This is a genomic window from Psychrobacter sp. CR212 (assembly GCF_059693765.1).
Genome location: NZ_JCATIF010000001.1, coordinates 346029 through 403699, shown reverse-complemented (window position 1 = coordinate 403699; position 57671 = coordinate 346029). Strand labels below are relative to the sequence as shown.

Sequence of the window (57671 nt, the reverse complement as noted above, 5' to 3'; positions counted from 1 at the left end):
CTTCTGCCATGAATCATCAACTCGTGTTGCGTAGTGCAATATAAAAGTGCAGTAGAAAAAGGAATAAATTGCTATTCAGTACTATCCATACTACCTGATAAAAATATGTGCAGTGGATATATAGCTTTTTTATGATGGATGAATTGCCCTAATTAGGCTAATCTTGATAAAAAATATAGCAACGGCTGATATGATCAACACTGCGACTATATATAACATATTTGCAAAATGACTGACAAGTCTTTTACCTACTAAGCCTGATCAACCATTTGCTTTTTTCTTCCCATTTGTACGCTATCCGCTCACTATATTCAATAATAAAATATTTACTTCTTCTCAAACAGTAGCAATTGCTTACGACCTTTATAAAAATCTGTCGTGCGATAATACGCATATAGGTGGCGGAATAATACATTTAAGACAGCAGAAACTGGTAGCGCAATTAACATACCCACAAAACCCAATAGACTGGCGCCTGCTAATACCGCAAAGATAACCCATAATGGTGATAAACCAATTTTATCACCTAATAGTAGCGGCTGCAGAATATAACCTTCTGCAGCTTGCCCGACCAAAAACGCCCCAACGACCAATAACAAATAGGTCCAATCCAACCCAAACTGAAACAAGCAAGCGATGATAGCGGCCACAAATCCAATGCCAAAACCCAAGTAAGGTACAAAGCTTGCAATACCCGCTACCATACCGATGATAAGTCCAAGCTCTAGACCAATAAGCTGCAGCTGTATTGCATAAATAGCACCCAGTAGCACCATCACCAGCAGCTGGCCTTTAATAAACGCCATTAAAGCCTGATCGCACTCTTTGGCGATGCCAATGACTTGTTTGCAGTATGCTCCTGGTATCGCCATTTTCCACGTCTGTAAACGCTGATCCCAATTGAACAAAAAATAAAACGTTAAAATTGGCACCAACACGATCAGTCCTGCACTGTTAATAAAGTTCATACTTGAAGTCAGTACTTGGCTCATCATGGTACTGGCATCAGCAAACTTATAATTCGTTTGCATATACTCGACCAGCGTCTCAGAAAAATCCTTAGACTCTAAGACAGGCAATTGAAAACGAGTATTACTGTTGAACCACTCTCGTACCACTTGATTATACCAGCTAGATATTTTAGGTAGATACTCCCAAGCGGCTTGCAGCTGATGCCACAATGTCGGTACCAACCACCAGAGCAACAGCGCCATCCCTACAGTGATGGTAGAGTACACAATAATAATTGCGATCCAACGTCTGAGATGTTTTGACAATCGCTTTACCAAAGGATTGAACAAGTAAGCCAGCATAAAAGCAAATATAAACGGCACAATGACTGGTATCATCAGGTAGAGAAGGAATAGTGCCACAACCAAAACGACGACGATAAATAAACGTCTGAAAAAAGGGTCGATTGGTTGGTTCATCATGATAATTAATCCTATACGTGGGCTGATTTGAGATAGTGACAAAAATTGCGGTACTTGAGCCGTCAGGAGTCGTAAATCTAGTGTTTTATTATCGCAGAGTACAACAAAAAATCAGTCATTTTTTGTTTCTTAATCGCTTATTTACAGCTTAATGCAAATCTTAGCTAAATATCGGTAAGTTGCTTTGCGAGTGTGGTCAGTTTTTGGGTATAATGCGCGCACTATCTTTAAACTTTATCTCGCTGATTGTAGCGTGATTGACTCCCTTACTTTTTAATTCCAATTATCTATCCCCAACTGTGAGATGACTATGAGTGACAAGCCTTCTTTAAGCTACAAAGACGCCGGCGTTGATATCGATGCAGGCGATGCTTTGGTTCAGCGAATCAAGTCCGTTGCAAAAGCCACTACTCGTCCTGAAGTCGTGGGTGGACTTGGCGGTTTTGGTGCGTTATGCCGTATCCCAACAGGCTACACTTCTCCGTTATTGGTGTCTGGTACTGATGGTGTGGGCACCAAACTAAAATTGGCATTACAGCTCAATCGTCACGATACCATCGGTATTGATTTGGTCGCGATGTGTGTCAATGATTTGTTGGTTTGCGGTGCAGAGCCACTATTTTTCTTAGATTATTACGCAACAGGCAAGCTTGATGTTGATGTAGCTGCGACTGTGGTCACTGGTATCGGCGATGGTTGTAAACTTGCCAACTGCGCGCTTATCGGCGGTGAAACGGCTGAAATGCCAGGTATGTATCAAGACGACGATTATGACCTCGCTGGATTCTGCGTGGGCGTGGTTGAAGAAAGCGAGGTCGTGACTGGCGACAATGTTGCCGAAGGCGATGTTCTGATTGCCCTAGCTTCGAGTGGCGCGCACTCAAACGGCTACTCACTAGTGCGTAAAGTCATCGAAGTTAGCGGTGTTGACGTGGCTACTAGCGATGAGCAACTAGATGGTCAACCTATTCAAGATGCCTTGATGGCCCCTACTCGTATCTATGTCAAAGCAATCAAGGCATTGCAGGATACCCTTGGTAGCTCAGCGCTTCATGCCATGTCACACATCACAGGTGGCGGTCTCACTGACAACTTGCCACGAGTGCTCCCTGATGACCTAGCGGCTAGCATCGATACCAGCAGCTGGCAGTTCTCAGAGTTATTCACTTGGTTACAGACCCAAGGCAATATTGAGCAAAGTGAGATGTACCGCACCTTTAACTGCGGCGTTGGCTTTGTCATCGTCGTTCCTAAAGACAAAGCTGAAGCAACGATCAAAACGTTGACTGACGCTGGTGAAAACGCTTGGCAACTTGGCGAAATGGTCAAACGTGAAGCCGATGCCGTGGTATACCGTTAATGTCAATTGATCAGACAAGCCAATCTATCAAGCCATTACGCATTGCCGTTTTGGTATCCGGAAGTGGCAGTAACCTACAAGTGCTCATAGATGCCATGCAAGCAGGTGCGCTACCGATTGAGATCGTTGGCGTTATTAGCAACCGTGAAGACGCCTATGCCATCACCCGCGCCAAAGACGCGGGCATTGAGGTCGCCGTACTCTCGCACGTAGAGAGCGGCAAACGCATGGGCATCAAAACCTTTGAAAAGCACGCCACCGCACAGCTTGAAGCGTGGCAGCCTGACTTGGTCGTTTTGGCAGGTTTTATGCGCGTATTGAGTGCAGACTTTATTGATAACGCGCCTGCCCCGATGATTAACCTGCACCCATCGCTACTTCCCGCTTATAAAGGGCTAGACACGCATACCCGTGTACTCTGCTCAGGTGAGCGTGAGCACGGCTGTAGTATCCATGTGGTCACCGCCGAGCTGGATGCAGGACAAGTGTTAAGCCAAGCGGTCTTGCCTATTCGTCATACCGATACGCCTGATAGTTTGCAAAAGCGCGTACAAGTGCTGGAGCATCACTTATTGCCGTGGACGATATTGCAAATCGCTATTGGCGGCGTGTCATTAACGCCAAGTGAGCAAGCCTCTAGCATCTTGCCTGCCCTGCCCTTACGTCTATTGATTGACGCTTAGTTGTTTTAAAATATTATTTTCACCCACACAAAAAAACCCAGCTATTAAGTAGCTGAGTTTTTCTTTTTAGTCTTTAACAGTTTTACGTGTTATTCACTGTTATTTTCCAAATACGTGTATTGCTTTAATGTTTACAAACTCTTTAATACCAAAGCCGCCATGCTCGCGACCATAGCCTGAGTTCTTCACACCACCAAACGGTAGCGCTGGATTGGCAAGACCGTAACCATTGATATATACCATACCAGTATCGAATTGCTCACTGGCTAAGCGAATCGCTTTTTCTTCATCTTTTGAGAAGATAGCGCCGCCTAGGCCGTAACGACTGTCATTTGCAATGCGTATTGCATCGTCGTCATCTTTGGCGCGAATCAATGACGCCACTGGGCCAAACAATTCGTCGTCGTAGGCAGGTTGACCTTTCTCGACATTTTCTAAGATAGTTGCTGGATAGAAACTGCCTTTACCTTCTGGTACTTTACCGCCAACAGCAATCGTTGCACCTTTTGCTACGCTTTGTTCTACTTGCTCATGCAACTGATCTCGCAAGTCTGCACGCGCTAATGGACCGATATCTGAGTTGTCATCCATTGGGTCACCAGATTTTGTACCTTCAAATTTTTCTACGATACGCTTGCGGAATTCGTCATACACGCTATCGACCACGATAAAGCGTTTTGCGGCCACACAGGTTTCACCGTTATTGACCAAACGGGCTTGGGTACAGGTCTCTACAGCGGTTTCTATATCGGCGTCTTCTAGTACGATAAAGGCATCATTTGAACCGAGCTCTAGTACTGATTTTTTGATTGCTTTGGCCGCTTGTTGACCAACGATACGACCAGCAGCATCACTACCTGTGAGCGTTACGCCACGTACTTTGTCATTTTCAATCAATTTTTCTGATTGGTCATGATCAATCAAAATCGTACGGAACAAATCATTTGGCAGTTCAGACTCATGGAATATTTTTTCGATCAATAAGCCAGAACCTGTGACGTTTGCTGCATGTTTAAGCAGAACACTGTTACCTGCCATCAAGTTAGCAATGGCATAACGGAATACTTGATACGCTGGGAAGTTCCAAGGTTGCATACCATAGATCACGCCGATTGGTTGATAAGTCACGATACCTTTTTTCATGCTTTCGATATCTCGCTCATCATCTGCAAGCGCAGCAACACCATTTTCAGCAGTGTAATCACAAATTGCTTTACAGAGATCTACTTCTTGCTGACTTTGACCATAGAGCTTACCGCGCTCTTCGGTCATAAGCTTAGATAGCTCCTCCTTATACTCCATCAGTTTGTCGCCGATGGACTTAATGACACGTCCACGTTCTTCATGGCTCACAGTACGCCATTCTAAGAATGCATTATGTGACGCGTCGACAATCTTGTTAACTTCGTCGTTGCTCATGTAATCATAATTTTTAATGTCTTCGCCCGTTGCTGGGTTAACAGTAGTAATATCTGACATGTGGATGTCCTTATTATTTGATTTTATGTGTTTAGTATTATTGTCACTTTTAACTGTTTGGTACTTTTGATTATTTGGTGCTACGTCGATAGGATAAATCAATAAATGAATCGATAAGTTTGTTTCTATCTGTGCTTATCATAACAAGGTATTTGGCGAAGAGTTTTACAATATATTGTGAAGTGTGTTGAAGATGTTAACAGTGTAGCCGGCTTATTAAGAATAGCTAAATATTGAATAAGACTACATAGCAACACTAAACAAAAAAAACCAGCCTAGTGGCTGGTTTGGTTCGTTGAATATACCAAATATAGGCTAAACAATAATATTCAAAGTGAGTTGATTACTTACTATAAGATACTTACTACTTTGTAAAAACTCTCATTAAAACAAGTGATTAATGACAGGTATTTCTTGTGGTGGATTTTCTTCCTCAGCCACTACTTGCCGTGCCACATGCATGATTAATTGACGCAACCAACGGTGAGCAGGATGGTGCTGTAGCAATGGTGACCATGCCATGGTCAGCTCAAACTCAGGAATAAAAAACGGCGGTTCTTCCATCATAATACTGTCGTTATTAGCCTGCATACGAGCCACACGGGTTGGCAATGTCGCTATCAAGTCTTTATTTGCGGCAAGCATGGCTGGCATCTGATAATGACGAGTGAAGACACTAATTTGGCGTTTTTGGCCCAAACGTTGCAATGCCTGATCAATAGATCCTAGGCCACCTGATTTTTCTGGATTAACCCCAAATCCCACGCCCATCCCTGTTTTAGATACCCAAACATGTTGCGCTTTAAGGTAGTTTTTCAGATTAAAGCGGTTGGCATAAGGACTTTCAGACGATAGCAAGCAACTAAACGTATCACGCCATACCAATACCTGATGAAAGCTCTGTGGTATCTCATTAAAACGATTAATCGCCAAATCAACACGCCCCTGCTCCATATCGCGATAAGAGACATCTGAGGGTGTCAAAAAATCCAAAATGACGTTGGGTGCTTCCGAACGTAGTGCCTTCACTAGCCTCGGTACCAAAGTCGCTTCGGCATAATCTGATGTCATGATTCGAAAAACGCGTGACGTACTATAAGGACGGAATTCGGTACGCGGCTCTAGTACTTGAGTCAAATCTGCAAGTATCTCACGGATGCGTGGCTGCAACTCAAGAGCGCGCTCAGTCGGTGTCATCCCTTCAGAGGAGCGCACCAGCAATGGATCATTAAATAACTTACGCAGACGGCGCAAGATATTGCTCATGGCAGGCTGGGTGATACCAAGCTGCTCAGCTGCGCGAGTGACGTTTTTTTCTCGTAGCAACACATCTAGATGGACTAATAAATTTAAATCAACCCGCTGCAAATTCATATGTATTTCTCTTAGCTTTTAAAAGATAAGCACCACGGCATGCTTGGTGTTATCAGTACTGAAATGGTAATTTTCGATCTAGGACCGCATAATTTTGCGAATTTTTATTGGTTTTACCGCAAAAGATACTCAGCATAACTCAATTTCGTCACCATAAGATACTGTTATAACTACATTATAACCTATAAAAATACTAAAGATAAGTATCATAAATTAGATAAATCTTGGTAAGGCAGTTATAGTGAGTTCCATAAAGGATTTGCGGTACAGACCACAAACCTGAGTTTTACGAACGGGTTATCGTCCAAAAAACAACATAGTTAAATAGCATAGTAACGGTTTATCTCGACAGTGAAACACTACCAAGTGTCAGTATAATTGTAACATCTCTTGTTGCTAATTATGACAACGCTGTTTATTAAATGCTCAAACACCTTTGATAGACATGGACAAGCTGAATCAACACTATACATCAGCAATTATTTTCAACTGTTGAGTTCAGCAAATTTCTTGTAATAGCCTAGCGGTTTGTTTAGGGTAAATAGAGCTTCAATAGATAAATGATAGACCAAATTTTGAATATTACTTTTTAGTACAAAGATTTTAGTAAAGCGACAGACCCATTATTTTAACAATTAACTTATTTGTTTTTACACCCCACCAAGGAGACTATAGATGTCAACTGCATATAAATCAGCGATCGACTTAGTACGTGAATTAAAGCAAAAGCACGGCAACTGGCAGAACATTAGCGAGACTGATGCCGCACGTATGATGTCACAAAACCGCTTTAAAACGGGCTTGGATATCGCAAAGTATACTGCAAAAATCATGCGTCAAGACATGGAAGATTATGACAATGATACGTCTCAGTACACACAGTCTCTAGGTGCATGGCATGGTTTTGTGGCACAGCAAACCATGTATGCCAAGAAAAAATACTTCGGTACAACTTCTAAAACTTATATCTATCTTTCAGGTTGGATGGTAGCTGCCCTACGCTCTGAGTTTGGTCCATTACCTGACCAATCTATGCACGAAAAAACATCAGTACCTAAGCTAATCGAGGAAATCTACACGTTCTTGCGTCAAGCTGACGCTAAAGTATTGAACGACTACTTCCGTGAGCTAAATGCTGCTGAAGAAGCGGGTCAAGACACCTCAGCTATCCTAGAAAAAATCGAAAACTTTGATTCACATGTTGTGCCAATCATCGCTGATATCGATGCAGGTTTCGGTAACGAAGAAGCGACTTACCTATTGACTAAGCAAATGATCGAAGCTGGTGCTTGTGCCATTCAGGTTGAAAACCAAGTATCTGACGCTAAGCAATGTGGTCACCAGGCTGGTAAAGTCACCGTACCGCACGAAGACTTCATCTCTAAGCTAAACGCTATTCGTTATGCATTCTTAGAGCTTGGTGTTGAAGACGGTGTTATCGTTGCACGTACTGACTCTGAGGGCGCATCACTCACGCAAAAAATCCCAGTATCAAATGAGCCGGGCGACCTTGCTTCTAAATACATCGATTTCATCGAAATGGAAGAAGTATCTCTTGAAGATGCCAAAGAAAACGATAGCTTACTTAAGCACAACGGCAAACTAGTACGTCCAGTTCGTCTACCTAACGGCCTATATCAGTTCCGTGAAGAGACTAACATTGACCGCGTTGTACTTGACTGTGTAACTGCTCTAGAAAATGGTGCTGACCTACTATGGATCGAAACGCCAACGCCAGACGTTGCCCACATCAAATCAATGGTTGACCGTATTAAAGAGCAACAGCCTAAAGCGAAGCTTGTATACAACAACAGCCCATCATTCAACTGGACGCTTAACTTCCGTAAGCAAGTGATCGCACAGTGGGAAGCTGAAGGCAAAGACATCTCTGCATACAATAAAGATGACTTGATGAGTGCTGATTATGACGGTACTGAGCTTGATGCTGCAGCTGACGTAGCTGCTAAGAACTTCCAACGTGATGCGTCACGTGAAGCTGGTGTATTCCATCACTTAATCACGCTACCAACTTACCACACCACTGCTCTTAGCGTTCATGAACTTGCTAAAGGCTACTTCGGTGAAGAAGGCATGCTTGCTTATGCAGCTGGCGTACAACGTAAAGAAATCCGCGAAGGCATCTCTTGTGTTAAGCACCAAGCAATGGCTGGTTCTGACCTTGGCGATGACCACAAAGAAATCTTCTCTGGTGATAACGCTTTGAAAGCTGGCGGTGGCAAGAACACGATGAACCAGTTCTAATAAACCCTAGACTAGCAGTACGTACTTAAAAAACCGCCCTATATCATGTAGGGCGGTTTTTTATTGCGGTTTAAATAATCAGAGAATGGTAGACTAATAATGGTTTATCACCACCACCGATCTGAGCTGTCAGTCAGAATTATTAGGAGCCAATATGCAAGAGATAGAGCTGAAATTTTTGGTACCAGAGTCACATCTAAAAGGTTTAATGCGTCAAGTAAAAGTTAAATCCTCACAAGTGACACTACTGGCTGCACACTATTACGATACTCCTGACCAGCAGCTTGCACAGGCAGGCATCGGTCTGCGTATTCGCAAAGAAGGCGATACTTGGGTACAAACCATCAAAGCTGGTGGCGATGGCATTGCCGCTCGTTTGGAGCACAACGCTGTGTTAGATGACAAGCAAGTGCAGGAAATGCTTCATAATAATGGACTGATACCTGATTTGACGATATATGCAGAAACTCCTGTCGCCTCTGCGCTGACTAATTTTAAACTCAAAAAGTTAGCAAAAAACCTAACACGACTGTATGTCACCAACGTCGAGCGCACCACGCGCTTACTGATAGAAGATAATAGTGACGAAACTGATAGTTGTATCGAGATGGCTTACGATCATGGAGAAATTGTCCATGGTACTGATGACTCTCAGCGAAAAACCATTCAGGAGATAGAGTTCGAGTTGGTGTCAGGAGATTTAGATTTTTTGTTTACGACAGCCAAAACATGGTGCAAACGTTACAAGCTGTGTCTATCTACCGTGACCAAAGCTGAGAACGGTGGCTTGCTCATTAACGGACAGAACCACAGTCCAGCAGTTGGCGCTGACCTAAGCCAACTAGATTTGAACAAAGACAGTAGCATGCCCGCCTTTATACGAGCAGCCGTACATAACTGTCTGTTACAGATACTGCCAAATAGCAGTGCTATCGTCGCTGGAAGCATTGATGACGAGCATGTTTTGCAGGTAAGCATTGGTCTTGAGCGCTTGCAGGCTGCGTTAACAGCATTTGATAGCTTTTCTGACGAGATCAATCCTGACTGGCTACCGATACTAAAACAAACAGCCAACCTACTTGGCAATTATTACCAACTCACTCATATCAATACCTATATCGAGCCTGAGCTACAGGCACTCGGAGCCCCTGCTGTTGATTGGACGACAGATATCGAGAACATAAAAATCACACCGATCAATACACTGCAAGCCAATGACTTTCAGCTCACCTTGCTAGAGCTGATTGCCTTTACCATGAGTGACCCTAGTATTGAGCCTCAAACGGATAAACTTGCTCTCGACAAGCTAGCAAAAATTCTATCGAAACAATATAACAAGTGCCTCAAAGCAGATAAAGAAACTGATGAAGTAAGCAGTACCGAGATTGTAAGCGATGATGTAAATGTTGATACGGATATCTCTGAGGATAATCAAGACGAAGCGCTACTATGCGATCACCTAAAAGCGTTACGCTACATAAGTGAGTTCTCTGCGCCTTTGTTAAGTAAGAAAAAAGCCAAGAAGAAAACCAAGCGTTGGTTAAAGCGTCTGATAAAAGCGCACATAGCGCTAGAGCAACGCAATGATGACAATCAATATCAACAGTTCTATGCCCTAAAATCAGCGAAAGATACCAATGCCCTATATGGTGCAGGTTGGTTTGCTGCCATGCTCACCGATGACCCAATTTATATCGAAACGCGTTTGGCTAAATTTAAAGACAGCTCAACATTTTGGTAAAACGTATTACTCGGTAAAGATACCTCGATAAAGATACATTGCTTAGTAAAAAGGACAGCTTTTATCAATGAAGCTGTCCTTTTTTATAGATAAACCATTTTATTTTTCGCTTCGATCTTATCGTTCAATATTTATACCTTTCACTACCATCCTTAGCCGTCATCGGATTTTTTGGCTCAAATACCGATAAATAAATATGCTATAGAAATATAGAAATAATGAGTACAATTAATCTTCGTTAATCTGCAACGATCATTACCGGCATACCCTCTTCGACTTGCTCAAATAATTCCACGATATCTGTATTACGCATACGTATACAGCCATGTGAAAGCGGTATACCCATCGGCTCAGTATCTGGTGTGCCGTGGATATAGATGTAGCGCTCATAAGTATCACAGCCGCCTTGACTGTTGCTACCTTTATTCGAGCCTTCTTCCAAACCGCTCAACCAAAGAATACGGCTCAGTATCCAATCACGCTTGGGATGTAACGTGCCAAGAGCGGCATCATACATCTCGCCAGTCGGCACACGGCCCACAAACACAGCATTCATAGGCTCACTGCCGCCTATTTTTTTTGCAATGATATGCTGACCAAGTGGCGTGCAACCACTATCTTGCTGACTACCGATGCCATTTTTTGCCGTAGAGACGGTATATTCAGTGACCTCAGCTTGCTGCTTATGCATTGTTAATGTCTGCTTAGCAATATTAATCACTAGATGTTTATTAAAAGTTTCATTATTCGTCATAAATGCTTCCCGCTATCAATCATCCATAAGATAACTGTTAAGGTAATTAGTAAAACCGATTCAAAATTTCTATTATCAAGGGATTGTGTCAATGCTTTTGGCACCGTAATATAGAGGCACACTTTTTGATGCTAGCAGATTATGACGACTATTTCACCGACACGTGTGTCGATGTATGATTTTTTATATCATGATACCAAGCCTATGCTGCCACTTTTGGCTGATGCCGCACAGCTCTCATTGCCACAAGCGAGGCTTGCGATGGATGCCAGTTTACAAGCTATTGTGAGCGCGCTTCTTGCCTATCAGCAGCAACATCAAGAACAAGCACTCAGCAAAAGACTATTTGGACGTGCTGCTGTCAAAGAGTTACGACAATATAACTCCATGAATTTTGCGACTCTTAAGGCGACGTTATATCACCGAAACGATGCAGCAGATGCCGTTTTTAATAACAGCGCCCGTGTGATAAAAATCAGTGATCATATTGCTGAAGATATTCAAGCAAAAACGCAGCAAGTTCAAATCTTACTCACCTCTTTATGCGTAATTGTCCTTCGAGAACTGGCCATCTTGGCAGAATACAGTCAACTCGATAGTGACGAGATGAATAAATGGTTTGCCCTACAGCCACAGTTTTTGTCCGCAGCACGCTTTAACAATGTACAAACGCAAGCATCGCCTACTCTTGAGTCAGAGCGTGCTAACAGCGAGCCGGCCACACTGACAGAGTCTGTAGAAGACAAAGAGTCTTTGGAAAATCATGCGCAGAGTGCAGAGCTCAAGCTATTACATGCTGAGCAGCTATCAAGCACCCCGCCACCTTTTGATAGCCACTGGTACGAGTTGACAGGGTTTGAGCCTAAAAACCATGAGCCTGTACAAGACATGCAATTGGCAACGGGTAATTACCTAAAAGCTATTGGACGCTCACCGGAGAACTTGCCGCAGGGTCGTCACAACGACATGCTGGTATTTGAAGAGATGCATGCTATTGCTTTGCCACATCAGCGCTGGTTATTACAGCTGGCGACAATCTCTGATATTTATCTTATTCGAAATCGACTGCGCATCAACTCTGAACCCGCCAATCCACCAAAGCCGCCTTTAGTAAGCTTAGGATTGATCGGTGGCAATAATGACAACACGCCAGCGACAACGAGCGAAAAGCCGATAGAATATGACGCTTCCACACCGCTTTGGAAAAACCCTGTCATTCTTATTATTATACTTGTCATCGGTGTACTGGGGGCGCTCGCTACGCTCAAATATCAATCGCAAAAGTCTGATGGCGTCGTGCTCGCCACCGAAGAAATATTAGCACAAGATATCACTGATGAGCGGCAGCAACAAGATGTCGCTATTGTGAGAGTGGACGATGAAGAGTCTGATACGGCAGAGACAGCACAAGCTCAATAAAGACATCTGCTTTCAATAAACTAATGTTCAAAACAGAGTCTTGATAGAAACGCATCAGCCATAAAAAAAGAGGCGCTATTTATATAGGCCTCTTTTTTATGGCTGTTGAGCTAAATACTTAATTAACTATGTATAATCGAAACGCTTATTTAGACAAATCGCGACCACGGCTAGCTTCGATAGCCAAACGCAGACCATTTAGACGGATAAAACCTTCTGCGTCTTTTTGATCGTAAGCACCTGCATCATCTTCGAAAGTTGCAATTTTTTCGTCAAATAACGAATCATCTGACTTGCGACCGACGACGCTCACAGCACCTTTGTATAATTTTACACGTACCGTACCGTTGACGTATTCTTGTGATTTGTCAATCAATGCCTGTAGCATCATACGCTCAGGGCTGAACCAATAGCCATTGTAGATGATTTTTGCATAGCGTGGCATGAGCTCATCTTTTAGGTGGGCAGCTTCACGATCAAGCGTTAGTGACTCGATACCGCGATGGGCTTTTAGCATAATTGTGCCAGCTGGCGTCTCGTAGCAACCACGTGACTTCATGCCAACATAACGGTTTTCAACGATATCTAAACGGCCGATACCATGTTTACCGCCGATTTCATTCAGCTTAATCATGACTTCATAAGGCTTTAGGGCTTCGCCATCGATAGCAACGATATCGCCTTTCTTGTATTCTAGTTCTAGATATTGCGCTTCATCAGGCGCGTCTTCTGGGCTGACAGACCAGCGCCACATGTCTTCTTCTGCTTCAGTATACGGCTCTTCTAGAACGCCACCTTCATAAGAGATATGTAGCAAGTTGGCATCCATTGAATAAGGAGATTTTTTCTTATTGCCTGCATAATCAATAGCGATGTCATGCTCTTTAGCATATTGCATTAAGCTTTCACGGCTTGATAAATCCCACTCACGCCAAGGAGCAATCGTTACCACGTCTGGTGACAAAGCGACAGCACCTAGCTCAAAACGAACTTGGTCATTCCCTTTACCAGTTGCGCCATGACTGATGGCATCGGCATTGTGTTCTTTAGCAATCTCAACCAAACGCTTTGCGATTAGTGGACGAGCGATAGACGTACCGAGTAAATACTCACCTTCATAGATAGCATTGGCACGGAACATCGGGAATACGTAATCACGGGCAAACTCTTCGCGCAAATCTTCGATATGGATGTGCTTGATACCCATTGCTTGAGCTTTGGCTCTTGCTGGCTCAACTTCTTCGCCTTGACCGATATCAGCGGTAAAGGTGATCACTTCCGCATCATAGGTTTCTTGCAGCCATTTAGCGATGATTGAGGTATCAAGACCACCTGAGTATGCCAATACGATTTTATTAATATTTTTTGGATCAAGTTGAGCCATGAAAAACTCCTGTTATGAGAATTTAGTTTTAGTAAACGCGCTAAGATCAAATCGTAAGCAAGTTAAAAAGAAATTACCTGCTCAGTGTACATCATATTTACTATAGGCAAAAGTCTAACTGCCATAAGGCGTGTGCTTTTGGCTTAAATCTTAAAAAGGGTTAAATAGTACTCAATGAATTATGTACAGATATTTCGCCTTATATTTAGTCAACTGGGCAAATCTGTTATGATAGTCGCACAGTATTATCCTCTTTTTTTCCTTTATTTGACGATATAGAGCGCTTTGACACTATGACTGATTCGATTAGAGAATTAACCATCCTTCAGCCAGATGATTGGCATATTCACTTGCGCGACGATCAGGCTTTGAGCACCACTGTGCCGCACGCAGCAGGTAGCTTTAACCGTGTGATCTGTATGCCAAATCTGGTGCCGCCAGTCAAAAATGCACATGATGCGCAGGCCTATCGCGCGCGTATCATGGAAACTTTGGCAGCAAGCGATTTAAGTCTTGAGCGAAAATCAGCCTTTGATCCACGTATGACTCTGTACTTAACGGACAATACCACTGCTCAAGATATCGAATTGGCCGCACAGTCAGGCATCGTACAAGCGGTCAAACTTTATCCTGCTGGAGCGACCACCAACTCTGCCGATGGTGTTACCAATATCAATGCCTGTGTCGATGTATTTGAAGCACTAGAAAAGCACAATTTACCACTATTGATACATGGTGAAGTGACGCAAGACCATATAGATATCTTTGATCGCGAAAAACGCTTTTTAGATGAAGTGCTGGCGCAAATCATCGTCAAATTTCCAACATTAAAAATCGTGGTAGAGCATATAACGACCAGCGATGCAGCAGATTTTGTATTGGCTCAAGGCAACCATGTTGCTGCTACTATTACGCCGCAGCATTTAATGTTTAATCGCAACCATCTATTAGTTGGTGGTATCAAACCGCACTTTTATTGCTTACCTATCTTGAAGCGTGAAAGCCATCAAAAAGTCCTGTTGGATGTGGCCACGAGTGGTAATCCAAAATTCTTCTTGGGTACCGACTCTGCGCCACATGCTACCGACAAGAAAGAAGCCGCTTGCGGCTGTGCTGGTTGCTATAGTTCAGCAACTGCCCTGCCGTTATATGCCACTGCGTTTGATAGCGTTGGCAAAATAGATAAGCTAGAAGGATTTGCCAGTCGCTTTGGCGCGCAGTTCTACGGTCTACCTCTAAACGAGAGTACCATTACGCTTGTCAACACGCCTATGCAAGTACCAAACGACTACCCTTACTTTGATGGTGCATCATTAACGCCGCTCATGGCAGGTGAAACATTACCTTGGTCGCTTAAGATTTAGTAGCCACACAGCCTAGCACTAACAAAGCAACCTATTATTTTTTCTATAATGCCAATGATACCTTTGTACTAAACCTCATTAGTGCAAAGGCGTTATCGATATTATGAAATAATGATGTGCAATTCCATATACCAGCACGACTGATAAAAGTGATTGAACTTGATATGACCAATCAAAATACAGCAACCTTGCCTGACGCAGAAGTCTCAAATTCCACGGATGACGACCTGAACGTAATTCCAAGTGCTGCTACTGAAGACAAGGGCGACGATGAGAAAACACCCTTGAGTCTAAAAGACCGATTTCGTAAGTTTTTGCCTGTCGTCGTCGATGTCGAGACAGCGGGTTTTAACTCTCAGACTGATGCGCTATTAGAAATCGCCTGTATCCCTGTACTACTTGATGAGCATGGCGTATTTTACCCAGGTGAGGCGCTCAATGCGCATATTGAACCGTTTGAGGGGGCAAATTTAGAGCCCAGTGCCCTTGCCTTTACTGGTATAGACCCTAACAACCCAATGCGCAAAGCCATTGCTGAAGATGAAAAAACGGCCCTTCGCCGTATCTTCAAAGGCTTAAAAGAAGTACGCCGCGAAGAAGAGTGCCGTCAATGTGTTCTGATTGGACACAACGCGCATTTCGATTTGGCCTTTCTCAATGCAGCTGTGCTACGTACCAATAGTAAGAATCACAATCCTTTTCACAATTTTTCAGTGTTTGATACCGTGACTTTGTCTGCACTGGCATTTGGACAAACTGTATTGGCGCGCGCTTGCAAGGCAGCAGGACTCGAGTTTGATGGTAAAAATGCTCACTCAGCACTGTATGACACTCAAAAGACAGCCGAGCTGTTCTGTCACATACTCAATAATTATCCTATGCTCGCTAATGCGATGCACAATGAAGAAGCTACAGAAGCATCAGCTGATAACGATAGTGAATAAGTCACATATCATATATTGCCAATCATACATAATAGTGCTATTTGTAATATTTGATGACTTTGACATCTTGATTTGATAATCAATAGGGATATGATTGATATCACGATAAGCAGATGGAATTATTTTGTATAATAATAAATGTCATATTTTTGGACGACTAATATGACTACTTATGATGAATGTCGCGCTTAAGCGATGCAGTTATATCCTATAGATAGTTCAAGTTGCTCACTCTGCCTTGTTAGCGAATACTATCGAGGCCTAATAGGAGGGACTTTATTATGGATCCACAACTTAAGTTATGGGGAACCATCCTAGGCTATATGTTGCTCGCTTTAACTATTAGTGTTTGTACTTCCCTATGGATTCGGTATCATTTAAAGCGCAATGATCTCCATCCTCGCCGTGCAATTAAAAAAAGATATTTAATTTTAAAAAGACGTAGAAAAAGGCTTGACAGGAAACGCAGACGCTACTAAAATACGCACCACTTCAGCATAAATGGTGAAAGCAGTTGAAGTATTGTTACTAGTCCCCATCGTCTAGAGGCCTAGGACACCGCCCTTTCACGGCGGTAACGGGGGTTCGAATCCCCCTGGGGACGCCACTATTTGGCGTCACTTGTTAGCACTCAATAAGACTAACAATGGTACCACCGAAACCCCCACTCATAATATGTTATGAGTGGGGGTTTTTTATGTCTGCTCTTAATATCCAAGCTAGTTGTTTAAATAGAAAAAGCCAGCATTGATTCAATGCTGGCTTTTTCTTGTTTGTCTGCTCAACTAGATATAATTAGTATTTAGCTCGATGAGCAATCGTATGAACATACTTAAAATCATAAGAGAATTAACGCCTATAACTATATTATTTATCGATTACAGCATTAGCCATAACAATGTGGCAGCTATCATCAAGCCGAGTACCGTCTGAATTAAAAAGAATGCTTGGTGTTGACCAACGACCTTACTCAATGTCACCCCTAGCGTACTGTATTTGATAGGAGGCGTATCAACATTACCTATTCTCGTTTGCTCTTCATAGTAGCCCTGCAATATGTCTAAGAACTTCTGCCACTCATTAGAATCCCACTCATACGGCTTAAATGGCATTAACTTTTTAAGCTCAGGCTCTTTAGTCATCCAACGCTCAAGGGTAATTGAACGTAATGACCAACTGGCAAAACGACGTTTGGTAATCTCAGAAAAATCTAAAACCTTCAATTCTTTATGTCGATCATCTATCAACAAACGATTTTTTAGATTGGTTAGTGCCTGCTCTGAGCCTTCGACACACTGCAAAAAGTAGCCATTGCCATAGCAAAGAATACCCGTGATATTATCTATTTGATTGCGTTCGACCGCGGTCTCTGAGATATCATTAAGCGTGCTAGGACTTGAAAGACCAGTAGAGGTAATCCGGCTTATATATACAAGCTGGCAGAGATCTGTCGTTACTGGGTTTGTTGAATCGTTGATTGTTGACAATCAGCTTCTCCCTATTATCAGGTAAATGTCGCTAAAACAATCATACTAACTTCAGAAAATATAGAGACAACATGATTAAGCGTAATGAATCGGTCTGATATATTATTGATTTTATAAGTTTTTATATTAATTGTATTAAGTTAGTTACATCATAGGTTAGATTGGTCATCAAAGCAACCTTTTATTAATTAATAGTCTTGCTTATATACAAAAAACATGTTTTAAATATATATTATATATTAAATTAATATATCTTAACTTTTATTGAATCTAAACTTGCCGTGAAATTGATGCGATATTGACAGTCATTACCTTGAGCTATCTGATATAAATACGAAGCAAATCTATAAATTTGATTAATGTGAGAATTGGATATCAAGAATTGCTGCCAGTAATATGGCATCATCAGGATACGTAAGCTTGATGTTTTGTCGACTACCCGGCACCAAACGTATAGGTAGCGCTAAGTGCTCAAAAGCACTGGCTTCGTCTGTGATGCTAAGCTGATGTTCAGACACATAGCGTAGGACGCGTTTTAGCTGACCTAAACGAAAAACTTGCGGGGTTTTTGCTTGCCATATGTTGCTACGGTCAATAGTGCATTTCGCATAAGGAATGAGTCTATCTTCCTCAGTAGGTGTGATTTTCTGATAGGAGCTCTTCAACGTATCGGCCGCCGGTGTCGCTAAGATAGCACCATAAGGCTCCCTCATCGCCGCTTTAATAACTCGATCGATATCCACACTCGGTACAGCGGGACGTGCCGCATCATGAATGAGTACTAAATCCGAATCATCTCCGCCTGACTCACTGATGGCCTCTACCCCTGCCTGCACTGATTGCCAACGCTCGGCCCCACCCACTGCGTAATATATAGGAAGCTCAAACTCTAGCTCCTGCGCTGTGCTGTCGTCTGCTGCTACGACCAATAGGCATTTATTAATATAATCGCTATGACCAAGCCTAGCCACGCTGTGCTGCAACAACGTCTGCTCTTTTAGCATTGTGTACTGTTTGGCAATGGATGCACCAAAACGGCTGCCGCGACCAGCTGCGACGATCATGGCGTGTATAATAGGAGTTTTATTCATAGTGTGATACTGATGGTTGAACCCATGACGATATATTTAAAGAGAGATAGTGAAAATGATAAGAATGACGGATGGCTTTATAATAAATGATGGGGCTTGATATCACATCATACAGATCGATAGCTATAGCTTAATAGCTACTATGCGTCGTTGGTGCAGTTGATACTTGGACAAAAGTTTCATTTGGTTTGATTAAGCCCAAATCTAAGCGAGCGTGCTCTTCTACCGCCTCAAGTCCAGTTTTTAGATCTTGCACATCGGTACGTAATAGATTGTTTGCTGCCACTTGGTTATCATTTAAGCGTTGTTGCTCTTCAATTTGAGCCGTCAACTTGTTATGTTCAAAATGGCCATTTTCCCCCAGCCAATACTGATATTGCAATCCCAAAAGCACTGCAACGGCTAGAGCAAGTAGTATAAATTGGCTAAAATATTTCATAAGAGGACAACGCCAAACAACATAGAAAGAATGATATAAGAGTTTTAAGATGATTAGGCGATACACAAATGATTATATATCGCCTAGATTCAATGATAAGTTCGGCTTTTGAGCTTAGACTTTTTGACGCATATTACGCGTTAAAAAGCCAAGTCAGTCTGTTAACCACGTAGACCGATAAACTCTTCACGGCCACGGTAGCTTGCACGTACTTGCTGCTCGATGCGTAGCAATTGGTTGTACTTAGCAACACGGTCTGAGCGGCATAGTGAGCCTGTTTTGATCTGACCGGCAGCGGTACCAACTGCTAAATCTGCAATGGTGCTGTCTTCGGTTTCGCCTGAACGATGCGAGATGATGGTTGCATAGCCATTTTTCTTCGCCATATAAATCGCATCTAGCGTCTCTGACAATGTACCGATTTGGTTGAACTTAATCAAAATGGCATTGGCAATATGCTTATCGATACCTTCTTGCAAGATTGTAGGATTGGTCACAAATAGATCATCACCGACCAACTGGACTTTATCACCAATCTGCTCGGTCAGATACTTCCAACCATCCCAATCTGACTCATCAAGACCGTCTTCGATAGAGATAATAGGATACTGACGCGTGAGCCCAACGAGATAGTCTGAGAACCCTTGGCTATCGAAAGCTTTGTTGCCTTCGCCTGCCAATACGTATTGACCGTTCTTGTAAAATTCACTAGCCGCACAGTCTAGCGCAAGATGAATGTCTTCACCCGCTTTGTAGCCGACTTGTTCGATCGCCTGCATAATAACCGTGATGGCTTCTTCGTTGCTACGTAGATTTGGTGCAAAACCACCTTCATCACCAACAGCGGTATTTAAGCCTTGTGATTTCAATACAGACTTTAAGCTGTGGAAAATCTCTGTACCAGCACGCAGCGCTTCTGAAAAGCTGGTAAAGCCCACTGGCTCAATCATAAACTCTTGAATATCAACGGTATTGTCCGCGTGCTCGCCACCATTTAAGATGTTCATCATTGGTACAGGCATGGTCAATGACGTCTGATTACGCAAGTTAGCAATATACTGATGCAATGGCAGATTCTGTGACTTGGCAGCCGCTTCGGCCGTCGCAAGTGACACAGCTAGCATGGCATTAGCACCCAAGCTCTCTTTGTTTTCTGTGCCGTCTAGCGCAATCATGGCATCATCAATATCCTGCTGTTCAGTCACATCTTTATCAATCAAAGCACTGCGAATCTGACTATTGACGTTAGAAACGGCTTTTTTGACGCCTTTACCCATATAGCGAGATTTGTCGCCATCACGTAACTCAAGCGCTTCACGTGAGCCTGTGGATGCGCCACTTGGCGCCGCAGCACGGCCGACAGTGCCATCAGCTAAGATCACATCAGCTTCGATAGTTGGATTACCGCGCGAGTCTAAAATTTCACGAGCGCGAATGTCTTTAATTGCGGTGACGTTGTTGGTTTCTTCAGCGTACATAATGTCTGTTAATTCCTTTGGTCATGCCAAGTTTGTGAGATAAATAACGGCAGCTAGCATACAAAAAAGATAAAGCAAAATATCGTATAGCTCATATACCTAAAACCCCTTCAATCCTTACTGCCATGTGGCTATGCTTGCACACGATAGACGGTTTATTAATTGGGTTAATGCTTGGCTATAGTGCTTGGCATCATAGCATATATTTTACCAAACTTCCTTTATCTTACACTCACTTGCACTCATAAATATAATCAGGGTTAGCGGCGTCTAGTGCAACTCGATTGTCTGTGTCTATGACATATCAGAGCGACTATTTCAGTGATAATTTTACCAAACTGCTTTTCTTATCCATAGTAGATACCGTATTCTCAAGCGCAACCTCTGTCTTAAATCGTGTCAAGCGTAATGCATTCATCAAAACTGAGATGGAGCTGAGTGCCATCGCTGCTGCTGCAATCATCGGATTTAAGAACCCCAAAGCGGCAAGCGGGATACCAAGGCAGTTATAAATGAAAGCAAAAAACAAATTTTGTTTAATATTGCGTAGCGTTGCTTGCGCGATTTTTTGCGCGGCATCGATATGCATGAGTGACTCACCCATTAAACGGGCAGAAGCGCTGTGCTGCGCGACATCTGTTCCTTCAAACATTGCAAAACTGGCATCAGCGGTGGCCATTGCTGGCGCATCATTGACCCCGTCTCCTGCCATCGCCACCTTATGACCAGCCGCCTGCAATAACGCAATTTGGCTGGCCTTATCACGCGGGCTCATTTTGCCATAAGCTTTTTCAATACCCAGCTGCCCTGCCACATGATCGACGACCGACTGCTTATCACCACTCATCAAGATCACATTAATACCCGCATTTTGTAGCGCAGTGATTGCTTGCGGGGTATCCGCTTTCAAGTCATCTGCTAAGGCAAATGCGCCTAGTGGCTCATCATTGATACTAATGGCAACGGTACTGGCAATTTGCCATACTTTTGGCATCAGCTTAGGTAACGTCATATTAGCAAATTCAGCCGTCCCGACGTTTACTCGTCCAAGTCCTTCGATGTTTGCCTGTATACCAGATCCTTTTATCACACTGATATCAGTCACATCGAACAAAGACAGCTGACGCTCTTTAGCCGCGTTGGTCAAAGCAGTTGCCAATGGATGACTGGCATGTGCTTCGATACTGGCTGCAATTTGCAATACATCATTAACAGCGATCGACTTATCCACCATGACATGATCGACGATAGTGGGTCTGCCAATGGTCAGCGTGCCTGTTTTATCGAGCACCACCGTGTCAATATTCCCTGCCGCCTCGAGACTTTGCGCGTCTTTGAACCACACGCCATGACGCGCAGCAACCCCCATACCTGCCATGATAGCTGCTGGCGTGGCCAAACCAAGCGCACAAGGACAAGCAATGACCAATACTGAGACGGCGTGCATCAAGGCAGTATCGACCATACCAGTCAGCCACCATGTTAGGCCAAAAGTAACCAAAGCGATGGTCACTACAATTGGCACAAACACGGCGGTCACTCTATCAGCCAGCCTCGCCAAGTTAGCTTTTGAGCCTTGCGCATCACTCAAGGCTTGTACCATATCGCCCAGCTTGGTGTCACTACCCTTGGCACTCACACGATAGAGCAAACTGCCATTCTCCACCAAAGCACCTGCCAGCAATCCATCGCCCGCTTCTTTTTTGAGCGCTATTGACTCACCTGTTAAGTGACTCTCCACGCACCAGCCGCTACCATCTGTGACGATGCCATCGGTCGCGATACGGCTGCCTTGCTTGGCCCGCAAAATATCACCTATTTGTACATCAGACAATGCAATAGAGTGAAAATCGCCATTTGGCTGCTGCTGCTCGACTTCATCTGGCGTCAATGACAACAGTAAATCGATACTGTTTAAACTGTGTTTTTTGGTACGTTCCTCCAAGTATTTACCTGTCCGCACAAACGCAATAACCATCACCCCTGCTTCAAAATATACCGCAGGGCCATTACTGGCGATGTGTCCGCCCGCGTGTCCACTTTGCAAGAGACTACTCAAAGTGCCATCGCCATGAGTGAGCCACAGATAAGTCGAATAGGCCCATATCGTCACCGTACCAATCACCACCAGCACATCCATATTGGCAAGACCACCTTTGATGGATGCCCATGCGCTCTTATAAAATGGTAACGCAAAACCAAACTGTACAATCGTCGCTAAAATAAACTGAATCCAAATGGGCGGCATCCACGCCATCCCAGCACCCACCAACATACCTGCCATGCCCACCAAAAATGGCGCCAAGCATAGCCATAGTCCAATCAATCGCCACGGATACTGAGTCGCTGTCTCTTCATCTGTTTTTGCAAATAAACTGTCGCTGGCCTGTAGATTGGCAACAAAACCCGTCTTGTTTACCCATTCCGTGACCTGTTCTGGCGTCGTTTGCGTCGGATCATAATCTACATTTGCCGTCTCACCAGCAAAATTCACACTCACGTCATACACTGAAGGCTTTTTATTCAGCACCTTTTCGATTCGTGAAGCACAGGCCTGACACGTCATGCCATCAATCGCCAATTGCAGATGCGCACGTTGCGGTGCAAGTGGCGTATTTGATTGAATGTCAGTCTCGACATCGTAGGATTCATCACTAGTGGTACGGGTAGTATCATTCATAAAAATAACTCTTTATAGCGTCTATATACTCATAGAAGCCATAATAAAATATCAGTGGATTGACAAAAAAATCAAATAAAACAAGTAAAACACGATGACAATCAGTATGAATACGCTGTTTAGGCTATCCAATTATTATAGACAGACATATTGCAATATATTCAAGTAGCACCTATTAGATGGTCACAACCATCATCTATTCAAGTAAGCCTAAATCATTTAGTAAATAGCAGCAAACTAGGACAGCCATGGACGTAATCTATAATCAGAATTTTTAACCATTAAAAAACCAGCTAACATGCCAGTAATCATGGTAGCTGGTTTTGTAGATAGATGACGACATTTATGAATTAGCGACAGTCGCCTCAAATCCAGCCTCATCAATGATCGAAGCAATCGCTTCTGCACTGGTTTTGCTATCATCAAAGGTGATCGTTGCTAAATTATCAGCTAAATCCACGGTGATCGTATCTAAACCGTCAATATCGGCAGTAGCAGTATGGACACTTGCCACACAGCCGCTGCAAGTCATACCTTCAATTTGAATAATACGTGTTTGGCTTGCCATGGTTGGCTCCTTATTTTTATTAGTGAAAAGTAGCCTTGATAGCTGTTCTTCAATATTTACTTCTCAAAACCTATCAAAGCACCACTAAACAAGCATAAGCCCTATCATCAGCGACAGCAAGACACTTTGGTTGTTACTTTATTAACGAGATGCTATTAACAAGACAGGAACTTCTTAATAAAAACCTGAACGCTACTCATTGCTTATGTAGCATTCAGATCGTCCATATATCTTAGTCTTTATGATGCGGATTTTGCGGCGCATCCATAGGAAATGGCTGAGTCACATAATCAACCATACTAATCGCCGCTGTCAAAGCATGAATACTCGTATCCGTATCATCATAACTGACCGTTGCAATATCATGCACAGGATCTAGATCGATAGCAGTCACGCCTGAGATATTTTTAAGAGCGGTCATTACACTATCTAGACCAGCTTCATCGTCGATATTTTCTATACTGACTTGTGCGGTTTGAATCGCCATTGCATCACCCTCTTATCATTTATAATATCAATGAGTATCTAATGTCTCAAAGCCTTTGACCAGATCATCAATCTGCTTAAGCTGACGCAAAAACGGCTCTAGCTGGCTCATGCGCAGCGCACATGGCCCATCACATTTCGCCGTTTCTGGATTTGGGTGCGCCTCTAAGAAAAGCCCTGCCAACCCTGTCGCCATACCAGCACGTGCCAGTGTCGTAATCTGCTCACGGCGCCCACCTGCACTGTCACTACGCGCGCCTGGCTGCTGCAAGCTATGTGTCACGTCAAAGAATACGGGGATATCCATCTGCTTCATGGTATCAAATCCGAGCATATCAACGACTAAGTTGTTATAACCAAAGGCACTACCACGCTCACAAAGTATCAGCTTATCATTACCGCCTTCTAGACACTTATTGACGATATGACGCATCTCATGCGGCGCCAAAAACTGTGCCTTTTTGATATTGATAATCGCGTCCGTCTTTGCCATCGCATGAACCAAGTCCGTCTGACGTGACAAAAAAGCTGGCAACTGGATAATATCAGCAACTTCAGCGACTGGTGCTGCTTGATGAGGCTCATGTACATCAGTGATAATCGGTACTTGGAATTTTTCTTTGATTTGCCCAAGCCAATCGATACCTTGCGCGAGTCCTGGCCCTCGGTATGAATGCAGGCTTGAGCGGTTGGCTTTATCAAAACTCGCTTTAAACACATAGCCGATACCCAAGCGCTCACATATCTCAACGTATTGCTCAGCAATCTCAAACGCCAACTCTTTAGATTCTAAGACGTTCATCCCACCAAATAATACAAAGGGTTGATCATTACCAATGTTGATCGTCTTATTATTAGGCGTGTTAAGTGCAATGTGTGATTGTGCCGTTAATAGGTTTTCCATTTAGCCACTACCTCTTATTTTGTTATTAATATCTCCATCCCATATTGTAACCGATAGCCTGATTAAAAAAAGTATGCAAGCGTAATTACCGACTATCAATATCAATAACTACCAAATAATATGTCTAGTTGCTCAATATTAAGCCAAAAAAAAGACCAATCCGAAGATCAGTCTTTTTAGCAAACATCATGCTCTCACATAACAACAAATGCTTTAGTGATTACTATGTTTCGCTATGATTTTTTGCCGCTTTTACAAAGCTGTTGAACAGCGGATGACCACCGCGTGGTGAGCTAGTAAATTCAGGATGGAACTGTACAGCAACAAACCATGGATGCTCAGAGATCTCTACCGACTCTACCAAATGCTGCTTGGCAGAATAACCAGATATAGTCATACCCGCTTGCTCTAATGGCTCAATATAACGGTTATTCATCTCATAACGATGGCGATGGCGCTCAGTGATATTGTTAGCACCATAAATCTGAGCAAGCTTGCTACCAGAAACCAGCTCTGCTTGCTGCGCGCCTAGGCGCATGGTACCGCCGAGGTCTGAGTCATCGCTACGAATCTGTAGCTCGCCGCGCTCATCTAACCACTCAGTGATAAGCCCAATGATAGGCTCAGCTGTCTTACGATCAAACTCAGAAGAGTTGGCATTGATATTCAGTACATTGCGCGCATACTCTATCACGGCCAGCTGCATACCAAGGCAAATACCTAGATACGGCACATTATTTTCACGAGCATAGGTGATGGCTTTTATTTTACCCATCGTACCACGCTCACCAAAACCGCCTGGTACTAAGATAGCATTGGCTTCTTTTAGCTGCGCTAGTAGAGTGTCGTCATCTTCTAAACGCTCAGCATCGATGTAGTCGATTTTGACATCGACTTTATGCGTGATACCTGCGTGTAGCAATGCTTCGTTGATCGATTTATAAGCATCTGGTAGCTCAACGTATTTGCCAACCATCGCAACTGTCACTGTTCCTTCAGGATTTAGCTGGGCTTCAACTACTTTATCCCAATCGCTCAAATCCGCTTCGGGCACATCAAGACCGAAACGCTCACAGATGAGATCATCAAGGTCTTGCTCATGTAGCGTACGCGGTATTTGATAGATGCTTTGCGCATCTTCACACATAATGACCGCACGCTCTTCAACATTGGTAAACAGTGCAATCTTACGACGGTTGTCTTGTGAGATATGATGATCAGAGCGGCAGATTAAAATATCAGGCTGTAGACCGATAGAACGCAGCTCTTTTACAGAGTGCTGTGTCGGCTTGGTTTTGGTCTCACCGGCACTGGCAATATAAGGTACTAAAGTAAGATGCATCAGCATGGCACGATTGCGCCCCAGCTCTACTTGCATCTGACGTACGGCTTCCATAAATGGAAGTGATTCGATGTCACCAACCGTACCGCCAATCTCGATAATCGCGATGTCATAGCCTTCGCCACTGGCAAGGATTTTGTTTTTGATTTCATCGGTAATATGCGGAATAACCTGTACCGTACCGCCTAGATATTCACCGCGACGTTCTTTATTCAAAACGTTCTGATAAATACGGCCACTGGTGAAGTTATTACTTTTACTCATTTTTGAGTGACGTAAAAAACGCTCATAATAACCCAAATCCAAATCTGTCTCTGCACCATCTTCGGTGACGAACACCTCACCATGCTGAAACGGACTCATCGTACCTGGATCGACGTTAATATACGGATCCATTTTGGTCATCGTGACAGTCACGCCACGTGCTTCTAAGACCGCTGCAAGAGAGGCTGCGGTGATACCTTTTCCTAGTGAGGACACTACCCCACCGGTCACAAATATAAACTTGGTCATAGTACTCTGTCGGTAATTAGTAAAGAAGGATTTTACTAAAAATACGCTACAAAATATAGGGCAAAAGCACAAACTCTTTAAAACACTCAGTTTTTAACGCTTAATTGTCATAAGTGCGTAATCATCGTAAATACGTAGCTATTATAACCCACTGCGGCTTTAAAAAGGTCACAACAAAAAAACTCACCCCGAAGGATGAGTTTTTTATAATACGTTTTCTAATGTTTAGATTAGAATTTGTATTCTAGACCAGCACCGACCACGAAGACGCTAGCATCACCACGCGCTCTGACAAGAATATCTTTATCACCGTCATCTTGACCAGCAATGAAAAGATCATTTTTTAAGTCTGCAGTGTTATTACCGACATAAGCATGTGCAATTATATTCTTTCTAAAGCTATATTTACCGCCTACGACGATTTGATCTGAATTATTTTCATTAATGCCTCTTAAGTTATCCGTTTTATTGTACTGTGCATATATTGAGGCTGGACGAGCGAGGTTACTTAGACCCATCTCAGCACTTAATATCAATCCTTTTTCAGTTTCATTAGTATCATCAAAATCAGCTTGTTGGTATAGAGCGCCCACTTTTACTGGATAAGCAACATAATTACTTAGATCGACAGTAGCCGTCCCACGGATCATATCGCCGCCCGTATTAGTACTACTGGGATTTTTAGTAGCCAGATCACTCTGATAAGCAACACCAGCCGTAAAGCCATTGCCTGGATTAAATAGTAATGAGGCACCATAGCCGCTGTCACGACTATTATCGTCAGATATAAAGTCTTCATCAGCACCATACTGCAACGCAAGCTCTAATGGTAACTCATTGTATTTAGGCGCTTTCCAGACGATAGAGTTATTAACTCGGTAACCATCAGCTAAGGTTAAAGCATTGGCTAGTGTATTTTTGCTTAAACTACTAGCACCCACATTGTCCCAGTAACCTTCATTGACCGTGACATTATCGATATAATCAACGACTGAGTAGTTACGACCAAAGCGGAATTCGCCAAGGTCTTTATTCTTTAGACCCAGATAAGTATCACGGCTTTTAAAACCGATGTTACTGCTGCCACTATCATCAACCTTGATTCCATACTCTAATTGGTAGATCACATCAGTATTGGCAGTCATGGCTTCAGAACCTTTGAAACCAATACGTGAAGATTTTGATGCGATTTCTACTGAACTGTTTTCTTCATTAATGCTTATACTACTATCGTCCATAGCTTCTCGTTCGAATGAAGCATTGACATAGTTGGCGGTAACAAATGCTTTGCCATAAACAGTCGGTGCCGCTTGAGCTGTAGATACTAATAGCATTGCGACTGATGAGGCTAAAAATAGTTTTTTCAAAAGACATCTCCACTTTACAATTTTTTTGATAAATTGGCTAAGATTGGCCGATATATATAATGGCAGGGTGACTACCCTATAGAACATTTATATATATGAGCTAGAAGCATTACTTAGACACAACTTTACCAACCAAATATTACAGTAAGGTGAAAAAACCAAAATTTACACAAATGTTATTATTAATTTTACGGATTCTGTTATTTAAGACACGCTGTTGTTCAAGACACAGTATTGATTACAAAACAAAAAAACCCACCCCGAAGGATGAGTTTTTTATAATACGTTTCTAATGTTTAGATTAGAATAAGTATTCTAGACCGCCACCGATAGCGAGTACATCAATATCACCACGTAAGTCGATTTCATTAACATTGCCGTCTTCGTCTCTCGAACCAAAACGACCATTGTTTAATTCCGCTGAATTTAGACCAGCATAGGCATGAGCGATCATATTATTTTTAAACGCATATTTGCCACCTACAACGACTTGATTTGAGTCATTATTCTCAAGACCACTGATATTGTCGGTTTTGTCATACTGAATATAAACAGAGGCTGGACGGGCAAAATTCGAAAGACCCATTTCAGCACTCACCACTAAACCGTCCTCTGTTGCAGTAGTAGTACCGGCATAGTCAGCTTCTTGATATAGAACGCCTAACTTTACAGGAGCTGCGATATATTTACCTAAATCGACGCTAGCACTGCCACGGATAATATCACCACTAACACTCATGTCTTGCTCATAAGCAATACCAGCGGTAATGCCTGTACCTGGATCAAACATCAATGAGGCACCATAGCCTGCGTCACGACCACTCTCAGATATAAAGTCTTCATCAGCACCATACATCAGCGCAAGCGCTAATGGTAGGTCATTGTATTTAGGCGCTTTCCAAACGATTGAATTATTGATACGGTTACCAACGGTCGGGGTCAAAATATTAGCAAAGCTGTCGTTGTTGTTCAGAGTACTAGAGCCAAGATTATCCCAATAACCTTCATTAACTGATACGTTATTGATATAGTCAATGACTGTGTAGTTACGACCAAAGCGGAATTCACCGAAGTCTTTGTTGACTAGACCAAGATAAGTGTCACGGCTTTTGAAGCCAATGTTATCGCTACCACTATCATCAACTTTAACGCCGTACTCTAATTGGTAAATTACGTCAGTGTTGGCCGTTATCGCTTCAGAGCCTCTGAAGCCTAAACGTGAAATATTAGAATTAACTTGTAATGAACCGTTGTCTTCATTAATTCTGTTATTATTATCCATATTCTGACCATCAATTTCAGCATTAACGTAATCAGTAGTAACGAATACTTTACCATAAACGGTTGGTGCTGCATTGGCTGCTGATACAGATAGGGCTGCGATTGCTGTAGCTAAAAGTAGTTTTTTCATGGGGTATCTCCACTTTACAATTGTAGTAATGAGCAAGCTGTTATTAGCTGGCGCCCATAATGGTATCGTCACAAATCCTCAAAGATATAATGTGTAACTGGCTACCGAGATTAGTCAGAAACAAGTGTGGCGAAGTTCTATTACAGTAAGATGAAAAGAACAATAATTTACATGACTGGGATTAAGAGCGTAACTGCCGTGTAACCTGTTGTCTTTATCACTCCATTGCGTAACATCCGTTACCAAACTCATACTTCGAGTACAAGCATAACAACTTTGACATAATTTGCAACATATTTTTTCGCTTTTTCGATACCCCCAGTATCAAATGACAAGTCACCTATAAAATCCAAATAGCTACAAAAAAAAGCGCTATCTACTCAAGCAGATAGCGCTTTTATTGATTAATATCATTACTTATAGTATTAAAATACTTTAATAAAAACAAAATAATTGCCCAAGAAATAGCGCTATCCATTGATAAATAAATAGCGCTTATGAAGAATCGACCAACGTATTTATGACATATTTAGCGTTACAAACGAGCAAGATTAGATACTACACCTTAGACTTCAGCATACGCTAAAATACCCATTGCTAAGCCGGCCTCTCTAAGCATTGGCTTTTAAATCAAGGCGCGCTTGATGCAACAATGGTTCAGTATAGCCGCTAGGCTGCGCGCGTCCCTTGAAGACCAAATCACAGGCTGCTTTAAATGCATAAGAGTTATCAAAGTTATCTGCCATTGGCTGGTAATCACTATCGCCTGCATTTTGCTCGTCGACGACTTTTGCCATACGTTTCATTGTGTCCATCACTTGCTGCTCGCTTACCACATCATGATGTAACCAGTTAGCAATATGCTGGCTAGAGATACGTAAGGTAGCACGATCTTCCATCAAACCAACATCATTAATATCAGGAACTTTGGAGCAGCCAACCCCTTGATTCACCCAGCGTACCACGTACCCTAAAATACCTTGAGCGTTGTTCTCAAGCTCTTGCTGCTTCTCTTCTTCTGTCCAATTGGTATTTTTTGCCAATGGAATGGTCAAAATATCATCTAAGCTCGCACGCTCACGTGATTTTAGCGTATCTTGTACATCGGCCACGCTAACTTGATGATAGTGTATGCTGTGCAAGGTAGCGCCCGTTGGTGAGGGTACCCAAGCCGTACTGGCACCAGATTTAGGATGAGCCGCTTTGGTGTCCATCATCTCTTTCATCTCATCAGGTTTGGCCCACATACCTTTACCAATTTGAGCATGACCTTGCAGACCTGTCTCTAAGCCGATATCAACGTTCCACTGCTCATACGCAGGTAGCCATGCTTGCGACTTCATGTCGCCTTTTGGCACGAACGGACCGGCATTCATGCTGGTATGCATCTCATCACCCGTACGATCTAAGAAACCTGTATTAATAAAGATAACACGCTCTTTTGCTTGGCGAATCGCTTCTTTCAGATTGACTGTGGTACGGCGCTCTTCGTCCATGATACCGATTTTGAGCGTATTACGCTCTAGACCCAATAAGTCCTCTGATGCATTGAATAAATCATTGGCCATTTTAACTTCTTCAGGGCCATGCATTTTTGGCTTCACAATATACATTGAGCCTTGGCGGGAGTTTGATAGCTCGTTTTTGCCTTTGATATCATTGAGTGATAATAATGGTGTGATTAAACCATCCATTAAGCCTTCAAATATTTGCTCTTGGCCATTGCCTAAATCAACCAAAATTGCGGGGTTCTGCATGAGATGACCCACGTTACGAATCAAGAGTAGCGAACGACCTGGCAAAATCAGCTTACCGCCATCAGGTGTATTATATTCACGATCTGGGTTTTGTTTGCGAGTACGGGTTTTGCCACCTTTTTCAAAGGTCTCTTGTAGATCGCTGTTCATCAAGCCAAGCCAATTGCGATAGACTTCCACTTTTTCTTCTGCATCTACAGCAGCGACCGAATCTTCACAATCTTGAATCGCAGTCATGGCTGACTCAAGTAGCACGTCTTTGATATTTGCTGGGTCATCTTTGCCAACTGGATGATTACTATCGATCTGAATCTCAGCATGCAAGCCGTTGTTCTTTAACAGTACACCTGTAGGAGCTTCAGCGTCACCGACGAAACCGACAAATTTGCTAGTATCTTTTAACTCGGTACTGCCATCACCCTGTACGACTTCAAGCTTGCCATCGATCACTTTAAAACCAGTCACATCATTGTAAGAGCCTGATGCTAGTGTGAAGTGCTCATCTAGGAACGCTTTGGCATAAGCGACAACAGCAGCACCGCGAGTAGGATTATAGCTACCACCCGCTTCTTGACCATTGTCACTACTGATAACATCGGTGCCATACAACGCATCATATAGGCTACCCCAACGTGCGTTGGTCGCGTTAAGCGCATAACGAGCGTTACGTACTGGTACGACCAGCTGCGGCCCTGCGATATGCGCGATTTCGTCATCGACATTTTCTGTACTGACCGTAAAGTCATCACCTTCTGGCAGTAGATAACCAATCTCTTGCAAGAATGTCTTATAAGCCGGATAATCGATTTCGCCATCTTTTGCAGGGTGTTGTAGGTGCCACTGGTCAATCTGTGCTTGAATCTTGTCTCGAGTTTCTAGCAACGCTTTATTACGTGGCGTAAATTCCTTGATAACCTTCTCAAAACCTGACCAATAACTGTCTGAATCAACACCAACTTTTGGCAGCACTTCGTTTTCAATAAAGTCATACAACTGTTGGTCGATGGCAAGAATGCCTTTTTGAATGCGATTGGCGTTAGAAGACTGGCCCATGTCGTTATCCTTATCTATTGGTGAGTATTGGTAATACTAAATTGCTACAGCGACTATTTAAGACTCGTTATTTTTATCAACAATTATTCATACAATAAAAGATATCATTGCTACTTACGACAACCTATGGTATTTAATGCTGATAAATAATTATCCATTAAAGAGTTTTTCATCAGTCCTAAAATAGACTGTATAAATCTTCTGTTTTCATACGAGAATTGTCATTGGTATAATGCTTGCCATTCTCTACTAAGTGCCTACTAAGTGCTATTGATAGCAAGACACTGTGGCTAAAGAGCAAAATCTCATCCTACTATCAAATAATGAAATAAACAAGCAAACGCCATTTAGAAAATAAATATTGGGGTTGTATAATAATGATATCGTATAAGACATAAGCCTCACAGACCATGAATACTATCTAGAAATTAATGAATGCTCAGTTGAGACTAAACTGTAAGTAATCATTACCATCTATAGTTATACTTAAATACTGTCCATTATCCAGACAACTTACTTAGCCGTAGTAACTGTAGCCCATTATTTTGAAAACATCTACAAATTAGCTGCTTTAAACTCTCATTTATAAAAAAGCCCTTTTAGATTATGACTATAAATCAGCCCGACCTCTCGTCCTTACAATCATCAGCGCATGGTACTGATCACTACGATATTCATAAGGATAACCTCGAAAAAGAAGCGCCCCTTTCACCAGTAAATGTCGTTGACGAAAGCAGTATGGACGTAGGGGAAGACAGCGTCGATATCACTCACCTGCGCACACCTATAAAGGTAGACCTATCCCCTATTTATAATTTTTTGGGGGCGCGCACGACGCAGGCGTGGGTAGATGCCGCTATCGAGAATTTACCACTTATCATTCAGGATCATGCCAATTGCGAAAAAAAAGCCGCTGGCACTGCGATGAATTTGATGTTTCGGTATGAGTTCTCTTATGATTTGCAACGTAAATTGGCACAGCTCATACGTGAGGAGATGCTACATTACGAACAAGTACTTGGCATCATGAATGAGCGCGGCCAGGACTGGAAGTATTTGAGTGCAGGTCGCTATGCCAAGGGCATGTTGAAACATAAACGTACTTATGAGCCAGCAGCGATGGTCGATGTACTGATCATTGGGGCGTTCATTGAAGCGCGCTCTTGTGAGCGTTTTGCAGCGTTGGCGGAAGTCATTGATGATGCGCGTTTAGCAAAATACTATCGCTATCTACTAAAGTCAGAGAGCCGTCATTTTGAGGATTACCTTGCGCTTGCCCAGTCATTATCAGATGATAATATTGATGAGCGCGTTGCGTTTTTTAAAGAAGTAGAAGCAGAATTAATAGATAGTCCAGACGCGGAGCTACGCTTTCATAGTGGTACGCCTGCTTAACTATTTATTGTCTTCCATCAGAGGGCTATCGTACTGTTTATGGTCTTTGGCGACGTGATGCGGGTCGTGATCATCTGTGACACGCTCTGCAGCCGCAGGATTGGCTTTTTGCAGCGCATCATCAGGCACGATACCATCATTGTCGTCAGCATCTTTTAGTTCATGCTGCTGGTGTTTTGGTGACTGCGCTGCCTCTGCTGGTTTTAATGAGTAATTATTGGGATTATTCATAGCATTTCCTTATGATAGAAAGATCAAAGTAAATAAAGTGAATGAAGGATGTGCCCTAGATCATAAAAAAACTATCTGTCTTTTTTATGATCTTTTTCGTCAGGGTTTAGCACCCGTGTCTGGGCATTATCGACAGTGGCATAGCGATTCATGTTGTTAATTTTTTGGCTATCAGGCCCTTCGCTTGCAACGGTGCTTTCATTGATATTATCATCAAAGCCATTACCTGGTTGATCGCGGCGGTCGGGCTGGCGCGCTGGGTTGTCACCATCATTGACGTGCTCAGACTCTACTATACCCTCTTCAAAAGTGTCGGTACCTTTATTTTCATTGACGTTTTCTTCGAGCTCCTCATGGTTTTTCACCGTTTGAGCACTGTCTAAAGTTTCATGCGTGTCCGTTTCTGCGATTCGAGTTTTACTTAAAGCAGGATCTCTGGTTTCCATTGTTTTGTCCTTATTATAATTATTGTTCGTATCGATAACATATTGTGCTTATCATTTGTTAGTCGTCTCGACTCAGATCATAAGCATTTAGGTCCGATACGTTTTTGCCACCCGCAGGCAGATTTTCTTCTTTGCGCGGGTCGACATAGACCTCGTCTGTCTCCTGTGAGGCTTGTTCCGGCCCGTCTATATTTGGCTGGTACTTTCGGCCTTCGTAGCTGTCTTGAGGATTTTCTTGCGTCGTAACGGCTGGATCCTCTACTAGGAATTTTTCTTCAGTATTGTTTTTTTCTGGCATGGTCATGGCGTCTCCCTCGCATTATTTATTATCGTTATCTGATTAGTGCTTTGGACTTATGCTGCAAACACACTCTTATTTGTCAGTGCGTAGGTCATCCTCAATGAACGCTGTTTGCTCTTCTTCACTTAGTGATTCAGGCGCATCGACTTTTTTGTTGTCTTCTAGATTTTTCTCAATCTCTTGACCGTTTGCTTGCTCTGCAGCTTTTTTGATGTCTGAGGTATCATTGTTCGTCGTACTCATGATTTATTTCCTATTTTTATTGTTGACTGAATTTAGAGTTTCTCCGGTGCGGCATCATTATGTACTCAGCCATTTTTAGACAGTTGCTTTTGTTCAGTTACTTTTAGATAGATGAATGATGAGGTTTTTGATAAAAATAATAAACTGCACCAGAACTGATATTAATTATAGGTAGGGTATTGTGAGCTGCACCAGTGTACTGCCGTATCAATATGTGAATAAATGTGAGGTTACAAGACAGTTTGTAACTTTGATGCGTTGTTAATACAAAAAAAACCAAGCACTGAGGCGTATCAGCGCTTGGTTAACTCATGACCATAATGATCGACGATATAAGGTACGGTGTTAGCAACCATTGTTTAACAACATCTTGTTTAAACGAGATGACGTTGAGCTTTGTCCAAATCAGTTGGACTCGTCGACACCATTAATCACTTTTAATAAGTGCTCTTGAGCGACGTGTGGCACCTCCCCTGCTGCTGGCTGAAGCTGCTGCCATACGCCTGTGCCACTCAGTGTCCACGCTTGCGTGTTGTCTTGTAAGTAATTGATCAAACCATCTTGGTATATCTGCTTAAAAAGCTTCTTGTTTTCGATTGGAAAGGCCACCTCAACGCGGTGGAACAGGTTACGATCCATCCAGTCTGCGCTGCCGCAATATAAACGCTCATCACCGTCATTATAGAAGTAATAAATACGGGTATGCTCCAAAAATCGGCCAATAATAGAGCGTACGGTGATGTTTTCAGACAGTCCTTTTACTTGCGGACGCAAGCAACACATAGAGCGCAATATCAGCTCAATTTTGACGCCTGCCTGCGACGCATCATACAATTTGTCAATCAGGCGACGCTCGGTCAAGGCATTGGCTTTGATAATGATATGAGCGCGCTTGCCTGCTTTGGCATGGGCAATTTCGTCATCAATAAAGCTCATTAGTTTTTCGTGCAAGGTAAATGGTGCATGTAACAGTTTTTTGAGATTGGCAGGTTTGCCCATACCAGTGAGCTCTTGAAATATCTTATGCACATCTTCTGAGATATCAGGATCGGCACTGAATAAGCCATAATCTGTATAGACCTTGGCATTGGCCGCATGATAGTTGCCTGTGCCTAGGTGGACATAGCGGCGGATTCGATCTTCTTCACGGCGCACGATGAGCATGAGCTTGGCATGGGTCTTGTAGCCGACGATGCCATAAACCACAACCGCACCTGCTTCTTGTAAATAGTTGGCGACAGCAATATTGGAGGCTTCATCGAAACGCGCACGCAACTCAATGACGGCAGTGACTTCTTTGCCGTTACGAGCGGCAGCGGCAAGCGCTTTGACGATCTCTGAGTTGGTACCTGAGCGGTATAATGTCTGCTTGATCGCCAACACTTTGGGATCGCTAGCTGCCTGCCAAAGCAGATTAATAATGGGTGAAAATGCATGAAACGGATGATGCACGAGCACATCGCTTTTACGCATAGCGGCAAACATACTGGATGATTTATCTGATTTATCCATCTCTCGGCGAAATGCTTTTGGCACGGCATGAGTAAATGGCTGATAACGCAGTCCCGGGATATTAAAATCAAACAGCAAGCGCGTCAGATTGACGGGGCCATTGACGCGGTACAGCTGATTGTCATGCAACTCAAACTCATTGAGCAGATACTCACTGATGTGCGCTGGACAGTCGGTTGTGACCTCAAGACGGACTTTGTCACCGAAGCGGCGGTTTTCAAGCTCGCCCTCAAGCGCTTTGGCGATATCTTCTACATCATCCGCCAGATCCAAATCTGCATTACGCGTGAGCCTGAATTGGTGACAACCCGTCACATTCATACCAGGGAACAGCTCACCGATATGCTCATGAATGATGGCGGACAGCATCACATGATGCTCTTTACCACCCGTTAGCTCATCTGGCAGACGAATCACACGCGGCAGACTGCGCGGCGCTGGAACAATCGCCAAATTAATGTCGCGGCCAAAAGCATCTTTGCCTTCTAAAGTGGCAATAAAGTTTAAGCTTTTATTGACCAAACGCGGGAATGGATGCGCAGGATCAATGCTAATCGGTGTCAATACTGGTACAACTTGCTCGGTAAAATAACGCTTCATCCATGCAGACTGCTCAGCGTTGAGCTCATCACGTTTTAGGTAGCGGATATCCTCGAGCGCAAGAGCGGGCAAAATATCTTCGTTGAGAATACGGTATTGCTCATTGATAGCGTCGTGAGTGATCGCAGAGATCTCGTTTAACACCTCGCTTGGGCGCATACCGTGAGCACTGGTCGATACGTCACCGATATTGAGTTTTTGCATGATGCCAGCGACACGTATTTCAAAGAATTCATCGAGATTCGATGAAAAAATAATGAGAAAAAACAAGCGCTCAAGCAGTGGGTGACGAGGACTGGCTGCCTGCGCTAACACACGCAGATGAAACTGTAATAAAGACAGATCTCGGTTGATATAACTGCTGGGTGAATAACTGCCGTCTTCTGAGCGCTGCCACTCGACATCGACCAGTTCATCTCGGCTACTAAGGATAATGTCTTGCATACCCTTTTCGATGGCCGTTTCATTCACATGATTGACATCAATCATATCGTTAAGCTCACCACTACTCTGATTACTGTTATGCTCTACCACGTTACTACTCCTTTTGCGTTATCGATACGCCGTCGTCTTTATACTATCGTCTTAAAGGTTATTAACTAGGGCGTGTTGAACATTCGCAAATAGGCACTGCTGATCGCTAAAATTGTTCCAGACAAGGCACAAAGCGACGATAATGCAGATGCCTTAGCGAGATTTGTAACGCAGTATGGGGCAATTTTCGCATCAGACCTAACGATAAAAGCAGGGGACAGGACTCTTTTTTGCCGCTTCATCGTTAAAAATAAGCGCTTAGAGTGACTAAACTTATTATTTTTAACATCGAATCGCCTAAAAAATAGTCGCTGTCAGTACCATGGTCGAATGTTCAACACGCCCTATTATTCTTTCCCGTTATTCTTATTGTTAAGGCTTCTTTTAAAAGATTAAGACGCTTGTGGTAATACCGCATTTTTCATACGTTTTTTGATAATACGTTGCTTGTTACGCAAGCCTCTGTCACCTTGATTGTCTTCGTAATACTTCGGATTGGTAAGCATCCCAATGAGGAGCGCTGATTCGTCTCGGTTCAGATTGGCCGCAGATTTATCAAAATAATGATGCGCGGCGGCATCGATACCATAGATACCGTTACCAAACTCTGCCACATTGAGATAAGCGGTCAAGATACGCTGCTTGTTCCACAGCGTTTCTATCATGACAGTAATGACAGCCTCTTCTGCCTTACGCACATAAGAGCGATGCGAAGTCAGAAATAGGTTTTTTGCTAGCTGCTGCGTAATGGTTGAGCCACCAGCGGACATTTTGCCCGTTTCTTCATTTTTCTTTTGTGCCGCTTTGATACCTTTAATATCAAAGCCATTATGCTGGCTAAACGTGGAATCTTCACTCACGATCGCTGCTTGTTTGACAGACTTGGCGATGGCATCGTACTCAGCCCATGTCTGCGTGACCGTGCCACCCGTTAGGCGATGCGTCAACATAAACATGCTGTTGTTAATCGGCTGCGTTTTCCAGATTAGTAGTAGTCCGGTGACCAAAATATGGAATGCGACAACCAATAACATAATAGCCAATAACAGACGTTTGATGAACTTGCCAAAACTTGTCATGCGCGATATCCGAGTGATTAAAAAAGTAATAAGATAATATAGGTCATCTGCTAATAACTAAAAACAGCAACTATGAACCAATAGTCCTAAAATAGCTGTCATTGCCTTTTATTAACAGGCAGTCATTAGTAATGACCAGTAGCAGGTCATCTTACCTAATCTCACAATCGCTGTCATTATTTACACCACTTCTTTATCATGTAATGAGCTATAAACAGTATTCACTTTTTATTTAAGGGTTTAAGATAAGTACTTTATAACAAGCATAAAAATAAGAGAATAAATATGCATAATGGTAATAATATAAAAGCACTGCGCGCACGTATTATTGAAGCGAGCCCAAATCTTTGCAGCGCTGAAAGTTCTGATAAGTGGTGGCTACTCGGTACCTCTGGCTGCCATCTGTGTGAAATCGCTGAGCAACTTATGGTGCGCTTTCAAAGCGTACAACCTATTACCTACGAGAATGTCGATATTGCAGACTTTAATGAAGATCTGATGATGGAGTTTGCCACCACCATTCCCGTAATTCTGACGCCATCAAAACGATTAGACTATCCATTTTCAGTCATGGATTTACAGCAACTGTTAGCTCACAACTAACGGCACTTTGTTTTGATGTTATAGAGCTTTTAAATTTCTTATATTAGAATATCTACCGCTAATTTTAGCTAGTATGGTATTTCAATATTTGCTAGACTACTTTTATATTCTGTTTGGTAAATTGATTATACTAATGCTAATGATTTACTGATCAATAATCTCAACTCTCCAACCTTGCACTCTGTTAAATCATATACATACAATTCTCAGCGAAAGCACCTAAGAGCAACTATTAGGGCGTGTTTAACACGCCTTAATAAATATAGTTAGCTGAATGTAAAACTGTTATGGATTTAAACGCGCTACTGGTATAAATTTTACTTGCGTGCTGCGTTCCCAGAGGCTGCGCAAAATTCATCCCAGTAGCGCTATGACATTTTTAGAGTGTATCGACTATAGTAATAACTTAGTATGACTTTAAAACCAGTAAAAAATAAGCTGGTATACACAACAATAAGGACTGTTAATTATGTACACTTTCTTAGCCTTAGCGCCAATTCTCGTTGTATTCATACTACTCATAGTTATGCGCCTGCCAGCTAAGATATCTATGAGTATTGCCTATTTGGTGACAGCTCTGCTAGCCTTTTTCATTTGGCACGCTAGCGGTGCTCAGGTAGCGGCTGCTACTGTTAATGGGATTATTGTGGCACTTACTATTTTATTCATTGTATTCGCAGCTATTTTACTGCTGAATACGCTGAAAGAAAGCGGCGCTCTTGTCGCCATACGTAAGGGCTTTATGGATATTTCACCTGATAGGCGCGTCCAAGCGATCATTGTGGCATGGTTGTTCTGCTCTTTAGTAGAAGGTTCATCAGGATTCGGAACACCATCTGCAGTGGGTGCTCCGCTGTTGTTGGCTTTAGGCTTTCCAGCGATGGCATCGGTCATGGTTATTCTTATCATTCAATCTACACCCGTATCATTCGGTGCAGTTGGTACGCCTCTACTACTTGGCGTTTGGTCTGGTATTACTGATAAACAAGATTTAGCACAGTCCATTGCCCCTACTACTGCCGAAAATTATTTATTACAGATTACAGCTAACGTAGGCCTTGTACATGCGCTTATTGGGTTTTTGATACCTTTAATTTTAAGTGCTTTTTTGACAAGGTTCTTTGGTGAAAAACGCTCCTTCATAGAAGGGCTTAAAGTATGGCCATTTGCCATTTTTGCAGGTCTTTGCTTTACTATTCCTTATTTTTTGGTTGCTAAATTTCTAGGGCCTGAGTTCCCTTCACTCATTGGCGGTTTCATTGGGTTGTTAATTGTACTTCCCGCTGCTAAGCGTGGTTTTTTGATGCCTAAAGATACTTTTGATTTTGCCCCTCGCGCAAAATGGGACAAAGACTGGCTGGGTACTTTAGACGAGGTAAAATATGATGATTCAGCAACCCCAAAGTTCTCTTTAATTCGTGCATTTTCGCCCTATTTCATTGTGATTGCCTTATTGGTCATAACTCGAGTGATTGCACCACTCAAAGCTTTTCTGGTAGGGGATTTAACAACCATTAGCCTTACTAATCTTTTTGGTACAACAATCTCTAGTAAGATACAGCTCGCCTATTCTCCTGGTAGCATTCTAATTATTACTTCTTTATTATGTATTTTACTGTTCAAAATGAATAGCCAAGCGGTAAAGCGCAGTTGGAGTAACTCGGCAAAGACCATGGTTGCTGCCGCACCAGCTTTGCTATTCTCGGTGCCTATGGTACAAGTATTCATTAATTCAGGCTCAGCCGCTGAAGTCGCTACTGCGCTACCGGCTATGCCAATATTACTGGCTGAAAGTGCTGCCGATGCTTTTCAAAATGCGTGGCCGCTAGTGTCTCCATGGATTGGGGCAATGGGTGCTTTCATCGCCGGTTCAAATACTATTAGCAATATGATGTTTTCATATTTTCAATGGTCAACAGCCAATCAGATCGGACTCAATAGCGACCTTGCAGCACAAGTAATAGCCTTGCAAGCTGTGGGTGGTGCGGCTGGTAACATGATTTCGGTGCATAATGTGGTAGCTGCTTGCGCAGTAGTCGGCTTGGTGGATAAAGAAGGCTATGTGATTCGCAAAACACTGCTAGCGATGATTTATTATGTCGTGCAAGCAGGTTTGATCGGTATGGCTATCATCTTCGGTCAAATATGGTGGTGGGCTTTAGCCGTTCTCTGGCCCATAACATTCTTTGGACTGATGTCTTTTTGTGGCAAATTTTCCCGTAGAAAACTGAATGGACGATAATCAGGCAAGCTGACGCTATTAAACTAGATCTAGTAGCGTTAGGTTAAGGTTGCCTTCTAGTTAAAACATAACAGCAATAAGAGATAAACCTATGAAAGACTTAACTAAAATCACCGAAATCGAAGATCTGCGCCGCGTCGCTGAGCGCAAAGTACCACGTATGTTCTACGACTATGTGGATTCAGGCTCGTGGACTGAGACGACTTATCGCAATAACGAAACTGACTTTGATCGTATCAAGTTGCGCCAGCGAGTATTGGTCGATATGGATAACCGCAGTCTGGCAACGAGTATGATCGGTGAGCCAGTCAAGATGCCTGTAGCCATCGCCCCAACGGGGTTTACCGGCATGATGTGGGCAGATGGTGAGATACATGCCGCACGCGCCGCTGAAAAATTCGGCGTGCCCTTTTCACTATCGACCATGAGCATTTGCTCTATCGAAGATGTCGCCACTCATACTAGTAAGCCGTTTTGGTTTCAGCTCTATGTCATGCGCGATCAAGACTTTATGGCCAATCTGATTCGCCGTGCCAAAGAGGCCAATTGCTCAGCACTTATCTTGACCGCCGACTTACAAGTGCTTGGACAACGTCACAAAGACATCAAAAATGGTCTATCCGCACCGCCTAAGCCAACACTAAGCAATATGATCAACCTCATGACCAAGCCGCAATGGTGTATGAATATGCTGGGCACCAAACGTCGCACGTTTGGTAATATCGTCGGTCATGCACAAAATGTAGAGGATCTGTCATCACTCTCTGCTTGGACGGCAGAGCAATTTGACCCGCGTCTGAGCTGGGACGATGTGGCGCGTATCAAAGACATGTGGGGCGGTAAACTTATCATAAAAGGTATCATGGAGCCTGAAGATGCTATTATGGCGGCTCGCAGTGGCGCGGATGCCCTAGTCGTCTCAAACCATGGCGGTCGTCAATTGGATGGCGCGTTATCTTCTATCTCTGCCCTCGCAGACATCGTACAGGCAGTACAAGCTGAAAACAGCGATATCGAGGTATGGCTCGATAGCGGGATTCGCTCAGGTCAAGATGTACTAAAGGCTATCGCATTGGGCGCAAAAGGCACGATGATCGGTCGCGCTTTTCTCTACGGATTGGGAGCGTATGGTGAAGACGGGGTGCGCCGCGCGCTTGAAATCATCTATAAAGAGTGTGATATATCTATGGCATTCTGTGGTCATACCGATATCAATACTGTCACGGATAATATCTTGGTAAAAGGCACGTATGAAAACCTCAAAGTGGGTCGTTTTTAGAGCGGCTTAATGTCTAGCGATCGACGTTTAAAACTGGCTATACATAACATAATTTGCTCATACCCTTTATACTGTCTCTATAACTTTTTGATGACAGTTAGCCTTTATGACCATTCAACAATTATTAAAAACAGCGCCCGTCACTACCCTGCTATTAGCCAGCTTTATCGGGCTATTTGTCATGCAGCTAGTCACGGGCGTCGATGCCAATAACCCGTCAACTGAAGCGTTAGTTAAATGGGGTGCCAACGCCTTACCCTTAACGATGATGGATGACCCATGGCGCTTGGCCAGTAGTGCGTTTTTGCACATTGGTCTCATGCATCTCCTATTTAATGGCTTTGCCATGTATTTCTTTGGCCAGATTGCCGAGCCGATGTTTGGCTCAGCCAAGTTTTTGGCATTGTTTTTGTTGGCAGCCATCGGTGGCAACTTGCTCAATAACTATGTCACATGGCAAAGTATCATAGAAGGAACAGGACAGCCCGGCCTATCAGCGGGAGCTTCTGGTGGTATCATGGGTATCGGTGCGGCGTTACTGATCGCTGCCCTGTTTAAAATATCGGTCAATGGCATGATACTCAATCTCAAGAGCTTGATCATCATCATGGCGATCAACTTAGTCTATGGGTTTGCCGTACCGGGTATCGATAATGCTGGTCATATCGGCGGCGCGATCACAGGGCTTGTTATTGCCTTAGCTTTTGCGATTGGTTACCGTCAGCGTCTCGCGGTCGCTATGCAAAATGCCACTATTCAGCAAGCGAAAAGTCTCCACCCTTATCAAACCACCTATCACTACGGTGACCAAGGCAGCCATCAATATAATAGCCAGCACCATGAGACGCTTGATAACTCAGGCCATTATGGCAGCAGTCCTATTGATCAATCATTTTCCTTCAATACTAATTCGATCAAGCAAAATGCTGAATTGGATAACAATGACTCTAGACTGAATAACCGCGATATGAATACGCCAGATATGCACGGCAGTGATATGAAAAGAATTACTGCTGTAAATTTAGCTTTAAAGGACAATACAACTCACAGCACAGTCGAGTCTAAAGACCCTATTAAACCTTCGTTTATTTGGCAACTATTGCCATGGCTTGCGATGCTAATTATTAGTATTGGCTTTGTCTGGTGGTGGCAAGATATTCATCAGCAAATCCTACAAGTGCTAAAAGCCATTGAGTAAATGCGCGTATTTATCTATCATTACTAAATAACTACCAATAACAGCTTAATCATTTAGATTATTTATTCGCTTTTTGCTCGTTTTTTACCTGATCTTACTATTCCGTTATTTCTACTCACCCACGAGACCCAATTATGTCAAAACTTGCAGCGCAACCTCACTTCTCTACGCGAGCCATGCTGAGCACGTTAACCGCTACGGCATTACTCAGTGTGTCTAGCATGTCTAGTGCCATTCCTTTTCTCAATAAAAACCTACCGACTGACAAAGACGCCGAACTGAGCGTTGGGGTCAATGTCATGGCGGTCAAATCAGCCTACGATCTCGAAGACAGCACTGAAGTGCGTGTGCTACCGGGCATTTTTTATGACAATAATAGGATCTATGCGCGCGGTGCTCAAGCGGGTGCGTATTTGATCAATGATGGCGTCAATCAACTCTCTGCTTACGCGCAGCTCGCAGGGAATTCGTTTGATCCTGATGATGCTAATGGTGCCCTGCAAGGTCTCGATGAGCGCAAACTATCCGCAGAAGCAGGTATAAGCTACCAGCGTCGCACGCCTATCGGTGCGTTTCGTGGTCAGTTTGCGACCGATGTGTTGGACGAAAGTGGCGGTAATACGGGTCGCTTAACCTACCTTGCCAAGATCACGAGAAACAAGCTGACGGTCTATCCAAGCATCGGCTTTGAGTATCATGATGCGGCCTACAATGAATACTACTATGGCGTCAGTGAAGAAGAATCAGCGGAAACAGGCGTTGCCGCTTATAAATCTAACTCAAGCTTGAATCCGTATGTCAGCGTTAGTGCCAACTACGACTTTAACGATAAATGGGCAGGATTTGCCAATCAAAGCGTGAGCTATGTACCGAATGAGCAATATGATAGCCCAATGGTCGATTCACGTACGGAAGCGTCGACCACGCTTGGTTTGCTTTATAAGTTCTAATTAAGTTTAGTTCTTTGATAATAAAAAAGACCTTACCGCGTGATGTGGTAAGGTCTTTTCATCGATTATTAAAAAGGTAAATATGACCGTCATATCTTTAGCGTTCTTACAATATTATGACTTCTACTACCTTGTATAATCAGCTAACTGTATAAAATGTTAATATAAATACTAAAGTCTATCTAAATTTTTTAATGTATCATATGTAGGTAATATTTAGCTAAGAGCTTCCATTAAGGGAGGAACGTCTCATGAGCAATAAACATAATACTGAACGTAATAGGCAAGAGGAACCTAAGCCCTCAGATGTTATAACAGATGCTACTAGCAGCTATTTCGACATGCTTAATAATTCATTATCCAGATTTAACAAACATAAAAATTCGAACAAAAAGGAATTAGACCGTGGAGTCAGAACCACTACTCATAGAATCACTCTTTGACTTTTTTTACTTAGATAATAAGAAGATTAGCTCTTTTTACGCTCAGCTAAACGGCAATGGTTCAATTGAATCTTACAAAGAAACTCATGGTATTACAGACGGTAAAACTATGGAGGCAACCGTAGGTGTACCTACAGTGACGGGTGGAAGGTTAGGCTCTAGTGAACAAGCTCAAAGCGGTGGAGAACGTTTTTATAATGCTATCGACACCATGCCAAGAGAAATGATCAATAAGCTAGATGAGCTAGGTTTTGTGAGTAAAGTACTTTGTGAGTCCAACCTTGGAAGATTAGTTTTATTGAAGGGAAAACTTGGCATCGTAGATGTGAACATGTTAAGCGCTATTGTAGAACCCGCTTTAAATTTTTATTCAAGAGAACTTAGAGCTTCTGATAGACAAGAAGATAAAAAACAAGCTAAAAATCTTGAAAAAATAAAAAAAGATTTAATTGATTTTATAAGGAATGTTCCTTTTGCTATTCAAAGCCGCTTCATAGTAGAGTCAGACGAAAGTGTTGAAGAAGTTTGGATGACTTTGAATAGAGATGAATTATCTACACCAACACATGATATAAACTTTAAACATGGCGAGTTTATGGCGGGCGAATGGTATCTACTTGGAATATTAGATGCTTTACCTAATGATGATGTTGTTTATGAAGGTGAAAATGACTCTGAACTTCAAGATATGATTAAGATTTTTGTTAATGAACTCAAAAGTTTAGCTGGACGACCTAAAAGTTCGTTTGGGATTACACCGATTGCTGTTTTTAGAAATATTCAGCCTACTCTATAAATTTTAAATCATTCGCGAAAGAAATTTAAATTAACATCGTTTCCTTCTAAGAGACTTTATAGATCTAATGACCTTAAAAAAAAGACCTTGCCATACGACAAGGTCTTTTTACTATTCTAAAAAACTATTAGATAGCTTACTTAGGATGTACCATATCAGCAGGAATGACCCACTCATCAAACTGTGCTTCAGTTAATAGCTCTAGCTCAACCGCCACTTGCTTCAACGTTTTGTTTTCTTTATAAGCAGTTTTAGCGATTTTTGCTGCATTTTCATAACCAACATGACGGTTTAATGACGTCACTAGCATCAATGAGTTATGCAAGAAGTCATCGATTTTGTCTTTTACTGGCTCGATACCGACGGCACAGTTCTCGTTGAAACTGTTGCAAGCATCGCCAAGCAGTTTGATAGATTGCAATAGGTTGAAGGCAATCACAGGCTTATACACATTTAGCTCAAAGTTACCTGATGCGCCAGCCATGCTGATAGTCGTGTCGTTACCCATGACCTGAGCGACAACCATAGTCATCGCTTCTGACTGAGTTGGGTTCACTTTACCTGGCATGATAGAAGAGCCTGGCTCGTTCTCTGGAATCGTCAACTCGCCAAGACCACAACGAGGACCTGAGGCGAGCCAGCGTACGTCGTTAGCGATTTTGTTTAAGCTAGCGGCTAGGGTTTTTAGTGCGCCTGATGCAAATACTTCGGCATCACGAGCCGCTAATGCTTCAAATTTATTTGGAGATGTGACAAATGGCAAGCCCGTCAAAGTCGCTAGTTGCTCAGCTGCTTTTACTGCATAGTCAGGATGGGCGTTTAGACCAGTACCAACCGCAGTACCACCTAGTGGCAATTCATATAGACCTTGTAGCGCGTTGTCGATACGTACTAACGCGTGGTCAAGTTGTCTCACATAGCCGCTGAACTCTTGGCCTAAGGTCAAAGGCGTCGCGTCTTGTAAATGCGTACGACCGATTTTTACGATGCTATCGAATTCTTTGGCTTTTGCAGCTAGCGTATCGCGCAATGCTTGGACCGCTGGGATCAATAAGCTGTTGATCTGACGAGCAGCCGCCACACGAATCGCCGTTGGGAAGCTGTCGTTGGTAGACTGAGCGTGATTGACGTGATCGTTAGGATGAATCGGTGCGTAAGTGCCACGCTCAGAGCCTGCGATTTCATTGGCACGGTTAGCAAGCACTTCGTTCATGTTCATGTTTGACTGTGTACCCGAACCCGTCTGCCAAACCACTAATGGAAACTGATCGGTAAGACCGCCGTTGATGACTTCGTCAGCGGCTTGCACGATAAGATCACGCTTGTCGCCTTCGATACGCTCTAGGCTTGCATTGGTAATCGCAGCGGCTTTTTTGACCAGTGCCATCGCTTCAATCATTGGACGCGGTAAGGTCTCGCCACCGATTTTGAAGTTTTCGCGGCTACGCTGTGTTTGCGCGCCCCAATAGGCATCAGCTGGGACTTCTACGTTACCCATGGTGTCTTTCTCAAGTCGTGTTGCCTGATTCTGTGTCGACATAACTACCCTCTTTGATGGTTTGTTGTTTTATGACTGCTCTAAAAAATGCAACATCCGCTGCACATAAAGGAGAATACGATATAAAGTGGCATTATGATAGCATGACTAGGACGTGTTGAATATTCACAAATCGCTTTGGTCAATGCCTAAAAACGAATGTCTAAAAGCGCCCCTCATCAATCTGATATGTCATTGGATAAGATACCTATGCACTCTGAAACCATGCCCACTGAGTCAAAAATTCTTAACTCACAAGAACCTACGCTAAGTAATCCACCCAGACGGCACTTCACTCGCCAGCGTCGTCAATTAAGTGATGGCGCGCGTAGAAATTTGGCGCAAGCAGCGAGCTTGCATTTGAGCAAATTACAGCAGCGGCTATCAAAAAATGCGCGTATTGGGCTATATTATGATGGATTTGGCGAGCTACCCACTCAGCCACTGCTGGATTGGTGTATATGCTTAGGCTATTCTCCTTATTTACCTGTCGTTGGTTCTCTCGGTCGTACTAGTAATGGCAGTGATGATAAACGGTTGCGTTTTGTGCCTGTTTACCACTCAAAACTAATCAATGTCCCCATCCGCATTCATCAGCTCGGCATGAAGCAAAATCATAGCCGCGCTCTATTATGGGCGTCAGAATTAGACGTGATTATCTGTCCGTTAGTCGCGGTAGATAAACACGGTAATCGTATGGGCATGGGTGGCGGTTTTTATGATACGACGCTTGGCAAAAGCTATCGCTCAGGGGCCAAGAAACCATTAAAAATTGGCTGGTGTTATGACTTTCAAGTGGTTGAACAATTAGCGCGTCAGCCGTGGGATGTGCCATTAGATGGCTTAATTACGCCAAACGGCATAAGGTGGTTTTAATGAAAGACGATAAACAATTTGAAAAAGACTCTAGCGCTGCTGATTCCAGTGCAGACAATGTGGATGAATATTTGCAAAGGTCAGGTAGCGATGACGCTAGAGAGCAACGTTACTACAGTCAAGAGCAACCGTTTAGCGCTGATGAGATGACACGATTAGTCAATGAAGAACGCTTAAATGAGCTGCTCGCGCAAAGTGATGCGTTTTTGAGCAGTTTGAATGGTGAGATTGAGGATTTTGATGAAGATTGTTAAAAATATAGGCAGTTTGAGCAATTAATAGAAACGAAAAAAGGCGAGTATAGTGATTGTTTATACTCGCCTCTCCTATCAAACCCAATCATTCAAATCATTCAAATCATTTACTACAGCACCATCGCGGCTATCCAACCAAAGGCCAATAATGGGATATTGTAATGCAAAAAGGTCGGCACCACACTGTCCTTGATATGGTCATGCTGTCCATCGATGTTAAGACCAGATGTGGGACCCAATGTCGAGTCTGACGCAGGAGAACCGGCATCACCTAGCGCGCCCGCTGTACCGATAATAGCAACGGTTGCTAACGGTGAAAACCCTAAAGAGATACATAGCGGCACATAGATCGCGGCCAAAATAGGAATGGTCGAGAAGGACGAGCCGATACCCATGGTCACAATCAAACCAATCAAGAGCATGATAAATGCTGCCATCGCTTTATTACCACCGAACAGTGACGCCGCCCCATCAACGAGTAGCTGAATCTGCTCTGTGGCTTTCATGACTTCAGCAAAACCTTGCGCCGTAATCATAATAAAGCCAATCATCGCCATCAATTTGATACCATCATTAAAGACACCATCAGCCTCATGCCACTTGACCACGCCTGTCGCCATAAACACGCCAAAGCCAAACATCGAACCCAAGAGTAGCGAATCAGTGTATAGCTGCACGACGAAAGCCGTCACGATAGCAGCCAATGCAACCAGCGTCTTTAGCTTGCTTTGCGACTGAGCGCCAGCGGCTGTTTTACTTAATGCATCGCCTTCTACGACGGCATCATGCGCTTGCTGATCTATCGCAATCTGCTGATACTCGCGCGGCTTACGGTAGCTTATAAATACCGCGACCAGTAAACCAATTAGCATACCTAATGCAGGAATCGCCATGGCCTTCACCACAGAAATATTGGCAACATCAATGCCCGCTTCACCGACGTTTTTTAGCATAATTTGATTGAGGTAAATATCACCAAACCCATACGGTATAAACATATAGGTGGTGACCAGTCCAAAGGTAATCAGACAGGCAATCAGGCGTCTATCAATCTGCATACGGTTGAACGCCAAAAGCAGTGGCGGTACCAGCAGTGGAATAAAGGCAATATGAATGGGGATTAGGTTTTGGCTAAAGCAGCTCATGGTAATAAGACCTGCAAACAGCATGTACTTAATCATGCCACTCGTGCCCGCGGCATCAATGCGTCTAATCACTGTCCCTGCCAATGACTGCGGCAATCCCGAGTGCGCGATCGCCACGGCAAACGCCCCTAGCAAGGCATAAGATAGCGCAATCTGTGCGCCATTACGGATACCTTCTTGGAAGGCATTTAACGTATCGGTAATACCCAGACCTGCTAATAATCCACCTGCCAGCGCCCCGATTAATAAACTGAGCACCACGTGCACGCGCGAAAGTGACAGTCCTAGCATAATAATAACTGCCAGCAGTACCGCATTGATGGCCATGTATTGCCCCTTGCTCTTTATAACTTGGTCTCATTGAGACTGATGAATAGTAACACTGATGAATAGCGCTATGATGTCTAAAATACTGCCCTAACAACCCCTGTTTTTAGACGGGCGTCAGTTTACCTTATTTTGGATATAAAGCCTATGCATAGAACCGATTAGACACCCGCATCTCACACACGCTCTCGCTATCTAATGGTGAGATTTTACTTATTTAATCCAGACACAGCATTTTTAATCCAACTTTTTAATCCAACTTTTTAATCCAATAACCGCATTGAAACGTCGGCGTTTGTCGCACTATTTAACAAAGATAACTGTGCATCTTTGCCAATGAGACTTGCAATTTTATATGCGGACACCATTTATCTAGACATGAACCACGAACTTGACTTTACAAGTCCGGGGAAAGAGGAAAAATATATGAGTGAACATAAAATTACCCAAGACAATATCGACATTGATGTCGACGTTTCATCTACTGCTACAGACAACAATGAGGCAGAGACCTTATCGAATGCAGCACAAAAAGCAGCGTCAACCAATGAGACAGACACTGGTCTTGATAACACTGACTCTAATAATAAAGATGTAAACGACAACCAACCTGAAAACTACTTGCCACTCTTGGCATTGCGAGATGTGGTTGTCTATCCGCACATGCAGATTGCCTTATTTGTGGGACGCGCGCCATCGGTCAAAGCCGTTGAGCTGGCACAGGCTGAGTATGGCAACAAAGTACTGGTCGTCGCCCAAAAAGACTCATTGACCGAAGACATTGATCAAGACAACTTGTATCAATACGGTACCGTGTGCCGCATCGTCAGCACCATGCCGCACGATAGCGATGAGAACTGCATCAAAGTACTCATCGAAGGTCAATATCGCGCCCGTGTCGACAATATCGAAAGTTATGACGACTTATTGATGGCGAGATTTGAGCGTGCTGATCTTGATGTCAGCATGGATGAGAGCCAGAAGAAAAACACTATTCAGGCGTTGACCACCCTGTTTGAAAGCTATGCGGATGCGCGTCTGCGTAATGCCCGTGAGCTAACTCGCGTGGCCAAACGCATCGATGATTTGCTTGAACTTGTGTACTTTATCTCAACCCGCGTCTCGATGGATTTGGATGTTAAACAGTCGTTCTTAGAAGAAAACGATATCAAAACGCATATCAACACCTTGACGGAATATCTGGTCAAGCAAAGTGCTGAGCAAAATATCGAGCAAGATATTCAAGATGCGGTCCGTCAGCAGATGGAAGACAATCAGCGCGAATACTTCTTAAACGAAAAGATGAAAGCGATCAAAAACGAGCTATCAGATCTCAATGATGGCGCGTTTGATGGCGAAGATGATGTCGCTGAGCTAGAGCAGCGTCTCGAAGATGCTGACTTGCCAGACGATGTGCGCAAAAAAGCGGAGCAAGAGTTTAAAAAGCTCAAAATGATGCCACCTGCTTCATCAGAGTCGTCAGTGGTACGCAACTACATTGAGTGGATTTTGGATACGCCGTGGAATGCGACGACCAAAGTTTCGATCAATCTTGATAAAGCCAAAACGGTGCTGGACGAAGATCATTATGGCTTGCAAGATGTCAAAGACCGCATCTTAGAATATCTCGCCGTACAATCTCGCGTGAAAAAACTGCGTGGCCCGATTCTTTGTCTCGTCGGCCCTCCAGGTGTGGGTAAAACCTCGTTGGGTGAGTCGATTGCGCGCGCAACGGGTCGTAAGTTTATCCGTATGGCGCTTGGCGGCGTCCGTGATGAAGCGGAAATTCGTGGTCATCGCCGTACTTATATCGGTGCGATGCCAGGTAAAATCGTGCAGTCACTGGCCAAAGTAGAAGTGAAAAACCCGCTGTTCTTATTGGATGAAATCGATAAGATGGCGCAAGACTTCCGCGGCGATCCAGCATCAGCATTGCTTGAAGTATTAGACCCATCACAGAACGACACCTTTAACGACCATTATTTAGATATGGACTTAGATTTGTCTCAAGTGATGTTTATCTGTACTGCCAATAGCATGGATATTCCACCTGCGCTACTTGACCGTATGGAAGTCATTCGTCTGCCGGGTTATACCGAAGAAGAAAAGGTCAATATCGCACAGAAATACCTCGTGCCAAAAGCGATTAAAAATAATGGCCTTAAAGAAGGTGAAATTGAAATCGTTGAAGCGGCCCTACACACTATCGTACGAAGCTATACCCGTGAAGCAGGTGTGCGTAACCTTGAGCGTGAAGTCAATAAAATCTGCCGCAAAGTAGTACGCGGTTCGGTTGAGACTCATGGCGCGCGCGCTCCGAAAAAAGCGGAACGTCAGCTAGTGACCGTCGATGACAAGAACATCGATGACTATCTAGGTGTGCACCAGTATGACTACGGTCTGGCGGAAGAAGAGCCTGAGATTGGACGTATCACTGGTCTTGCGTGGACACAAGTGGGCGGCGAGCTGCTTACTATTGAAGCGGTCGCTATGAAAGGTAAAGGTGAGCTTAGCTTCACCGGCTCACTTGGCGATGTGATGAAAGAGTCGATTCGTGCGGCGATGAGTGTGGTGCGTGCTCGCGGTGACAGTCTTGGCATTGACTATGAGACAGTCAAAACCACAGATATCCATGTGCACATGCCAGAAGGCGCCACGCCAAAAGACGGTCCTTCTGCTGGTGGTGCATTGACGACAGCACTGGTCTCTGCCTTGACAGGTATTGCCATTCGTCCAGATATTGCCATGACAGGTGAGATCACCTTGCGCGGCAAAATCCTACGTATCGGTGGTCTCAAAGAGAAGCTACTGGCAGCGCATCGCGGCGGCATCAAGCATGTCTTGATTCCAGAAAGTAATGAGCGTGATTTGGCCGATATCCCTGATAATGTCAAAGAAGGCTTGATTATTCAGCCAGTTGCGACGATTGAAGAGATTTTAAAGGTTGCTTTGGTAGATATGCCAAAACCGCTTAAGCCTGCAAAAGTGACGGTTGATAAAACGGCAGGCAAAGCGCTACACAACTAATTGAGTATTCGTTAGTCAATGCTTAAAAAATAAAAGCCGCTCATCACTATGATGGGCGGCTTTTTTTTGGCAATAATAAACAACAATCTCTCTAGAGCCTTGTGATATATTTTAGACAAATGTTTATTTATTGGAAAGTTATAATGTCAAATAATTTACGGATGCCTTTAGCGATAATAAGCGCCTTATTACCTCTCGCCCTACTAGGTTGCCAAACAAACAGCCTTAATCATTCAGCGCAAACCAGTACCGTCATTGACGATAAAAACTGGTCAGCTGATACGCCAGTACCTAGGCTACTTCAAACGCTCACCAAATATGAATGGCAATTGACTCGCGTCAGTAATGACGATGAAAAAATCAGCCCTTTTAATTATAAGCCACCATTGGTCATGAATGTGCGTCCCGATACTTTGTTATTCCAAGAAGGCTGTCACCGCTATAAAGGTAATTTTAAGGCTTTGCGTCCACTACCTTATCCTTACTCGCTGCCTGATATGTCAGATATGCCTGATAATTGTGAGGTAGCGACGACCAGCTCAGGTAAAAGCAACTCAAATAAAGGCGAGGTTCAGCAAGCTTTAGATATCGTATTTGCGCCCTATTCGAATTCTTACTTTAGATTTGACCCTATATTACCAAACGATCCGCTTTTCTCTAAAAAAGTATCGAAACAAATGAGGTTGACTACAGATAAAGGCAAAGTATTTATTTTTTCTGGTAGAGCAAAACCTATTAAACAGACCTCAGGATTAGCTATCACCAATGAGTTATTAGAGCGCTATGACTGGCACCTTATACGCGCAACTGATAATGCCAATACTTTGATTCATGAGCTTAATAATCCCAATGTACCTATCACCGCAAGCTTTCGGCTTGATACTCATGACCAAGGTGTTAGCTTTTTAACTGGATGTAATGGCGTTGGTGGGTCTTATTCTCTATCGACTAACCATATATTGCTAATCGGTGCATCACCATCAACATTGATGGGATGTGGTGAGTTGGTGAATGGTATTGAGGACTACCTTGATCGTATTATGCATAACAGCACTAGCCACCTAACCTTGACTCATACCGATAATAACCCGATAGCTAATTCTGTTAATGAGATAAAGTCTAGCTACTTACTCACCCAAACCCTAGATTCTGGCGAAACCTTAATTTGGAAAAATGAGCCAAAGAAAATCCCTTAATACATTTTCAAACCCATACGTTACTTACATTTATTAACCGATTGTTGCGCATTTAATGAATAACTATAGGGTTTGCTTGGCTATACTGACGATGATGTTAACGAATATCGATACGCGCTCTAACAGAACAATAAATACAGATATTTGTGACTTTAACTACGTTCTAAATAATGAATAAAATAACTGGAGATAATAATGAATAAGACAATGCTTGCAAGTGCCCTACTATGCGGATCAGCGTTAGCCATGACTGGTTGCCAAACGGTCGAAGGTCAAATGCAAACAGGCAATCCTGTCAATCAGCCTGCTTTAAAATCAACCATCAAAGCGGTGAGCGGTGATAAGAACGAAGTCGGACAGATGTTCCTGCGTCCTGTCGATGGCGGTGTACAAGTCTACGGTAAGCTCATGAATCTACAGCCGGGCCAAACGGTTGCACTACATATTCATGAGACAGGTAGCTGTGCTGATATGGGTAAAGCGGCAGGCGGTCACTTCAATCCTGACAACAAACCACACTCTAATCCTGATGACATGAATGGTCATGCAGGTGACCTACCTAACCTGACAGCCAATGAAGATGGCGTCGCTACTATCAATTATGTAAACAAAAAAATCACGGCCGATAAGGCAGGTAAGTATAGCGTGAATCGCCGTGCCTTTATCGTACATGCTGGCGCTGACGATTATACCAGCCAACCATCAGGCGCATCAGGCGACCGTGTTGCTTGCGGTATTATCGAGATGAACTAATACTATATATATCAGCCATAAAAAAAACCTCTTAACTATTGTATATGGTTAAGAGGTTTTTTTATGGTCAGTAGAAAATTGGTTACTCTTCTACCCACTCGCCTTTACGCCAGTACACACCCCAACGGGTGGCCTTGCCGTTTTTCTCAGAGCCGATGTACTGCTCTTTTTTCTTACGCGACCAGCGCAAGATGGTTGGGTTACCCTCAGGATCTTCATCTGGTCCCTCAAACAGATATTGGAACTTGTCTTCCATCTTGCTTTTAATTTCCCGTAGCTCAGCGAGCTTGGGCGCACGAGTCTCACGCACCTTTGGAAACTTAGAGGCCGCTAAGAACATGCCAGCCGCCCCTTCACGCAAAATGAAATAATCATCATGTTTGGTCGATTTTAGCTCTGGTAGATGAATAGGATCCATACGCGGCGGTGCTGCTTCACCTGTTTTTAGCACCTTGCGGGTGTTATCGCATTTCTGACAAGCAAAATACGGACCAAAGCGACCTGTCTTTAGCTCCATCTGACCATCACACTTGTCACAGTCGATGGTTGGCGCATCTGAGCCTGGTACTTCAAACTTACCTTCTTCTAGAATATAACCGTCACAATCAGGGTTATTACCGCAGATGTGTAGCTTGAGACCACCATCGACGATATAACCATTCATTGCGGTGCCGCATTTCGGACAGCGTTTTTTCTCCATCAAATCTTTGACTTCTGCCGCTTCGTCATCACCTTCTGCATCATCTAAGTTGGCAAACGCTTCGACTGGCATTAGATTTTTGGTACCTTTACAGCGCTCTTTCGGCGGCAAGTTATAGCCAGTACAGCCCAAGAATACGCCTGTTGAGCCTGTACGCAGCTGCATCGGACGATCACAAATATCGCAATGCACATCTGGCACGTCGGTTGGATCATTCGGACGCATACCATCTTTGCCTTTGGCATGCTCAAGGGTGGTTTTGAACTCACCATAGAAATTATCGAGCACGTCTTTCCAATCTTGCTCACCCTCGGCGACATGATCGAGCTTGTCTTCAAGCGCAGCAGTAAAGGTATAATCCATCAAGTCTGGAAAGCTGGCTGTCAACCTATCGGTGACGATATCGCCCATTTTTTCAGCAAATAGTCGCTTGTTCTCAAGCTTCACATAGCCGCGGTCTTGAATGGTCGAGATAATTGAGGCATAAGTCGATGGACGACCGATGCCTTTTTTCTCAAGCTCTTTGACTAGGCTTGCTTCAGTATAACGCGGCGCAGGCTTGGTAAAATGCTGGCTTGGATCAAGCTTATCTAAGTTTAATTTGTCGCCTTTTTTGACATCAGGCAATAACGTATCGTCAGTCTTAGCTGGTGGCATCACTTTTGTGTAGCCATCAAACACCATGGTACGACCGCGTGCTTTTAGCTCGATATCGCTTGCACCGACAAACAGGTTCACTGATAGATATTTGGCAGGCAACATCTGACACGCCACAAACTGACGCCAGATTAGCTCGTATAGACGTATGGCATCACGCTCAACGCCTTTTAGCTGCGTTGATTTCATGTTGACATTAGAAGGACGAATCGCTTCATGTGCTTCTTGTGCGCCTTGCTTATTGCCATAAAAATTTGGTTTTTCTGGTACGTATTTTGCGCCATAGTTGTCTTCGATATGACCACGGACAGCCGCGAGCGCATCGCCAGACAAGAACGTCGAGTCGGTACGCATATAAGTGATGTGACCCGCTTCATACAGACGCTGCGCCAGAATCATGGTCTTTTTAACAGAAAATCCCAAACGTGTACTAGCCGCTTGTTGCAAAGTCGAGGTGATAAAAGGCGCACTTGGACGTGACTGGGTTGGCTTCTCTTCACGCTCTTTAACGATAAAATCGCTTGCTTTGAGTATCTCAAGCACTTTATCGGTTTGCTCTTTATTGCCAAGCTTT

General features: G+C 43.3%; 46 protein-coding genes and 1 tRNA gene (2 of these 47 cut by a window edge). 20 read left to right on the top strand and 27 right to left on the bottom strand.

Going from position 1 to position 57671, the window contains the following annotated elements; genetic code table 11:
- Both hda and AC58CZ_RS01720 read right to left on the bottom strand, forming a co-directional pair.
- Positions 1–10, bottom strand: the beginning of a protein-coding gene (gene hda / locus AC58CZ_RS01725; RefSeq protein ID WP_427642248.1) for a DnaA regulatory inactivator Hda. 794 nt of this gene lie to the left of the window's left edge; the window shows 10 of its 804 coding nt (coding positions 1–10); its start codon is at positions 8–10; the stop codon falls past the left edge of the window.
- Between the two features lie 316 nt (positions 11–326).
- Entirely contained in the window at positions 327–1433 is a 1107-nt protein-coding gene (locus AC58CZ_RS01720) for an AI-2E family transporter (RefSeq protein WP_494223515.1), read from the bottom strand.
- A gap of 310 nt (positions 1434–1743) precedes the next feature.
- Between AC58CZ_RS01720 and purM the strand changes: the two genes are divergently transcribed.
- Both purM and purN read left to right on the top strand, forming a co-directional pair.
- Positions 1744–2793, top strand: coding sequence for a phosphoribosylformylglycinamidine cyclo-ligase (purM, locus tag AC58CZ_RS01715; RefSeq protein WP_093071323.1), 1050 nt, complete (start codon positions 1744–1746; stop codon positions 2791–2793).
- Complete coding sequence (gene purN, locus AC58CZ_RS01710; RefSeq protein WP_494223516.1) at positions 2793–3476, top strand: phosphoribosylglycinamide formyltransferase; 684 nt, start codon at positions 2793–2795, stop codon at positions 3474–3476. The genes purM and purN overlap by 1 nt, the downstream gene beginning before the upstream one ends.
- A 99-nt stretch (positions 3477–3575) precedes the next feature.
- Here the strand turns inward: purN and AC58CZ_RS01705 are convergent, their stop codons facing one another.
- Together AC58CZ_RS01705 and AC58CZ_RS01700 are read right to left on the bottom strand one after the other, a co-directional pair.
- Positions 3576–4955, bottom strand: a complete 1380-nt coding sequence (locus AC58CZ_RS01705) for an aldehyde dehydrogenase family protein (RefSeq protein ID WP_494223517.1) — start codon at positions 4953–4955, stop codon at positions 3576–3578.
- Positions 4956–5339: 384 nt separating this feature from the next.
- A complete protein-coding gene (locus AC58CZ_RS01700) occupies positions 5340–6329 on the bottom strand; it encodes a LysR family transcriptional regulator (protein WP_301449191.1) in 990 nt (329 codons plus the stop codon).
- A gap of 675 nt (positions 6330–7004) precedes the next feature.
- Between AC58CZ_RS01700 and AC58CZ_RS01695 the strand changes: the two genes are divergently transcribed.
- Both AC58CZ_RS01695 and AC58CZ_RS01690 read left to right on the top strand, forming a co-directional pair.
- Positions 7005–8591 (top strand): isocitrate lyase, encoded by a 1587-nt coding sequence (locus tag AC58CZ_RS01695; protein ID WP_494223518.1) that lies wholly within the window; start codon positions 7005–7007, stop codon positions 8589–8591.
- A 154-nt stretch (positions 8592–8745) separates the two neighbouring features.
- Positions 8746–10332 (top strand): CYTH domain-containing protein, encoded by a 1587-nt coding sequence (locus AC58CZ_RS01690; protein ID WP_494223519.1) that lies wholly within the window; start codon positions 8746–8748, stop codon positions 10330–10332.
- Between the two features lie 238 nt (positions 10333–10570).
- Here the strand turns inward: AC58CZ_RS01690 and AC58CZ_RS01685 are convergent, their stop codons facing one another.
- Complete coding sequence (locus tag AC58CZ_RS01685) at positions 10571–11086, bottom strand: L,D-transpeptidase family protein (protein WP_494223520.1); 516 nt, start codon at positions 11084–11086, stop codon at positions 10571–10573.
- Between the two features lie 141 nt (positions 11087–11227).
- Here AC58CZ_RS01685 and AC58CZ_RS01680 point away from each other — a divergent pair, with 141 nt between their 5' ends.
- The gene (locus AC58CZ_RS01680; RefSeq protein WP_494223521.1) at positions 11228–12505 is read left to right on the top strand and encodes a hypothetical protein; all 1278 of its coding nucleotides are present in this window, start codon (positions 11228–11230) and stop codon (positions 12503–12505) included.
- 145 nt (positions 12506–12650) lie between these two features.
- Here AC58CZ_RS01680 and AC58CZ_RS01675 read toward each other — a convergent pair whose 3' ends face one another.
- On the bottom strand, positions 12651–13889 hold the full coding sequence (locus AC58CZ_RS01675; protein ID WP_071002124.1) for an argininosuccinate synthase: 1239 nt from the start codon (positions 13887–13889) through the stop codon (positions 12651–12653).
- A gap of 293 nt (positions 13890–14182) precedes the next feature.
- Between AC58CZ_RS01675 and pyrC the strand changes: the two genes are divergently transcribed.
- The 3 genes from pyrC to AC58CZ_RS01660 all read left to right on the top strand — a co-directional run bounded on the left by pyrC (position 14183) and on the right by AC58CZ_RS01660 (position 16804).
- The gene (gene pyrC / locus AC58CZ_RS01670; RefSeq protein WP_201599518.1) at positions 14183–15253 is read left to right on the top strand and encodes a dihydroorotase; all 1071 of its coding nucleotides are present in this window, start codon (positions 14183–14185) and stop codon (positions 15251–15253) included.
- Positions 15254–15417: 164 nt separating this feature from the next.
- A complete protein-coding gene (gene rnt, locus AC58CZ_RS01665; RefSeq protein WP_494223522.1) occupies positions 15418–16197 on the top strand; it encodes a ribonuclease T in 780 nt (259 codons plus the stop codon).
- Positions 16198–16728: 531 nt separating this feature from the next.
- Positions 16729–16804, top strand: a tRNA-Glu gene (locus AC58CZ_RS01660).
- Between the two features lie 271 nt (positions 16805–17075).
- On the opposite strand, the gene AC58CZ_RS01655 is transcribed toward AC58CZ_RS01660, so the two are convergent.
- The 12 genes from AC58CZ_RS01655 to AC58CZ_RS01600 all read right to left on the bottom strand — a co-directional run bounded on the left by AC58CZ_RS01655 (position 17076) and on the right by AC58CZ_RS01600 (position 32773).
- Complete coding sequence (locus AC58CZ_RS01655; protein ID WP_494223523.1) at positions 17076–17684, bottom strand: BLUF domain-containing protein; 609 nt, start codon at positions 17682–17684, stop codon at positions 17076–17078.
- A 356-nt stretch (positions 17685–18040) separates the two neighbouring features.
- Complete coding sequence (gene ispD / locus AC58CZ_RS01650; protein ID WP_494223524.1) at positions 18041–18775, bottom strand: 2-C-methyl-D-erythritol 4-phosphate cytidylyltransferase; 735 nt, start codon at positions 18773–18775, stop codon at positions 18041–18043.
- A gap of 130 nt (positions 18776–18905) precedes the next feature.
- Positions 18906–19214 carry a septum formation initiator family protein gene (locus tag AC58CZ_RS01645; RefSeq protein ID WP_058024088.1) on the bottom strand — a complete coding sequence of 103 codons (309 nt, stop codon included), beginning with the start codon at positions 19212–19214 and terminating at the stop codon, positions 18906–18908.
- 161 nt (positions 19215–19375) lie between these two features.
- Positions 19376–20692 (bottom strand): phosphopyruvate hydratase, encoded by a 1317-nt coding sequence (gene eno, locus AC58CZ_RS01640; RefSeq protein ID WP_494223525.1) that lies wholly within the window; start codon positions 20690–20692, stop codon positions 19376–19378.
- A 313-nt stretch (positions 20693–21005) separates the two neighbouring features.
- Complete coding sequence (locus tag AC58CZ_RS01635) at positions 21006–23372, bottom strand: heavy metal translocating P-type ATPase (RefSeq protein WP_494223526.1); 2367 nt, start codon at positions 23370–23372, stop codon at positions 21006–21008.
- 343 nt (positions 23373–23715) lie between these two features.
- On the bottom strand, positions 23716–23940 hold the full coding sequence (locus AC58CZ_RS01630) for a heavy-metal-associated domain-containing protein (protein WP_075106792.1): 225 nt from the start codon (positions 23938–23940) through the stop codon (positions 23716–23718).
- A 232-nt stretch (positions 23941–24172) separates the two neighbouring features.
- Positions 24173–24427, bottom strand: coding sequence for a heavy-metal-associated domain-containing protein (locus AC58CZ_RS01625; RefSeq protein WP_075106793.1), 255 nt, complete (start codon positions 24425–24427; stop codon positions 24173–24175).
- 27 nt (positions 24428–24454) lie between these two features.
- Complete coding sequence (gene kdsA / locus AC58CZ_RS01620; protein ID WP_075106794.1) at positions 24455–25330, bottom strand: 3-deoxy-8-phosphooctulonate synthase; 876 nt, start codon at positions 25328–25330, stop codon at positions 24455–24457.
- A 223-nt stretch (positions 25331–25553) separates the two neighbouring features.
- Positions 25554–27185 (bottom strand): CTP synthase, encoded by a 1632-nt coding sequence (gene pyrG / locus AC58CZ_RS01615; protein ID WP_071002133.1) that lies wholly within the window; start codon positions 27183–27185, stop codon positions 25554–25556.
- A gap of 230 nt (positions 27186–27415) precedes the next feature.
- On the bottom strand, positions 27416–28552 hold the full coding sequence (locus AC58CZ_RS01610; protein WP_494223527.1) for a porin: 1137 nt from the start codon (positions 28550–28552) through the stop codon (positions 27416–27418).
- 301 nt (positions 28553–28853) lie between these two features.
- Positions 28854–29963 (bottom strand): porin, encoded by a 1110-nt coding sequence (locus AC58CZ_RS01605; RefSeq protein WP_494223528.1) that lies wholly within the window; start codon positions 29961–29963, stop codon positions 28854–28856.
- A gap of 611 nt (positions 29964–30574) precedes the next feature.
- Entirely contained in the window at positions 30575–32773 is a 2199-nt protein-coding gene (locus AC58CZ_RS01600) for a malate synthase G (protein ID WP_494223529.1), read from the bottom strand.
- A 738-nt stretch (positions 32774–33511) separates the two neighbouring features.
- Between AC58CZ_RS01600 and AC58CZ_RS01595 the strand changes: the two genes are divergently transcribed.
- Positions 33512–34168 carry a tRNA isopentenyl-2-thiomethyl-A-37 hydroxylase MiaE gene (locus tag AC58CZ_RS01595; RefSeq protein WP_494223742.1) on the top strand — a complete coding sequence of 219 codons (657 nt, stop codon included), beginning with the start codon at positions 33512–33514 and terminating at the stop codon, positions 34166–34168.
- On the opposite strand, the gene AC58CZ_RS01590 is transcribed toward AC58CZ_RS01595, so the two are convergent.
- The 6 genes from AC58CZ_RS01590 to mtgA form a co-directional block, all read right to left on the bottom strand.
- Complete coding sequence (locus tag AC58CZ_RS01590; RefSeq protein WP_494223530.1) at positions 34169–34399, bottom strand: hypothetical protein; 231 nt, start codon at positions 34397–34399, stop codon at positions 34169–34171.
- 71 nt (positions 34400–34470) lie between these two features.
- Positions 34471–34845, bottom strand: coding sequence for a hypothetical protein (locus AC58CZ_RS01585; RefSeq protein ID WP_494223531.1), 375 nt, complete (start codon positions 34843–34845; stop codon positions 34471–34473).
- A gap of 58 nt (positions 34846–34903) precedes the next feature.
- Complete coding sequence (locus AC58CZ_RS01580; RefSeq protein WP_494223532.1) at positions 34904–35149, bottom strand: hypothetical protein; 246 nt, start codon at positions 35147–35149, stop codon at positions 34904–34906.
- A gap of 69 nt (positions 35150–35218) precedes the next feature.
- Positions 35219–35389: a hypothetical protein gene (locus AC58CZ_RS01575; protein WP_167337591.1), complete on the bottom strand. Its 171-nt coding sequence runs from the start codon at positions 35387–35389 to the stop codon at positions 35219–35221.
- 405 nt (positions 35390–35794) lie between these two features.
- A complete protein-coding gene (ppk1, locus tag AC58CZ_RS01570; protein ID WP_494223743.1) occupies positions 35795–37945 on the bottom strand; it encodes a polyphosphate kinase 1 in 2151 nt (716 codons plus the stop codon).
- Between the two features lie 482 nt (positions 37946–38427).
- Positions 38428–39114 carry a monofunctional biosynthetic peptidoglycan transglycosylase gene (gene mtgA, locus AC58CZ_RS01565; RefSeq protein WP_093071255.1) on the bottom strand — a complete coding sequence of 229 codons (687 nt, stop codon included), beginning with the start codon at positions 39112–39114 and terminating at the stop codon, positions 38428–38430.
- A 285-nt stretch (positions 39115–39399) separates the two neighbouring features.
- Between mtgA and AC58CZ_RS01560 the strand changes: the two genes are divergently transcribed.
- The 6 genes from AC58CZ_RS01560 (at position 39400) to AC58CZ_RS01535 (ending at position 46625) form a co-directional block, all read left to right on the top strand.
- On the top strand, positions 39400–39717 hold the full coding sequence (locus tag AC58CZ_RS01560) for a glutaredoxin family protein (protein WP_075106799.1): 318 nt from the start codon (positions 39400–39402) through the stop codon (positions 39715–39717).
- Positions 39718–40186: 469 nt separating this feature from the next.
- Positions 40187–41959 carry an L-lactate permease gene (locus tag AC58CZ_RS01555; RefSeq protein ID WP_093071257.1) on the top strand — a complete coding sequence of 591 codons (1773 nt, stop codon included), beginning with the start codon at positions 40187–40189 and terminating at the stop codon, positions 41957–41959.
- A gap of 91 nt (positions 41960–42050) precedes the next feature.
- Positions 42051–43238, top strand: coding sequence for an L-lactate dehydrogenase (locus AC58CZ_RS01550; protein WP_494223533.1), 1188 nt, complete (start codon positions 42051–42053; stop codon positions 43236–43238).
- Between the two features lie 106 nt (positions 43239–43344).
- Positions 43345–44436 (top strand): rhomboid family intramembrane serine protease, encoded by a 1092-nt coding sequence (locus AC58CZ_RS01545; RefSeq protein ID WP_494223534.1) that lies wholly within the window; start codon positions 43345–43347, stop codon positions 44434–44436.
- A gap of 134 nt (positions 44437–44570) precedes the next feature.
- Positions 44571–45386 (top strand): MipA/OmpV family protein, encoded by an 816-nt coding sequence (locus AC58CZ_RS01540; RefSeq protein ID WP_494223535.1) that lies wholly within the window; start codon positions 44571–44573, stop codon positions 45384–45386.
- A 405-nt stretch (positions 45387–45791) separates the two neighbouring features.
- A complete protein-coding gene (locus AC58CZ_RS01535; protein ID WP_494223536.1) occupies positions 45792–46625 on the top strand; it encodes a DUF6414 family protein in 834 nt (277 codons plus the stop codon).
- A gap of 136 nt (positions 46626–46761) precedes the next feature.
- On the opposite strand, the gene fumC is transcribed toward AC58CZ_RS01535, so the two are convergent.
- Positions 46762–48165, bottom strand: coding sequence for a class II fumarate hydratase (gene fumC, locus AC58CZ_RS01530; protein ID WP_494223537.1), 1404 nt, complete (start codon positions 48163–48165; stop codon positions 46762–46764).
- Between the two features lie 207 nt (positions 48166–48372).
- On the opposite strand from fumC, the gene AC58CZ_RS01525 reads away from it, so the two are divergent.
- Positions 48373–49038, top strand: a complete 666-nt coding sequence (locus tag AC58CZ_RS01525) for a 5-formyltetrahydrofolate cyclo-ligase (RefSeq protein ID WP_497413132.1) — start codon at positions 48373–48375, stop codon at positions 49036–49038.
- Positions 49038–49292: a hypothetical protein gene (locus AC58CZ_RS01520; protein WP_494223539.1), complete on the top strand. Its 255-nt coding sequence runs from the start codon at positions 49038–49040 to the stop codon at positions 49290–49292. The genes AC58CZ_RS01525 and AC58CZ_RS01520 overlap by 1 nt, the downstream gene beginning before the upstream one ends.
- Positions 49293–49402: 110 nt before the next feature.
- Here AC58CZ_RS01520 and AC58CZ_RS01515 read toward each other — a convergent pair whose 3' ends face one another.
- The gene (locus AC58CZ_RS01515) at positions 49403–50764 is read right to left on the bottom strand and encodes a Na+/H+ antiporter NhaC family protein (RefSeq protein WP_494223540.1); all 1362 of its coding nucleotides are present in this window, start codon (positions 50762–50764) and stop codon (positions 49403–49405) included.
- Positions 50765–51190: 426 nt separating this feature from the next.
- On the opposite strand from AC58CZ_RS01515, the gene lon reads away from it, so the two are divergent.
- The 3 genes from lon to AC58CZ_RS01500 all read left to right on the top strand — a co-directional run bounded on the left by lon (position 51191) and on the right by AC58CZ_RS01500 (position 55740).
- Positions 51191–53791 carry an endopeptidase La gene (gene lon / locus AC58CZ_RS01510; protein WP_497413131.1) on the top strand — a complete coding sequence of 867 codons (2601 nt, stop codon included), beginning with the start codon at positions 51191–51193 and terminating at the stop codon, positions 53789–53791.
- Positions 53792–53934: 143 nt separating this feature from the next.
- On the top strand, positions 53935–54987 hold the full coding sequence (locus AC58CZ_RS01505) for an META domain-containing protein (RefSeq protein WP_494223541.1): 1053 nt from the start codon (positions 53935–53937) through the stop codon (positions 54985–54987).
- Positions 54988–55182: 195 nt separating this feature from the next.
- The gene (locus AC58CZ_RS01500) at positions 55183–55740 is read left to right on the top strand and encodes a superoxide dismutase family protein (RefSeq protein WP_071002151.1); all 558 of its coding nucleotides are present in this window, start codon (positions 55183–55185) and stop codon (positions 55738–55740) included.
- An 82-nt stretch (positions 55741–55822) separates the two neighbouring features.
- Here the strand turns inward: AC58CZ_RS01500 and topA are convergent, their stop codons facing one another.
- Positions 55823–57671 carry the 3' portion of a type I DNA topoisomerase gene (topA, locus tag AC58CZ_RS01495; RefSeq protein WP_494223542.1) on the bottom strand. The gene runs 818 nt beyond the window's last position, so only the last 1849 of its 2667 coding nucleotides appear in the window; the start codon falls outside the window, past its right edge; it ends in the stop codon at positions 55823–55825.

Excerpts from the sequence above, each read along its gene's own strand:
- AC58CZ_RS01720 (WP_494223515.1), bottom strand. The coding sequence starts at position 1,433 with ATGATGAACCAACCAATCGACCCTTTTTTCAGACGTTTATTTATCGTC.
- purM (WP_093071323.1), top strand. The coding sequence starts at position 1,744 with ATGAGTGACAAGCCTTCTTTAAGCTACAAAGACGCCGGCGTTGATATC.
- purN (WP_494223516.1), top strand. The coding sequence starts at position 2,793 with ATGTCAATTGATCAGACAAGCCAATCTATCAAGCCATTACGCATTGCC.
- AC58CZ_RS01705 (WP_494223517.1), bottom strand. The coding sequence starts at position 4,955 with ATGTCAGATATTACTACTGTTAACCCAGCAACGGGCGAAGACATTAAA.
- AC58CZ_RS01700 (WP_301449191.1), bottom strand. The coding sequence starts at position 6,329 with ATGAATTTGCAGCGGGTTGATTTAAATTTATTAGTCCATCTAGATGTG.
- AC58CZ_RS01695 (WP_494223518.1), top strand. The coding sequence starts at position 7,005 with ATGTCAACTGCATATAAATCAGCGATCGACTTAGTACGTGAATTAAAG.
- AC58CZ_RS01690 (WP_494223519.1), top strand. The coding sequence starts at position 8,746 with ATGCAAGAGATAGAGCTGAAATTTTTGGTACCAGAGTCACATCTAAAA.
- AC58CZ_RS01685 (WP_494223520.1), bottom strand. The coding sequence starts at position 11,086 with ATGACGAATAATGAAACTTTTAATAAACATCTAGTGATTAATATTGCT.
- AC58CZ_RS01680 (WP_494223521.1), top strand. The coding sequence starts at position 11,228 with ATGACGACTATTTCACCGACACGTGTGTCGATGTATGATTTTTTATAT.
- AC58CZ_RS01675 (WP_071002124.1), bottom strand. The coding sequence starts at position 13,889 with ATGGCTCAACTTGATCCAAAAAATATTAATAAAATCGTATTGGCATAC.
- pyrC (WP_201599518.1), top strand. The coding sequence starts at position 14,183 with ATGACTGATTCGATTAGAGAATTAACCATCCTTCAGCCAGATGATTGG.
- rnt (WP_494223522.1), top strand. The coding sequence starts at position 15,418 with ATGACCAATCAAAATACAGCAACCTTGCCTGACGCAGAAGTCTCAAAT.
- ispD (WP_494223524.1), bottom strand. The coding sequence starts at position 18,775 with ATGAATAAAACTCCTATTATACACGCCATGATCGTCGCAGCTGGTCGC.
- AC58CZ_RS01645 (WP_058024088.1), bottom strand. The coding sequence starts at position 19,214 with ATGAAATATTTTAGCCAATTTATACTACTTGCTCTAGCCGTTGCAGTG.
- eno (WP_494223525.1), bottom strand. The coding sequence starts at position 20,692 with ATGTACGCTGAAGAAACCAACAACGTCACCGCAATTAAAGACATTCGC.
- AC58CZ_RS01635 (WP_494223526.1), bottom strand. The coding sequence starts at position 23,372 with ATGAATGATACTACCCGTACCACTAGTGATGAATCCTACGATGTCGAG.
- AC58CZ_RS01630 (WP_075106792.1), bottom strand. The coding sequence starts at position 23,940 with ATGGCAAGCCAAACACGTATTATTCAAATTGAAGGTATGACTTGCAGC.
- AC58CZ_RS01625 (WP_075106793.1), bottom strand. The coding sequence starts at position 24,427 with ATGGCGATTCAAACCGCACAAGTCAGTATAGAAAATATCGACGATGAA.
- kdsA (WP_075106794.1), bottom strand. The coding sequence starts at position 25,330 with ATGGAAAACCTATTAACGGCACAATCACACATTGCACTTAACACGCCT.
- pyrG (WP_071002133.1), bottom strand. The coding sequence starts at position 27,185 with ATGACCAAGTTTATATTTGTGACCGGTGGGGTAGTGTCCTCACTAGGA.
- AC58CZ_RS01605 (WP_494223528.1), bottom strand. The coding sequence starts at position 29,963 with ATGAAAAAACTACTTTTAGCTACAGCAATCGCAGCCCTATCTGTATCA.
- AC58CZ_RS01600 (WP_494223529.1), bottom strand. The coding sequence starts at position 32,773 with ATGGGCCAGTCTTCTAACGCCAATCGCATTCAAAAAGGCATTCTTGCC.
- AC58CZ_RS01595 (WP_494223742.1), top strand. The coding sequence starts at position 33,512 with ATGGACGTAGGGGAAGACAGCGTCGATATCACTCACCTGCGCACACCT.
- AC58CZ_RS01590 (WP_494223530.1), bottom strand. The coding sequence starts at position 34,399 with ATGAATAATCCCAATAATTACTCATTAAAACCAGCAGAGGCAGCGCAG.
- AC58CZ_RS01585 (WP_494223531.1), bottom strand. The coding sequence starts at position 34,845 with ATGGAAACCAGAGATCCTGCTTTAAGTAAAACTCGAATCGCAGAAACG.
- AC58CZ_RS01580 (WP_494223532.1), bottom strand. The coding sequence starts at position 35,149 with ATGACCATGCCAGAAAAAAACAATACTGAAGAAAAATTCCTAGTAGAG.
- AC58CZ_RS01575 (WP_167337591.1), bottom strand. The coding sequence starts at position 35,389 with ATGAGTACGACGAACAATGATACCTCAGACATCAAAAAAGCTGCAGAG.
- ppk1 (WP_494223743.1), bottom strand. The coding sequence starts at position 37,945 with ATGCAAGACATTATCCTTAGTAGCCGAGATGAACTGGTCGATGTCGAG.
- mtgA (WP_093071255.1), bottom strand. The coding sequence starts at position 39,114 with ATGACAAGTTTTGGCAAGTTCATCAAACGTCTGTTATTGGCTATTATG.
- AC58CZ_RS01560 (WP_075106799.1), top strand. The coding sequence starts at position 39,400 with ATGCATAATGGTAATAATATAAAAGCACTGCGCGCACGTATTATTGAA.
- AC58CZ_RS01555 (WP_093071257.1), top strand. The coding sequence starts at position 40,187 with ATGTACACTTTCTTAGCCTTAGCGCCAATTCTCGTTGTATTCATACTA.
- AC58CZ_RS01550 (WP_494223533.1), top strand. The coding sequence starts at position 42,051 with ATGAAAGACTTAACTAAAATCACCGAAATCGAAGATCTGCGCCGCGTC.
- AC58CZ_RS01545 (WP_494223534.1), top strand. The coding sequence starts at position 43,345 with ATGACCATTCAACAATTATTAAAAACAGCGCCCGTCACTACCCTGCTA.
- AC58CZ_RS01540 (WP_494223535.1), top strand. The coding sequence starts at position 44,571 with ATGTCAAAACTTGCAGCGCAACCTCACTTCTCTACGCGAGCCATGCTG.
- fumC (WP_494223537.1), bottom strand. The coding sequence starts at position 48,165 with ATGTCGACACAGAATCAGGCAACACGACTTGAGAAAGACACCATGGGT.
- AC58CZ_RS01525 (WP_497413132.1), top strand. The coding sequence starts at position 48,373 with ATGCACTCTGAAACCATGCCCACTGAGTCAAAAATTCTTAACTCACAA.
- AC58CZ_RS01520 (WP_494223539.1), top strand. The coding sequence starts at position 49,038 with ATGAAAGACGATAAACAATTTGAAAAAGACTCTAGCGCTGCTGATTCC.
- AC58CZ_RS01515 (WP_494223540.1), bottom strand. The coding sequence starts at position 50,764 with ATGGCCATCAATGCGGTACTGCTGGCAGTTATTATTATGCTAGGACTG.
- lon (WP_497413131.1), top strand. The coding sequence starts at position 51,191 with ATGAGTGAACATAAAATTACCCAAGACAATATCGACATTGATGTCGAC.
- AC58CZ_RS01505 (WP_494223541.1), top strand. The coding sequence starts at position 53,935 with ATGTCAAATAATTTACGGATGCCTTTAGCGATAATAAGCGCCTTATTA.
- AC58CZ_RS01500 (WP_071002151.1), top strand. The coding sequence starts at position 55,183 with ATGAATAAGACAATGCTTGCAAGTGCCCTACTATGCGGATCAGCGTTA.